General features: G+C 60.8%; 47 protein-coding genes and 1 pseudogene (2 of these 48 cut by a window edge). 26 read left to right on the top strand and 22 right to left on the bottom strand.

What is annotated here, in order from left to right; translation table 11 throughout:
* A protein-coding gene (locus ACGJAX_RS23250) for a DUF1853 family protein (protein WP_390956321.1) crosses the window boundary here: on the bottom strand, positions 1-561 show its 5' portion. The gene continues 390 nt to the left of window position 1, outside the view; only the first 561 of its 951 coding nucleotides appear in the window; its start codon is at positions 559-561; its stop codon lies beyond the left edge, outside the window.
* Positions 562-676: 115 nt separating this feature from the next.
* On the opposite strand from ACGJAX_RS23250, the gene ACGJAX_RS23245 reads away from it, so the two are divergent.
* The 8 genes from ACGJAX_RS23245 to ACGJAX_RS23210 all read left to right on the top strand — a co-directional run bounded on the left by ACGJAX_RS23245 (position 677) and on the right by ACGJAX_RS23210 (position 11,129).
* Complete coding sequence (locus ACGJAX_RS23245) at positions 677-1,567, top strand: NAD(+) kinase (RefSeq protein WP_047528343.1); 891 nt, start codon at positions 677-679, stop codon at positions 1,565-1,567.
* Positions 1,564-2,538, top strand: a complete 975-nt coding sequence (locus ACGJAX_RS23240) for a metallophosphoesterase (protein WP_390959975.1) — start codon at positions 1,564-1,566, stop codon at positions 2,536-2,538. The genes ACGJAX_RS23245 and ACGJAX_RS23240 overlap by 4 nt, the downstream gene beginning before the upstream one ends.
* Positions 2,535-3,404: a rhomboid family intramembrane serine protease gene (locus ACGJAX_RS23235; RefSeq protein WP_390956320.1), complete on the top strand. Its 870-nt coding sequence runs from the start codon at positions 2,535-2,537 to the stop codon at positions 3,402-3,404. Before ACGJAX_RS23240 ends, ACGJAX_RS23235 begins: the two co-directional genes overlap by 4 nt.
* A gap of 33 nt (positions 3,405-3,437) precedes the next feature.
* Positions 3,438-3,698: a YeaC family protein gene (locus ACGJAX_RS23230; RefSeq protein ID WP_020799300.1), complete on the top strand. Its 261-nt coding sequence runs from the start codon at positions 3,438-3,440 to the stop codon at positions 3,696-3,698.
* Positions 3,695-4,525 (top strand): DUF2797 domain-containing protein, encoded by an 831-nt coding sequence (locus tag ACGJAX_RS23225; protein WP_390956318.1) that lies wholly within the window; start codon positions 3,695-3,697, stop codon positions 4,523-4,525. The genes ACGJAX_RS23230 and ACGJAX_RS23225 overlap by 4 nt, the downstream gene beginning before the upstream one ends.
* A gap of 10 nt (positions 4,526-4,535) precedes the next feature.
* Positions 4,536-7,193 carry an aminopeptidase N gene (gene pepN / locus ACGJAX_RS23220; protein ID WP_390956317.1) on the top strand — a complete coding sequence of 886 codons (2,658 nt, stop codon included), beginning with the start codon at positions 4,536-4,538 and terminating at the stop codon, positions 7,191-7,193.
* A 470-nt stretch (positions 7,194-7,663) separates the two neighbouring features.
* The gene (locus tag ACGJAX_RS23215) at positions 7,664-8,716 is read left to right on the top strand and encodes a YCF48-related protein (protein ID WP_390956315.1); all 1,053 of its coding nucleotides are present in this window, start codon (positions 7,664-7,666) and stop codon (positions 8,714-8,716) included.
* 28 nt (positions 8,717-8,744) lie between these two features.
* Positions 8,745-11,129: an RND family transporter gene (locus ACGJAX_RS23210; protein ID WP_090320880.1), complete on the top strand. Its 2,385-nt coding sequence runs from the start codon at positions 8,745-8,747 to the stop codon at positions 11,127-11,129.
* Positions 11,130-11,296: 167 nt separating this feature from the next.
* On the opposite strand, the gene ACGJAX_RS23205 is transcribed toward ACGJAX_RS23210, so the two are convergent.
* Together ACGJAX_RS23205 and ACGJAX_RS23200 are read right to left on the bottom strand one after the other, a co-directional pair.
* Positions 11,297-12,025 (bottom strand): FadR/GntR family transcriptional regulator, encoded by a 729-nt coding sequence (locus ACGJAX_RS23205; RefSeq protein WP_090320883.1) that lies wholly within the window; start codon positions 12,023-12,025, stop codon positions 11,297-11,299.
* 208 nt (positions 12,026-12,233) lie between these two features.
* The gene (locus ACGJAX_RS23200) at positions 12,234-13,970 is read right to left on the bottom strand and encodes a dihydroxy-acid dehydratase (protein WP_390956314.1); all 1,737 of its coding nucleotides are present in this window, start codon (positions 13,968-13,970) and stop codon (positions 12,234-12,236) included.
* A gap of 193 nt (positions 13,971-14,163) precedes the next feature.
* Here ACGJAX_RS23200 and ACGJAX_RS23195 point away from each other — a divergent pair, with 193 nt between their 5' ends.
* From ACGJAX_RS23195 to ACGJAX_RS23150, 10 genes and pseudogenes are all read left to right on the top strand, one after another.
* A complete protein-coding gene (locus ACGJAX_RS23195; RefSeq protein ID WP_090320887.1) occupies positions 14,164-15,486 on the top strand; it encodes an MFS transporter in 1,323 nt (440 codons plus the stop codon).
* Positions 15,487-15,645: 159 nt separating this feature from the next.
* Entirely contained in the window at positions 15,646-16,638 is a 993-nt protein-coding gene (gene araD1, locus ACGJAX_RS23190) for an AraD1 family protein (protein WP_390956313.1), read from the top strand.
* A 10-nt stretch (positions 16,639-16,648) separates the two neighbouring features.
* On the top strand, positions 16,649-18,229 hold the full coding sequence (locus ACGJAX_RS23185) for an aldehyde dehydrogenase family protein (protein ID WP_390956312.1): 1,581 nt from the start codon (positions 16,649-16,651) through the stop codon (positions 18,227-18,229).
* Between the two features lie 71 nt (positions 18,230-18,300).
* Positions 18,301-18,651, top strand: coding sequence for a DUF5629 family protein (locus ACGJAX_RS23180; protein ID WP_248916720.1), 351 nt, complete (start codon positions 18,301-18,303; stop codon positions 18,649-18,651).
* Positions 18,644-19,813 (top strand): beta-propeller fold lactonase family protein, encoded by a 1,170-nt coding sequence (locus tag ACGJAX_RS23175; protein WP_390956311.1) that lies wholly within the window; start codon positions 18,644-18,646, stop codon positions 19,811-19,813. The genes ACGJAX_RS23180 and ACGJAX_RS23175 overlap by 8 nt, the downstream gene beginning before the upstream one ends.
* A 156-nt stretch (positions 19,814-19,969) precedes the next feature.
* The gene (locus ACGJAX_RS23170) at positions 19,970-20,149 is read left to right on the top strand and encodes a hypothetical protein (RefSeq protein WP_390956309.1); all 180 of its coding nucleotides are present in this window, start codon (positions 19,970-19,972) and stop codon (positions 20,147-20,149) included.
* Positions 20,150-20,357: 208 nt separating this feature from the next.
* Entirely contained in the window at positions 20,358-20,483 is a 126-nt protein-coding gene (locus ACGJAX_RS23165; RefSeq protein WP_281198154.1) for a hypothetical protein, read from the top strand.
* Between the two features lie 115 nt (positions 20,484-20,598).
* Positions 20,599-20,811 (top strand): hypothetical protein, encoded by a 213-nt coding sequence (locus tag ACGJAX_RS23160; RefSeq protein ID WP_390956308.1) that lies wholly within the window; start codon positions 20,599-20,601, stop codon positions 20,809-20,811.
* The gene (locus ACGJAX_RS23155) at positions 20,808-21,065 is read left to right on the top strand and encodes a hypothetical protein (protein ID WP_248916718.1); all 258 of its coding nucleotides are present in this window, start codon (positions 20,808-20,810) and stop codon (positions 21,063-21,065) included. The genes ACGJAX_RS23160 and ACGJAX_RS23155 overlap by 4 nt, the downstream gene beginning before the upstream one ends.
* Before the next feature lie 70 nt (positions 21,066-21,135).
* A pseudogene (locus ACGJAX_RS23150) lies at positions 21,136-21,240 on the top strand (outer membrane lipoprotein carrier protein LolA); the annotation flags it as partial.
* Positions 21,241-21,254: 14 nt separating this feature from the next.
* On the opposite strand, the gene ACGJAX_RS23145 reads toward ACGJAX_RS23150, so the two are convergent.
* From ACGJAX_RS23145 to ACGJAX_RS23095, 11 genes are all read right to left on the bottom strand, one after another.
* The gene (locus tag ACGJAX_RS23145) at positions 21,255-21,851 is read right to left on the bottom strand and encodes a glutathione S-transferase N-terminal domain-containing protein (RefSeq protein WP_390956307.1); all 597 of its coding nucleotides are present in this window, start codon (positions 21,849-21,851) and stop codon (positions 21,255-21,257) included.
* Entirely contained in the window at positions 21,848-25,489 is a 3,642-nt protein-coding gene (locus ACGJAX_RS23140) for an AAA family ATPase (protein WP_390956306.1), read from the bottom strand. Before ACGJAX_RS23140 ends, ACGJAX_RS23145 begins: the two co-directional genes overlap by 4 nt.
* On the bottom strand, positions 25,486-26,730 hold the full coding sequence (locus ACGJAX_RS23135; protein WP_390956305.1) for an exonuclease SbcCD subunit D C-terminal domain-containing protein: 1,245 nt from the start codon (positions 26,728-26,730) through the stop codon (positions 25,486-25,488). Before ACGJAX_RS23135 ends, ACGJAX_RS23140 begins: the two co-directional genes overlap by 4 nt.
* Positions 26,731-26,979: 249 nt before the next feature.
* Positions 26,980-28,632: a BatD family protein gene (locus ACGJAX_RS23130; protein WP_390956304.1), complete on the bottom strand. Its 1,653-nt coding sequence runs from the start codon at positions 28,630-28,632 to the stop codon at positions 26,980-26,982.
* The gene (locus ACGJAX_RS23125) at positions 28,629-30,371 is read right to left on the bottom strand and encodes a tetratricopeptide repeat protein (protein ID WP_390956302.1); all 1,743 of its coding nucleotides are present in this window, start codon (positions 30,369-30,371) and stop codon (positions 28,629-28,631) included. Before ACGJAX_RS23125 ends, ACGJAX_RS23130 begins: the two co-directional genes overlap by 4 nt.
* Positions 30,368-31,447 (bottom strand): VWA domain-containing protein, encoded by a 1,080-nt coding sequence (locus ACGJAX_RS23120; protein ID WP_390956301.1) that lies wholly within the window; start codon positions 31,445-31,447, stop codon positions 30,368-30,370. The genes ACGJAX_RS23125 and ACGJAX_RS23120 overlap by 4 nt, the downstream gene beginning before the upstream one ends.
* Complete coding sequence (locus ACGJAX_RS23115; RefSeq protein WP_090320932.1) at positions 31,440-31,934, bottom strand: DUF4381 domain-containing protein; 495 nt, start codon at positions 31,932-31,934, stop codon at positions 31,440-31,442. The genes ACGJAX_RS23120 and ACGJAX_RS23115 overlap by 8 nt, the downstream gene beginning before the upstream one ends.
* Entirely contained in the window at positions 31,931-32,875 is a 945-nt protein-coding gene (locus ACGJAX_RS23110; RefSeq protein ID WP_247255764.1) for a DUF58 domain-containing protein, read from the bottom strand. The genes ACGJAX_RS23115 and ACGJAX_RS23110 overlap by 4 nt, the downstream gene beginning before the upstream one ends.
* Before the next feature lie 5 nt (positions 32,876-32,880).
* Positions 32,881-33,840 (bottom strand): MoxR family ATPase, encoded by a 960-nt coding sequence (locus ACGJAX_RS23105; protein ID WP_003218556.1) that lies wholly within the window; start codon positions 33,838-33,840, stop codon positions 32,881-32,883.
* Positions 33,841-34,130: 290 nt separating this feature from the next.
* Positions 34,131-34,484 carry a hypothetical protein gene (locus ACGJAX_RS23100; protein ID WP_090320939.1) on the bottom strand — a complete coding sequence of 118 codons (354 nt, stop codon included), beginning with the start codon at positions 34,482-34,484 and terminating at the stop codon, positions 34,131-34,133.
* A gap of 230 nt (positions 34,485-34,714) precedes the next feature.
* Positions 34,715-35,062, bottom strand: coding sequence for a hypothetical protein (locus ACGJAX_RS23095; protein WP_390956300.1), 348 nt, complete (start codon positions 35,060-35,062; stop codon positions 34,715-34,717).
* Between the two features lie 120 nt (positions 35,063-35,182).
* Between ACGJAX_RS23095 and ACGJAX_RS23090 the strand changes: the two genes are divergently transcribed.
* Positions 35,183-36,235 carry a hypothetical protein gene (locus ACGJAX_RS23090; RefSeq protein WP_390956299.1) on the top strand — a complete coding sequence of 351 codons (1,053 nt, stop codon included), beginning with the start codon at positions 35,183-35,185 and terminating at the stop codon, positions 36,233-36,235.
* Between the two features lie 489 nt (positions 36,236-36,724).
* Positions 36,725-41,620 (top strand): NAD-glutamate dehydrogenase, encoded by a 4,896-nt coding sequence (locus tag ACGJAX_RS23085; protein WP_247255769.1) that lies wholly within the window; start codon positions 36,725-36,727, stop codon positions 41,618-41,620.
* An 88-nt stretch (positions 41,621-41,708) separates the two neighbouring features.
* On the opposite strand, the gene ACGJAX_RS23080 is transcribed toward ACGJAX_RS23085, so the two are convergent.
* The 5 genes from ACGJAX_RS23080 to ACGJAX_RS23060 form a co-directional block, all read right to left on the bottom strand.
* Positions 41,709-42,284 carry a hypothetical protein gene (locus tag ACGJAX_RS23080; protein ID WP_390956298.1) on the bottom strand — a complete coding sequence of 192 codons (576 nt, stop codon included), beginning with the start codon at positions 42,282-42,284 and terminating at the stop codon, positions 41,709-41,711.
* A 146-nt stretch (positions 42,285-42,430) separates the two neighbouring features.
* The gene (locus ACGJAX_RS23075; protein ID WP_390956297.1) at positions 42,431-43,141 is read right to left on the bottom strand and encodes an ATPase; all 711 of its coding nucleotides are present in this window, start codon (positions 43,139-43,141) and stop codon (positions 42,431-42,433) included.
* 227 nt (positions 43,142-43,368) lie between these two features.
* Positions 43,369-43,788 (bottom strand): cupin domain-containing protein, encoded by a 420-nt coding sequence (locus tag ACGJAX_RS23070; RefSeq protein WP_090320956.1) that lies wholly within the window; start codon positions 43,786-43,788, stop codon positions 43,369-43,371.
* Positions 43,789-43,987: 199 nt separating this feature from the next.
* Positions 43,988-44,281 carry a putative quinol monooxygenase gene (locus tag ACGJAX_RS23065; protein WP_090320959.1) on the bottom strand — a complete coding sequence of 98 codons (294 nt, stop codon included), beginning with the start codon at positions 44,279-44,281 and terminating at the stop codon, positions 43,988-43,990.
* 123 nt (positions 44,282-44,404) lie between these two features.
* Complete coding sequence (locus ACGJAX_RS23060; protein WP_390956296.1) at positions 44,405-45,838, bottom strand: aminotransferase class I/II-fold pyridoxal phosphate-dependent enzyme; 1,434 nt, start codon at positions 45,836-45,838, stop codon at positions 44,405-44,407.
* Positions 45,839-46,043: 205 nt separating this feature from the next.
* Here ACGJAX_RS23060 and ACGJAX_RS23055 point away from each other — a divergent pair, with 205 nt between their 5' ends.
* The 6 genes from ACGJAX_RS23055 to ACGJAX_RS23030 all read left to right on the top strand — a co-directional run bounded on the left by ACGJAX_RS23055 (position 46,044) and on the right by ACGJAX_RS23030 (position 51,288).
* Positions 46,044-46,484 (top strand): carboxymuconolactone decarboxylase family protein, encoded by a 441-nt coding sequence (locus tag ACGJAX_RS23055; protein WP_090320965.1) that lies wholly within the window; start codon positions 46,044-46,046, stop codon positions 46,482-46,484.
* Between the two features lie 72 nt (positions 46,485-46,556).
* Positions 46,557-47,537 (top strand): LysR family transcriptional regulator, encoded by a 981-nt coding sequence (locus ACGJAX_RS23050; protein ID WP_390956294.1) that lies wholly within the window; start codon positions 46,557-46,559, stop codon positions 47,535-47,537.
* Positions 47,538-47,643: 106 nt separating this feature from the next.
* Complete coding sequence (locus ACGJAX_RS23045; RefSeq protein ID WP_390956293.1) at positions 47,644-48,165, top strand: GNAT family N-acetyltransferase; 522 nt, start codon at positions 47,644-47,646, stop codon at positions 48,163-48,165.
* Positions 48,166-48,277: 112 nt separating this feature from the next.
* Positions 48,278-48,772, top strand: coding sequence for a hypothetical protein (locus ACGJAX_RS23040; protein WP_390956292.1), 495 nt, complete (start codon positions 48,278-48,280; stop codon positions 48,770-48,772).
* Between the two features lie 366 nt (positions 48,773-49,138).
* Positions 49,139-50,812, top strand: coding sequence for a nitrite/sulfite reductase (locus ACGJAX_RS23035; RefSeq protein ID WP_390956290.1), 1,674 nt, complete (start codon positions 49,139-49,141; stop codon positions 50,810-50,812).
* On the top strand, positions 50,809-51,288 hold the full coding sequence (locus tag ACGJAX_RS23030) for a DUF934 domain-containing protein (protein ID WP_390956289.1): 480 nt from the start codon (positions 50,809-50,811) through the stop codon (positions 51,286-51,288). Before ACGJAX_RS23035 ends, ACGJAX_RS23030 begins: the two co-directional genes overlap by 4 nt.
* A gap of 181 nt (positions 51,289-51,469) precedes the next feature.
* On the opposite strand, the gene ACGJAX_RS23025 is transcribed toward ACGJAX_RS23030, so the two are convergent.
* The 3 genes from ACGJAX_RS23025 to ACGJAX_RS23015 form a co-directional block, all read right to left on the bottom strand.
* Positions 51,470-53,836 carry a tetratricopeptide repeat protein gene (locus ACGJAX_RS23025; protein WP_390956288.1) on the bottom strand — a complete coding sequence of 789 codons (2,367 nt, stop codon included), beginning with the start codon at positions 53,834-53,836 and terminating at the stop codon, positions 51,470-51,472.
* 159 nt (positions 53,837-53,995) lie between these two features.
* The gene (locus ACGJAX_RS23020) at positions 53,996-56,509 is read right to left on the bottom strand and encodes a fused MFS/spermidine synthase (protein ID WP_390956287.1); all 2,514 of its coding nucleotides are present in this window, start codon (positions 56,507-56,509) and stop codon (positions 53,996-53,998) included.
* Positions 56,510-56,679: 170 nt separating this feature from the next.
* On the bottom strand, positions 56,680-57,671 hold the 3' portion of the coding sequence (locus ACGJAX_RS23015) for a sulfatase-like hydrolase/transferase (protein ID WP_390956286.1). The gene runs 589 nt beyond the window's last position; 992 of the gene's 1,581 nt are visible here — the last part of the coding sequence; the start codon falls outside the window, past its right edge; its stop codon occupies positions 56,680-56,682.

Genomic DNA, 57,671 nt, shown 5'->3' with positions numbered 1-57,671 from the left:
CGCCGCCAGCACTTCGCGGCTTTCCGGTCGCGCGGAAATCGGCAATTGATGCTGGCACAGGTGTGCCAGTTTTCGATCCAGCCGATCATGGCAACCAGGGCCGAGCCATTGCGCGGTATCGTGGCCGTCGCCGTTTTGCGGCCCCAGGTACAGCTTGATCGCCAGCTCCAGGTGATGCACGCCGTCTCGATCACGCAGCAGCATGTCCAGTTCGCCGAGGGTGTGGCCTTCGCGGCGGATCGGCATATTGGCGGCAATCATCTCGATGCCGGGTGCGTGCTGTACGGCAAATTGCCAGAGACGTTCGTAGTAAAGGCCCAAGCGCCGGGTGCGGGCCTGGGCCAGCCAATGCAACAAGCCGTAACTGTCTCGATCCAGTTGTAGCAGCCAGTGTTGCAGGCGTTCCGGCGCCTGTACCCAGTCACTGCCGGCCAGCGGATGGCGCTGCGGCCACGGGGTGTCGCTGAGCATCGGCGGCGCCAGGATGACCCATGCCAGGTCGCGCACTTCGGGGTGGCGCAACTGGTGGGGTAACTGCAGCAAATCTGGAAATAGGATCATCTTGCGAGCATAGCCCGAAACCGGAAGCCGCCTTGAGGCTGAAAGGATTTTGTCTATCAGCGGCTTTCGCCCATAATCGTGCTTTTCGCCGTCGCTGCCCTTCCTTAGGAGCCCCATGGAGCAATTTCGCAATATCGGCATCATCGGTCGTCTGGGCAGTTCTCAGGTGCTCGATACCGTTCGCCGACTGAAACGGTTTCTGCTCGATCGTCACCTGCATGTGATCCTCGAAGACACCATCGCTGAAGTCTTGCCGGGCCATGGTCTGCAAACCTCCTCGCGCAAGATGCTCGGCGAAGTCTGCGACATGGTCATCGTGGTCGGGGGCGATGGCAGCCTGCTGGGCGCGGCCCGTGCGCTGGCCAGGCACAATATCCCGGTGCTCGGCATCAACCGCGGCAGCCTGGGCTTTCTGACCGACATCCGCCCCGATGAGCTGGAAATCAAGGTCGCCGAAGTGCTCGATGGCCACTATCTGGTGGAAAACCGCTTCTTGCTGCAGGCTGAAGTCCGCCGGCACGCCGAGGCCATCGGCCAGGGCGACGCATTGAACGACGTGGTGCTGCACCCCGGCAAATCCACGCGGATGATCGAGTTCGAGCTGTACATCGACGGCCAGTTCGTCTGCAGCCAGAAAGCCGACGGCCTGATCGTCGCCACGCCGACGGGGTCGACCGCCTACGCGCTGTCTGCGGGCGGGCCGATCATGCACCCCAAGCTCGACGCTATTGTGATTGTGCCGATGTACCCCCATACCTTGTCGGGCAGGCCCATCGTGGTCGATGGCAACAGTGAGCTGAAAATCGTCGTGTCCAAGGATATGCAGATCTACCCGCAAGTCTCGTGTGACGGGCAGAACCACTTCACCTGTGCGCCGGGTGACACCATCACCGTGAGCAAAAAAGCCCAGAAGCTGCGGCTGATTCACCCGCTCGACCACAACTACTATGAAGTCTGTCGGACCAAGCTCGGCTGGGGCAGCAAGTTGGGGGGTGGAGGCGACTGATGCTCGATCCCGCGCGTAGCTACGACCTGATCGGTGACGTGCACGGTTGCGCTCTGACCCTGGAGCACTTGCTCGACCGACTTGGTTATCACAAACAAGCTGGCGTCTGGCGTCATGCCTCGCGCATGGCGGTGTTCGTCGGTGACATCATCGACCGTGGCCCACGGATTCGCGAGGCGCTGCATATCGTCCACGACATGGTCGAGGCCGGTCAGGCGCTGTGCATCATGGGCAACCATGAGTTCAACGCGTTGGGCTGGAGTACGCCGGCACTGCCTGGCAGCGGCAAGCAGTTCGTACGCGAACACACCCCGCGCCATGCCCGGTTGCTTCAGGAAACCCTGACCCAGTTCGAGCATCATCCAGCGGACTGGCATGACTTCTTGCAATGGTTCTATGACATGCCGTTGTTCGTCGATGCCGGGCGCTTCCGGGTGGTGCATGCCTGTTGGGATGCGAGCTTGATCGAACCGTTGCGGGCATTGTTCCCCAATGGTTGCGTCGATGAACACTTCCTTCAGGCGTCTGCCATGCCCGGCAGCTTCGCCTGTACCGTGTTTGACCGATTGCTGCGCGGCACCGACATGCGCCTGCCCCATGGCCTGACCATGACCAGCGGCGATGGCCTGACACGCTCGTTCTTCCGGACCAAATTCTGGGAAGACGATCCGCAAACCTACGGAGACATCGTGTTCCAGCCTGACGCCTTGCCCGAACCGGTGGCCCGCACGCCGCTGTCGTCAACCGAGAAAAACAACCTGCTGCGCTACGGCATCGACGAACCGTTGCTGTTCGTCGGCCATTACTGGCGTAGCGGCAAACCGGCCCCGATTCGTCCGAATCTGGCGTGTCTGGATTACAGCGCCGTGCTCTACGGCAAACTCGTTGCCTATCGCCTTGACCAGGAAAGTCGTCTCGATCCGCATAAATTCGTCTGGGTCGATGTTGAGCGGCCGGAGGTGCTGCAATGACGACAGTCGCCGTATTGCGCTTGCCCCTGGCGGTGGATTTGAGCGGGTTCGTCAAACTGCTGCAACGCATGCAGGTGCCCCATCGGGTCAGTGAGGAGGCGGGCGAGCAGGTGCTGTGGGTGCCGGCGAACATCAGTGAAGACGTCCGGGTGCTGTACGAACGCTATCCGACGGGCGACCCCGATGAGCGACTGGATATCCCGGTGGCGAGGACGGTTCGCCGGCCGAGCTTGCGCTCGCAGCTTCGCCATGCAAAAGGCACAGCGTTGGTGCTGTTGCTCAGCCTGATCGTCGGTATGGTGACTTGGCTGGGCGATAACCTAGACACCATGCGCTGGCTGACTTTCCTCGATTATCACGTCGTCGGTGAGTACATCCACTTTGTGCCATTGGCCGACAGCCTCGCGGCTGGGCAATGGTGGCGACTGGTGACGCCGATGCTGATCCACTTCGGCATCCTGCACCTGGCCATGAACGGCATGTGGTACTGGGAGCTGGGACGGCGCATCGAATCGCGTCAGGGCACTGTCAATTTGATAGGCCTGACCCTGTTATTCAGCCTCGTGTCCAACTACTCCCAGTTCGTATTCGGCGGCCCGACCCTGTTTGGCGGGTTGTCCGGCGTGTTGTACGGGCTGCTCGGGCATTGCTGGATTTTCCAGATATTGTCGCCGAACGCCGCCTATCGTTTGCCCCGCGGGGTGCTGGTGATGATGCTGGTGTGGCTGCTGCTGTGTCTGTCCGGGCTGGTCTCGATGATCGGCTTCGGTGAAATCGCCAACGCGGCCCATGTCAGCGGGCTGCTCGTCGGATGCTTGACCGGTTTGTTGGGTGGTTTGTACAACCGCCGTAAACTGGCCGCCTGAAACAGTTATGTAAATAGAGAGCGCGGAGACCCAATGTCCTCTTTTAACGAAATGATCAAAAACATCACCCCGGACATCTACCAGAGCCTGAAACTGGCGGTGGAAATCGGTAAATGGTCCGACGGCGGCAAGCTCACCGCCGAGCAGCGCGAGCTGTCGCTGCAAGCGATGATCGCCTGGGAAATCAAAAACCTGCCTGAAGAAGAGCGTACCGGCTACATGGGGCCGCAGGAATGCAGCTCCAAATCGATTCAAGTGCCCAATATTCTGTTCAAGTCGGATGCCATCCATTGATCGAGATTGGCCGCGGTGCAATCAGTAAAATGTCGGCGCGCCTGGACGGGCCGAACGTGCAATACGCCTTTCGCCTGGGCGACGCCGAGGTACCGGTCAACCCCTTGATCGGCACCACGGTTCGCCTGGAATACCTGGGAGCGATCCACTGCACCCATTGCGGACGCAAGACCAAAACCAGTTTCAGCCAGGGCTACTGCTACCCCTGCATGAGCAAACTGGCCCAGTGCGACGTGTGCATCATGAGCCCGGAGCGCTGCCATTACGACGCCGGCACTTGCCGCGAGCCGGAGTGGGGCGAGCAGTTCTGCATGACCGATCACATCGTGTACCTGTCGAGCTCGTCCGGGGTGAAAGTCGGAATCACCCGCGCCACCCAGTTGCCGACCCGCTGGATCGACCAGGGCGCCAGCCAGGCCTTGCCGATCATGCGTGTGTCGACCCGCCAGCAATCGGGCTTTGTCGAGGACCTGTTCCGCAGTCAGGTCGCGGACAAGACCAATTGGCGCGCCTTGCTCAAGGGGGATGCGGCGCCCGTGGACCTGGCGCAGGTTCGCGATCAGTTGTTCGAGAGTTGCGCCGAAGGCCTGCAAGGGTTGCAGCAGCGTTTCGGCCTCCAGGCGATTCAGACCGTCGCCGATGTCGAACCACTCGAAATCCGCTACCCGGTCGAGCAATACCCGGCCAAGATCGTCAGCTTCAACCTGGACAAGCAGCCGATTGCCGAAGGCACGCTGATGGGGGTCAAGGGCCAGTACCTGATCTTCGACACCGGCGTGATCAACATTCGTAAATACACGGCTTATCAGCTGGCCGTGCATCAGTAAGGACTCCAGCATGCGCACCGAACAACCGAAGATGATCTACCTCAAGGACTATCAGGCACCCGAGTACCTGATCGACGAAACGCACCTGACCTTCGAGTTGTTCGAGGACCACAGCCTGGTCCATGCGCAACTGGTGATGCGCCGCAATCCCGAGCGCGGTCCGGGCCTGCCGCCGCTGGTGCTGGACGGCCAGCAACTGGAACTGCTGTCGGTGACGCTGGCTGATCGCGAGCTCGGCATCGCCGATTACCAGTTGACCGAGAATCACCTGACCCTGCACCCGACCAGCACCACCTTCACGGTCGACACCAGTGTCAGGATCCACCCGGAAACCAACACCGCGCTGGAAGGCCTGTACAAATCCGGCACGATGTTCTGCACCCAGTGCGAGGCCGAAGGCTTCCGCAAGATCACCTATTACCTCGACCGTCCGGACGTGATGAGCACGTTCACCACCACCGTGGTCGCCGAGCAGCACAGCTATCCGGTGCTGCTGTCCAACGGCAACCCGATTGCCTCGGGGCCTGGCGAAGATGGCCGGCACTGGGCGACCTGGGAGGACCCGTTCAAGAAGCCGGCGTACCTGTTCGCGCTGGTGGCCGGTGATCTGTGGTGTGTCGAGGACAGCTTCACCACCATGACCGGGCGTTCCGTGGCGCTGCGCATCTATGTCGAGCCGGAAAACATCGACAAGTGCCAGCACGCCATGAACAGCCTGAAGAAGTCCATGCGCTGGGACGAAGAGGTCTACGGTCGCGAATACGACCTGGACATCTTCATGATCGTTGCCGTGAACGACTTCAACATGGGTGCGATGGAGAACAAGGGCCTCAACATCTTCAACTCCAGCGCCGTGCTGGCAAGGGCCGAAACCGCCACCGACGCCGCGCACCAGCGGGTCGAGGCGATCGTTGCCCACGAATACTTCCACAACTGGTCGGGCAACCGCGTGACCTGCCGCGACTGGTTCCAGTTGTCGCTCAAGGAAGGCTTCACGGTTTTCCGCGATTCGCATTTCTCCGCCGACATGAACTCGGCCACGGTCAAGCGCATCCAGGACGTGGCGTACCTGCGCACTCACCAATTCGCCGAAGACGCCGGCCCTATGGCCCACGCGGTGCGTCCGGACAGCTTCATCGAGATTTCCAACTTCTACACCCTGACCGTCTACGAAAAGGGTTCGGAAGTGGTCGGCATGATCCACACCTTGCTCGGCGCCGAAGGTTTCCGTAAAGGCAGCGACCTGTACTTCGAACGCCACGACGGCCAGGCCGTGACCTGCGACGACTTCATCAAGGCCATGGAAGACGCCAATGGCGTTGACCTGACCCAGTTCAAGCGCTGGTACAGCCAGGCAGGCACGCCACGCCTGGCGGTGAGCGAGTCCTACGACGCGGCGGCCAGGACCTACAGCCTGACCTTCCGCCAGAGCTGCCCGGAAACGCCGGACAAGGTTCAGAAACTGCCGTTCGTGATCCCGGTCGAGCTGGGCCTGCTGGACAGCCAGGGCAACGAAATCGCCTTGCGCCTTCACGGCGAAGCTTGCGCCCAGGGCACTACCCGGGTGCTTTCCGTGACCGAAGCCGAGCAGACCTTCACCTTCGTCGACATCGCCGAACAACCGCTGCCGTCGCTGCTGCGAGGCTTCTCGGCGCCGGTAAAACTGAGCTTCCCGTACAACCGCGACCAACTGATGTTCCTGATGCAGCACGACAGCGACGGGTTCAATCGTTGGGATGCCGGCCAGCAACTGTCGGTGCAAGTGCTGCAGGAACTGATTGCCCAGCAGCAGAAGGGTGAAGCGCTGGTGCTCGATCAGCGTCTGGTTTCGGCCTTGCGCACCGTGCTGTCCGACGAGTCGCTGGATCAAGCGATGGTTGCGGAAATGCTCTCGCTGCCAAGCGAAGCCTATCTGACCGAAATCAGCGAAGTGGCTGACGTCGAGGCCATTCACATCGCCCGCGAGTTTGCCCGCAAGCAACTGGCCGAAGCGTTGTTCGACGGCCTGTGGACGCGCTATCAGGCCAACCGCGATCTGTCGAAGCAGACCCCGTACGTGGCCGAGGCCGAGCATTTTGCCCGCCGAGCGCTGCAGAACATTGCGCTGTCGTACCTGATGCTCAGCGGCAAGCCTGAAGTCCTTGCGGTGACACTGGAGCAGTTCGACACCTGCGACAACATGACCGAGCGCTTGACCGCACTCGCGGTGTTGGTCAATTCGCCGTTCGAAGAGCAGAAGGCCAAGGCGTTGAGCAGTTTCGCCGAGCACTTCAAGGACAACCCGCTGGTCATGGACCAGTGGTTCAGTGTCCAGGCGGGCAGCGTGTTGCCAGGTGGCCTGGAGCGGGTCAAGGCGTTGGTGCAGCATCCGGCGTTCAACATCAAGAACCCGAACAAGGTGCGGGCACTGGTAGGCGCATTCGCCGGGCAGAACCTGATCAACTTCCATGCGGCCGACGGTTCCGGGTATCGCTTCCTGGCAGACCTGGTGATCGAATTGAACGGCTTCAACCCGCAGATCGCTTCCCGCCAACTGGCACCGCTGACCCGCTGGCGCAAGTACGACAGCGCCCGCCAGGCCTTGATGAAAGGCGAGCTGGAGCGCATTCGTGCTTCCGGCCAGCTGTCCAGCGATGTGTTTGAAGTGGTCAGCAAAAGCCTGGCTTGATGCCTTTTGTGCGCAGTGCCAGTCACTGCGCGGTGCCTAAACCTCGAGCAAGCTCGCTTCTACAGGGTTCTGTCTGATCCTGGCAGGAGCCAGCCTGCTGGCGATGGTCGTCAACGATAACGCGTGTGATCTGGATAAACGCGGCGCACTTGAGTCCATCGCGAGCCGGCTCGATCCTACAGGCCATGGCGATACATCCCCCTGAGTCAGCTCGCGATGATGTCGGCCCAGACACCATCATCCTGCCTGATACCCCCTCATTCACCCGCGCCCGTTGTCCCTTCAGTTAACAAAACATAACGTGCCGTCGATTGTCAGCCCTTCAAAAACACCGATAGGATAAGCCAGCTTCCGAAGGGGCTCTGGATTGCGGGTTTCAGGACTATGCTCCGAAACAGTCAATCACGGCGAGCACCCTGTCGGCGCCCTGAAAGGTTGAACGACCTAACAATAATAATGGGGGAAGGTCTATGAGTGAGCCTGTCATGGGTGTGGGTATCTGCCGCCCGCCGGCAATACGCAAATTCGCGTTGCTGGCCACAGCGCTCTCGCTGTTCGGCTGTGCCATGGTGTCGGCACCAGTGCTGGCCGCTGACGCGCCGGCATCCGACGTTGTTTATTCCGTTGAATCGGCCAAGGCCAGCAAAAGCCTGATACTCGATGTCGTGCACGCAGGCTCGCGCCTGGTGGCGGTCGGGGATCGCGGTCACATTCTCTATTCCGACGACAAAGGCGCGACCTGGGTTCAGGCCAAGGTGCCCACCCGGCAACTGCTGACGTCGGTGTTCTTTGTCGATGACAAGCACGGCTGGGCCGTCGGTCATGACGCGCAGATCCTCGCCAGCGAGGACGGTGGCGTCACCTGGATCAAGCAATTCGAAGATCTGAAACGCGAATCGCCGCTGCTCGATGTCTGGTTCAAGGACGTCAACAGCGGCTTTGCCGTGGGCGCCTACGGGTCGTTGATGGAAACCACCGACGGCGGCAAGCACTGGGAAGATGCCAGCGATCGCCTGGACAACGAAGACCAGTACCACCTCAACGCCATCGCAGCGGTCAAGGATGCCGGGCTGTTCATCGTTGGCGAGCAGGGCAGCATGTTCCGCTCCGCCGATTGGGGCCAGACCTGGGAAAAACTCCAAGGTCCTTACCAGGGGTCGCTGTTCGGTGTGATCGGCACCGCACAGGCCAATACGCTGCTGGCTTACGGGCTGCGCGGCAATCTCTATCGCTCCACCGATTTCGGCAGCACCTGGCAGCAAATCGAACTCAAGGCCGAACGCGGTGACCTGGAATTCGGTCTGTCCGGTGGCACGCTGCTGGAAGACGGTTCGATCGTGATCGTCGGCAACGGCGGTTCGGTGATCAGCAGCAGCGACAACGGCGAGACTTTCAGCGTATTCAATCGTCGGGATCGCATTTCCCTCTCGTCGGTCACTGCCGCCGGGAATGGCAATCTGATTCTGACCGGACAGGGCGGCGTTCACGCCACTTCGCCAAACGGCGCCGAGCTGGGCAAATGAGCCGGGTTAATAATAAGAAGGCGGGGCTATGACTTCCTTGAGCACTCATCATCAAGACAAGGCGACGTTTCTTGAGCGCCTGATTTTCAACAACCGCCCGGCAGTGATCACGATCTGCCTGCTGGTCAGCATCTTCCTGTTCTGGCAGGCGACGCTGATCAGGCCATCGACCAGCTTCGAGAAAATGATCCCGCTCGAGCATCCGTTCATTCAAAAGATGATGGAGCACCGCAACGATCTGGCGAACCTGGGCAACACCGTGCGGATTTCCGTGGAAGCCACCGATGGCGACATCTTCTCCAAGGAATACATGGAGACCCTGCGTCAGATCAACGACGAGGTGTTCTACATTTCCGGCGTCGACCGTTCCGGCCTCAAGTCGCTGTGGAGCCCGAGCGTACGCTGGACCGAAGTGACCGAGGAGGGCTTCGCCGGTGGTGAGGTGATCCCGCAGAGTTACAACGGTTCGCAAGCCAGCCTTGATCTGCTGCGCAACAACGTGCTCAAGTCCGGACAGGTCGGGCGCCTGGTGTCCAATGACTTCAAGTCGAGCATCGTCGACATCCCGCTGCTGGAGGCCTACCCGGACCCGCAGGACCAGGGCAAGTTGCTGGCGCTGGACTACCGCAAGTTTTCCCACGAACTCGAAGACAAGATCCGTAACAAGTTCGAAGCGCAGAACCCCCACATCAAGATTCACATCGTCGGCTTCGCCAAGAAAGTGGGCGACCTGATCGATGGCCTGGTGATGGTGGTGATGTTCTTCGGCATCGCCTTCGTCATTACCCTGATCCTGTTGTACTGGTTCACCAACTGCATGCGCAGTACGGTGGCCGTGTTGAGTACGACGCTGGTGGCGGTGGTCTGGCAGCTCGGGTTGATGCACTTCTTCGGCTTCGGGCTCGATCCCTACTCGATGCTGGTACCGTTCCTGATCTTCGCCATCGGTATTTCCCATGGCGTACAGAAGATCAACGGCATTGCCCTGCAATCCAGTGATGCGGACAACGCCCTGACCGCTGCGCGCCGCACCTTCCGCCAACTGTTCCTGCCGGGGATGATCGCGATTCTCGCCGATGCGGTGGGCTTCATCACGTTGCTGATCATCGACATCGGCGTGATCCGTGAGCTGGCCATCGGCGCGTCCATCGGCGTGGCGGTGATCGTGTTCACCAACCTGATCCTGTTGCCGGTGGCGATTTCCTACGTCGGCATCAGCAAGCGCGCCGTCGAGCGCAGCAAGAAGGATGCTCACCGCGAACATCCGTTCTGGCGTCTGCTGGCCAATTTTGCCAGCGCCAAAGTCGCACCGGTCTCCATTCTGCTGGCGCTGATCGCCTTCGGTGGCGGCCTCTGGTACAGCCAGAACCTCAAGATCGGTGACCTTGACCAGGGCGCGCCGGAGCTGCGTCCGGACTCGCGTTACAACAAGGACAACAACTTCATCATCAACAATTACTCGACCAGCTCCGATGTATTGGTGGTGATGGTCAAGACCAAGGCTGAAGGTTGCTCGCGCTACGAAGCCATGGCGCCGATCGACGAACTGATGTGGAAGATGCAGAACACCGAGGGCGTGCAATCGGCGATCTCCCTGGTGACGGTGTCCAAGCAAATGATCAAGGGCATGAACGAGGGCAACCTGAAGTGGGAAACCCTGTCGCGCAACCCAGACGTGCTGAACAACTCCATTGCCCGGGCTGACGGTTTGTACAACAACAGCTGCTCGTTGGCGCCGGTGCTGGTGTTCCTCAACGATCACAAGGCCGAGACCCTGAATCGCGCCGTGCATGCGGTGCAGGAATTCGCCAAGGCCAACAACAAGGATGGCCTGGAATTCCTCCTCGCCGCCGGTAACGCCGGTATCGAGGCGGCCACCAACGAGGTGATCAAGGAATCCGAGCTGACCATCCTGATCCTGGTCTACATCTGCGTGGCGACCATGTGCATGATCACCTTCCGCTCCTGGGCGGCGACCTTGTGCATTGTGCTGCCGCTGGTGCTGACGTCGGTACTGGGCAACGCCCTGATGGCCTTCATGGGCATCGGCGTGAAAGTCGCGACCCTGCCGGTCGTGGCACTCGGGGTGGGGATTGGCGTGGACTACGGGATCTACATCTACAGCCGCCTGGAAAGCTTCCTGCGTGCGGGTCTGCCGCTGCAAGAGGCTTACTACCAGACGCTGAAGTCCACCGGTAAGGCCGTACTGTTCACCGGCCTGTGCCTGGCCATCGGCGTGTGCACTTGGATCTTCTCGGCCATCAAGTTCCAGGCCGACATGGGCCTGATGCTGACCTTCATGCTGCTCTGGAACATGTTCGGCGCACTGTGGCTGCTGCCAGCACTGGCACGCTTCCTGATCAAGCCGGAGAAACTGGCGGGGCAGAAGGGCAATTCGCTGTTTGCTCACTGATCCACGATGAAATGAAAAAGCCGCAACCCTGGTTGCGGCTTTTTTGTTTCTCAAATTCCACCTCAGATCCTGTGGGAGCCGGCTACCGGCGAAGCGGTTCAACCGTCGGCATGGATGCCGCTGATCCACCGCCATCGCTGCGATGCGGCGACCCGACAAGTCAGCGTCTACAGAAGGCTGTGGTCGTCAGTGCCCAGCACCACATTCAATGCGTTACGCGCATCGTCAAGTTGCACCAGGGTCGCATGTCGCGCACCCAACGCATCGCGATTCTCGATGGCGGTCAAAATCGCCTTGTGCCGTGGCAGCGCCAGTTCATGCAGGTTGGGCCGCTGGTTCGAGTGCTTCAACGCTTCGGCAATGGCCACCGAGAGCATGTTGCACAGGTTGGCCAGCAAGTCGTTGTGGGTCGCATCGGCGATGCGGCTGTGGAAGTCGAGGTCGGGTTGTAACAGCGCTTCCGGCGTTGGCGCGGCTTCCATGCGTTGATAGGCCTCAGCGATGGATGCGATGTCGGCCTCCGTGGCGAATTGCGCGGCCAGTGCGGCGGCGGCCGGTTCGATGATGCTGCGCACGCTGGTCAGCAGATCGAAGAACTGGTTCTGCGGACTGCTTTGCATCAGCCAATGCAGCACGTCCGGATCAAGCATGTGCCAGTCTTTGCGCGGTTTGACCACGGTACCGACCCGTGGACGGGAATACACCAGGCCTTTGGCGACCAATACCCGAGTGGCTTCGCGCAACACCGGCCGGCTGACGGCATATTCCTCGCACAACAGGGCTTCGGCGGGCAGTTTGTCATCGGGCTTGAAGCGTCCGGAGACGATCTGCATGCCCAGTTCCTGGACGATGCGCGAATGCATGCTTTTGCGGTCGGAAGGTTTGCGGTAGTCCATGGGGAACGGCGCGGTCCTGTGCGATGGAGATGCCGGGCATGATAACAGGCGCGGCGGGTGACGGTCGCTAGCGCCGGGTTTTGACTGGCGCAGAACGACTGTAGGAGCGAGCCTGCTCGCGATGGACTTGAAGGCGACGCGTGCTTTCAGTCAGGGCGCGTCATCGTTTATGTCCATCGCGAGCAGGCTCGCTCCTACAGGGGGGGGGTTAGTGGGAGTGACGTGGCACTTCAGCCCCACGGCAGCCGACCAGGAAATCGAAGTCGCAACCCTGATCCGCCTGCAAGACATGGTCGATGTACAGCTGGCGATAACCGCCCACCAACAATGGCTGCGGCGGTTGCAGGTCCGCCATGCGTGCGGCCAGTTCGGCGTCCGGGATGTCCAGGTGCAGGCGACCGCTGGCGCAATCGAGTTCGATCCAGTCACCTTCCTTCACCGCCGCCAAGGGGCCGCCCGCAGCCGCTTCCGGCGCTACGTGCAGGACAACGGTGCCATACGCCGTGCCGCTCATGCGTGCGTCGGATATGCGCACCATGTCGGTCACACCCTGGGCCAACAGCTTGGCTGGCAGGCCCATGTTGCCGACCTCGGCCATGCCCGGATAACCCTTGGGTCCGCAGTTTTTCATGACCAGTATCGAGTTGGCGTCGACGTCCAGCTCCGGGTCGTTGATCCGCGCCTTGTACATATCGAAGTTCTCGAACACCACCGCACGCCCGCGATGTTGCATCAATTCCGGTGTGGCAGCAGAAGGCTTGAGTACGGCACCGAGGGGCGCCAGGTTGCCGCGCAATACGCAGATGCCACCGTCGGCGCGAATCGGGTTGTCGAGGGTGCGGATCACTTCATCTTCGCCGTAGATCGGTGCGTCCCTGGTGTTCTCGCCGATGGACTTGCCGTTGACGGTCAAGGCGTTCGGGTTCGGGATCAGATTGGCCTCGCCGAGACGGCGCAACACCGCCGGCAAACCACCGGCGTAGTAGAACTCTTCCATCAGGAAGCGCCCGGAGGGCTGAAGGTCGACGATGGTCGGCATGCCGCGCCCGATGCGGGTCCAGTCGTCGAGATCCAGTTCCACGCCGATGCGGCCGGCAATGGCTTTGAGGTGGATCACGGCGTTGGTCGAACCGCCAATGGCGGCATTGACGCGAATGGCGTTTTCGAAGGCTTCCCGGGTCAGGATCTTCGACAGTTTCAGGTCTTCGCGGACCATTTCCACGGCGCGCATGCCGGACATGTGTGCCAGCACATAACGCCGCGCATCGACGGCTGGAATCGCCGCGTTGTGGGGCAGGGAAGTGCCCAGCGCTTCAGCCATGCAGGCCATGGTCGAGGCGGTGCCCATGGTGTTGCAGGTGCCGGCGGAGCGCGACATGCCGCCCTCGGCTGCAAGGAAATCATCGATCGTGATGGTGCCGGCCTTGACCTGTTCGCTGAGCTGCCAGACCACCGTGCCCGAGCCAATGTCCTTGCCCTTGTGTTTACCGTTGAGCATCGGTCCGCCGGTGACGACGATGGCCGGCACGTCGCAACTGGCCGCGCCCATCAACAGCGCCGGGGTGGTTTTATCGCAGCCGGTCAACAGCACCACGCCGTCAATCGGGTTGCCGCGAATGGCTTCTTCCACGTCCATGCTGGCCAGGTTGCGGGTGAGCATGGCGGTAGGGCGCAGGTTTGATTCGCCATTGGAGAACACCGGGAATTCCACGGGGAACCCACCGGCCTCGATCACGCCGCGTTTGACGTGCTCGGCAATCTGGCGGAAATGCGCGTTGCACGGCGTCAGTTCCGACCAGGTGTTGCAGATGCCGATGATCGGCTTGCCATGGAACTGGTGGTCGGCGATGCCCTGATTCTTCATCCAGCTGCGGTACATGAAGCCGTTCTTGTCGGCCGTGCCAAACCATTGGGCGGAGCGCAGGGTGGGTTTCTTATCAGACATGATCGATTCTCTTATTGTATGACTATATTGTTCAAGCTTGCGCCTAACATAAGCGTAAATTGACCTGTTTGGAAGTGTTGTTGGGTAATTAGTATTACTATAAAGTCGCTTTCAACGGAGGGATGGCCCTGACGGTTTTCCGTGAGAGGCGTCTCCCGAGGTTCTATAAAAACAACAATCGGAGACCGATCTCATGAGCCAGGAACTGCGGCTTGTTCGCCGCATCACGCTGAAACTGATTCCCTTCCTGATCCTGCTGTACCTGATCGCCTATGTGGATCGCTCCGCCGTGGGCTTCGCCAAATTGCACATGGGCGCCGACATCGGCCTGGGCGATGCGGCTTATGGCTTGGGCGCAGGGCTGTTCTTCATCGGTTACTTCCTGCTGGAAATCCCCAGCAACCTGATGCTCGACCGCTTCGGTGCGCGGCGTTGGTTCGCGCGGATCATGATCACCTGGGGCGCCATCACCATCGGCATGGCCTTCGTCCAGGGGCCGAACAGCTTCTATGTGATGCGTTTCCTGCTCGGTGCAGCCGAAGCCGGGTTCTTCCCGGGCGTTCTCTACTACATCACTCAGTGGTTCCCGGTGCGCCATCGCGGCAAGATCCTCGGGCTGTTCATCCTGTCCCAACCCATCGCGATGATGATCACCGGACCGGTGTCCGGCGGATTGCTGGGCATGGACGGCGTGCTCGGACTGCATGGCTGGCAATGGTTGTTCATCGTCATCGGCACCCCGGCGATCCTGCTGACCTGGCCGGTGCTGCGTTACCTGCCGGACGGCCCGCAACAGGTGAAATGGATGGACCAGTCCGAGAAAGACTGGCTGACCGGCGAGCTGAAAAAAGACCTGGAACAGTACGGCCAAACCCGCCACGGCAACCCCTTGCATGCTCTGAAGGACAAACGCGTGTTGCTGCTGGCGCTGTTCTACTTGCCGGTGACGCTGAGCATCTATGGCCTGGGCCTGTGGCTGCCGACGCTGATCAAGCAATTTGGTGGCAGCGATCTGGTGACCGGGTTCGTTTCATCGGTGCCGTACATTTTCGGAATCATCGGCTTGCTGATCATTCCGCGCAGTTCCGACCGTCTGAACGATCGCTACGGCCACCTCGCGGTGCTTTACGTATTGGGTGCCATCGGCTTGTTCTTCAGCGCCTGGCTGTCGGTGCCGGTGCTGCAGCTGGCAGCGCTTTGCCTGGTGGCATTCGCGCTGTTTTCCTGCACGGCGATCTTCTGGACCTTGCCCGGCCGCTTCTTCGCTGGCGCCAGCGCAGCGGCGGGGATTGCCCTGATCAACTCGGTGGGCAACCTCGGCGGCTACATCGGCCCGTTCGTGATCGGCGCGCTCAAGGAATACACCGGCAACCTGGCCTCGGGTTTGTACTTTCTGTCCGGTGTCATGCTGTTCGGACTGGTGTTGACCGGCGTGGTCTATCGCCTGCTGGAACGCAAGCACGTGCTGCCGGCCGATGAGTTTGCCGCCAGTGCCCGCGGTGCAACCCGCACCTGACCCATAACTGGAAATCACCACTATCCCTGTGGGAGCGGGCTTGCCCGCGATAGCAATCTATCTGGCACATGAATGTTGAATGTGCTGCCGTCATCGCGGGCAAGCCCGCTCCCACAGGGAGTCAGGTGTGCCCAAGTTCTGTGTTTACAGGAGAGACTCATGCGTTTGGTTCAATTCGAGTTGAGTAACGGCGAGCGCCGGGTTGGCGTCGTCGAGCAAGGGATGGTGCGCGAGGTGCAGGATGCGCGCACGGTTCGTGACCTGGCACTGGCGGCGATCGAGGCCGGGGTCAACCTCGAGCAGCAAGTGAAAAAACTGGGGCTGGGGATCAGCCATGACTACGCCGAACTGCTGGCGCAACTGCGCATCCTGCCGCCACTGGATCATCCCGACCCGGCGCACATGCTGATCAGCGGCACCGGACTGACGCACTTGGGCAGCGCTTCGGCCCGGGACAAAATGCATCAGCAGGCCGGTGACGAAACGGCGATGACCGACACCATGCGCATCTTCAAGTGGGGCGTGGAGGGCGGTAAGCCCGAAGCGGGTCAGGCCGGCGTGCAGCCTGAATGGTTTTACAAGGGCGATGGCAGCATTGTCGTGCGTCCGGGCCAGCCGTTCCCGTTGCCACCGTTTGCCGAAGACGCCGGTGAAGAGCCTGAAATCAGCGGCCTGTACGTCATCGGCCAGAATGGCAAACCCTATCGCCTTGGTTTTGCCGTGGGTAACGAGTTCTCCGATCACGTGATGGAGCGCAAGAACTACCTGTACCTGGCCCATTCAAAATTGCGCAGTTGCAGCTACGGGCCGGAACTGCGAGTCGGCGATCTGCCGCAGCACCTGGCCGGTACCAGCCGCATCCTGCGGGACGGTGAAGTGCTGTGGCAGAACGAGTTCCTCAGCGGCGAGGCGAACATGTGCCACAGCCTGGCCAACCTGGAATTTCACCATTTCAAGTACAGCCAGTTCCTGCGGCCGGGGGACGTGCACATTCATTTCTTCGGCACCGCGACCCTGTCGTTCGCCGAGGGTGTGCGCACCCGTCCCGGTGACGTGTTCGAAATCAGTCAGGCCGAGTTCGGCGCGCCGTTGATCAATGGCATTTCGCCGGTCGAAGCGGCGTTCGAACCCGGCTCCGTCGGCACCTTGTGAGGCGTTACCCATGACCCCGATTCTTGGCCACAACTACATCGGCGGCCAGCGCAGCGCGCTGGGCACTGTCAAACTGCAGAGTGTCGACGCCGAAACGGGCGAAGCACTGCCCCATGATTTCTACCAGGCGACACCGCAAGAGGTCGATGCCGCTGCCAAGGCTGCGGCCCTGGCGTACCCGGTTTATCGGCGCTTGAGCGCCGAGCGTCGCGCGCAGTTTCTCGAGGCCATCGCCGATGAACTCGATGCCCTGGGTGACGCGTTCGTGACGCTGGTTTGCCGTGAAACCGCGCTGCCAGCGGCACGGATCATCGGCGAGCGCGGCCGCACCAGCGGGCAGATGCGTTTGTTCGCGAAGGTGCTGCGGCGCGGCGACTTCTACGGGGCGCGCATCGACCAGGCGCTGCCTGAGCGCCAACCGCTGCCGCGACCCGATCTGCGCCAGTACCGCATCGGCCTCGGGCCGGTGGCAGTGTTTGGAGCGAGCAATTTTCCCCTGGCCTTTTCCACCGCGGGTGGCGATACCGCTGCGGCACTGGCCGCCGGTTGCCCGGTGGTGTTCAAGGCCCACAGTGGACACATGGCCACGGCGGAGCAGGTGGCCGATGCCATCGTCCGCGCGGCGCAAAAGACCGCGATGCCGACCGGCGTTTTCAACATGATCTACGGCGCTGGCGTCGGCGAAGCACTGGTCAAGCATCCGGCCATTCAGGCGGTGGGCTTCACCGGTTCGCTCAAGGGCGGCAGGGCGTTGTGCGACATGGCGGCGGCGCGTGCACAACCGATACCGGTGTTCGCCGAGATGTCGAGCATCAACCCGGTGATCGTGCTGCCCCAGGCACTGCAAGAGCGCACGGAAACCATTGCCCGTGGCCTGTCGGCTTCCGTGGTTCAAAGCTGTGGTCAGTTCTGCACTAACCCCGGCCTTGTTATCGGTATCCGTTCGCCGCAGTTCAGCGCGTTCCTCAAATTGCTCGCCGACATGATGGCCGATCAACCGGCGCAAACCATGCTCAACGCCGGAACCCTGGGCAGCTATGGCAAGGGCCTGCAAAAGCTTTCCGATCATCCGGGCATCGAGCACCTGGCGGGCAATCCGCAACAAGGTCATCAGGCGCAGCCGCAACTGTTCAAGGCCGATGTCAGCTTGCTGATCAACGGCGACGAGGTGCTGCAAGAAGAAGTGTTTGGCCCGACCACCGTAGTGGTGGAAGTGGCCGATCAGGCACAACTGCACGCTGCATTGAATGGGCTGCACGGTCAGTTGACCGCGACGATCTTGGGTGAACAGGCTGACTTTGAACAATTCGGTGAGCTCACGGCCTTGCTGGAGCAGAAGGTCGGGCGAATCCTGATCAACGGCTATCCAACCGGTGTCGAGGTGTGCGATTCGATGGTGCATGGAGGGCCGTATCCGGCGACGTCGGACGCTCGCGGCACGTCGGTGGGCACCCTGGCCATCGACCGTTTCCTGCGTCCGGTGTGCTTCCAGAATTACCCGGACAACTTGCTGCCGGAGGCGTTGCAGAATGCTAATCCGCTGGGCATTCAGCGCCTGGTGGATGGCAAGCCCTCCCGCGACGCGATCTGATCGCGGGTGACAGTCCCCGTGGGAGCGGGCAAGCCGGCACCCACGGATTGTGTGGAACAGTCAGCAAACCCATGAGCTATCATTGCGTCTTTCCCTTCCAAAGATTGAATGCCATGACTGCTGCCACTGACACCTTGCTCAACGTCCTCGAACACTGCGGTATGGTGGAAATCGACGGGCTGCACGCCTTCGAATTTTCCCTCGACGAGGACGACAACCTGCACATCGAATGCATGGACGGTCGAGCGGCCAGGCATTGGGAGTTCACGCCGGCGCAAATCCAGGCCGCTAGCTTCGACAGCACTTTGCAAAGCTGGTTGATCACGGGTGATTCTGGTGAACATCGCCTGGTTTGCCTCGGTGACGTCATTGGCGGTGACAACGATGACGATGATGAAGACGATGAAAATGAGGATGCGTAACTTCTGGCCATTGTTCATGGCCGGCAGCATCGGTGCGATGGGCGTTCAAGTCGCTTCTGCCGAGGACTATCAACTGCTGGTGGGTTCGTACACCGCCGGACAAAGCCAGGGCCTCTATCGGCTGCATTTCGACAGCGCGACCGGGCAGATCGACGGCAAACCCCTGCAAGTGGTCAAAAGCGAAAATCCCTCCTGGCTGACCCTGTCAAAGGATCAGCGTCGTCTGTTCGTGGTCAATGAAAACGGCCCCGGCCAGACCGATCCGGTAGGGCGAGTGAGCAGCTACGCAATCGACCCCAAGACCCATGAGCTGAGCCTGATCAATCAGGTGCAGAGCCTGGGCAATGAACCGACGCATTCGAGCCTCAGCGCTGACGCCAGCCATCTGTTTGTCAGCAACTACTCGGTGGCCGAAGATCCCGGTGGCACCCTGGCGGTGTTACCGGTGAGTGCCGACGGTGCGCTCAAGCCGGTGGTGCAGATGAGCAGCCATCCGGCCAGTCGGGTCAATCCCGAGCGGCAGATGTCGGCGCACGTGCATTCGACGGTCTCGGCGCCGGATGGCCGTTATGTGTTCTCCAATGACCTGGGCGCGGACAGGGTTTATGCCTACCGTTTCGATCCCAAGGCCAACCCGGACCTGCCATTGACCCCGGCCAAGCCGGCGTTCGTCCAGTTGCCTGCCGGCAGCGGGCCACGGCATTTGCTGTTCAGCGCCGATGGCAAACACGCCTGGCTGACCATGGAGATGAGTGCTCAAGTGGCGGTGTTCGATTATCGGGACGGGTCGCTGGTGCAGACGCAGATGGTCGACCTGGCGGCCGGCCAGCCGGTCTCGGACAAGGCTGCCGCCGCGTTACATGCCTCGGCAGACGGCAAATTCCTTTACGTCAGCAACCGTGGCACCGCCAATCAGTTGCTGGTGTTCGCCATCTACCCTGCAACCGGCCACCTCAAGGAGCTGCAACGTCGTTCGGTGGAAGGCGACCACCCGCGTGAGTTCAGCCTCGATCCGAGTGGCAAATTTGTGCTGATCGCCAATCAGAAGAGCAACCAGATTGTCGTCGTCGAGCGCGATGCCAAGACCGGTTTGCTGGGCAAAACCGTGCAAAAGTTGCCGATGGACGCCCCGAGCGATCTCAAGTTTTTGCTGCGACAATAGGCCGCAGGCCCCGGTCTAAGGGGCCTGCGCTGTTCTATCAATGAGGCTGATATCTGGTAATGCTGCAAAGCATTTCAAGACGGCGCCCCTCGAAGGTTAAGTTTGCTTCACGGCCCCACCGGGCAAGCAAGCCAACTGACTTCGAGGAATACCGCCATGAACTTCAATCTCTTCTCCGTAATCGCCGCTTCCGCCATCTCTGCTTCCGTTGCCCTGCCAGCCAGTGCCAACGTTGAAATCAGCGAGAAAAAATCCCACAACCAGAGCTACACCCAGAAATACCTGCAGCAGAGCGCCAACTTCTACGCCGCGCTGGATCACAAAGCCCAACACTGAAAGCTACTTCCTGCCCCCTTTATGCAGGAGCGAAGTCACTTGCCAATCGACCGTCCACGGATCGAAAGGCATAGAAGTGATGTCGCTCCTGCATAACGCATTTACGACAGCATCAAATAGCCACTAATCTTCTTCTTGATATCACCCCGCCGCACGTTTAAATTTGACGCTGATTTTTTGACTCCATCTCAAGAAAAGGATCGACAAGATGGCGATGCGTCTGGCTGTGGTGCTGCTGTTTCTCTATTCCACCCCTATTTTATCGGCTGCACAGCCCATTCCCGGCGAGCCTGACGCTGCCCGTGAACGCCTGATGAGTTTTATTGAAGACTGAAATAGTCTGCTTCAATGATCAACGAAGCTGATAGTTGCTATAGACCGGACTCGTTGGTTATCCGCGCTTTTTTGATCGATCCTGTGGACATTGAAACATGCCCACGGAGAACATCATGGCCCGCGCAATCATCACTTCTGCCAAACATGGCGCCTATGTGGCTATCGGTCTTTACCTGGTCATGGTGCTGGCGGTCAGTCTTTCGCCGCAGTCGCAACAATCCTTCGAAGCGCCGATTCAAGTCGCGCGTCCCGGCATCCAGTTTGAACACCGCGCCCAACAGGCGATGGTCGATCAGGCTGATCTCGCGGGAGTCGGCGGAGCATGAACAGATGCAAGTTTTTGGTCATTGCCTTTCTGGCATTCATCACCAATGGATTTTCCTTGCTGGGGATCGGGCAAGGTTCGATAGGCGGGGTGGCACGAGCCATCGAGGCCAACCACAACATCGCGCGTAACATCGAGACCGCCAAGGCCATGGGGATGCTGGCCGGTAATCCGCCGGTCGAACCTGAAAGCGGCTTTTTCGGGCCGTTCGAAGTGGACTGCTCGATGATTGGGATGTGTGAAGTGCTGGCCTGAATCACTGAATCACTGAATCACTGAATCACTGAATCACTGAATCACTGAATCACTGAATCACTGAATCACCATGATCCCTGTGGGAGCGAGCCTGCTCGCGATGGTCGTGAACGATGACGCTGAGAACCTGACACCGCGCGGCGCTCTCAGGTTTTTCGCGAGCAGGCTCGCTCCTGCAGAGGGTCGCGCTTATTTCGCCATGATCGACGTGAACAATGGCGACTCGATAAACCGCTGCAACCAGGCCTGCAACCGCCGATAAGGCGTCTGCGCGAACCATTCGCGATCGACATGGGCGAATTGCCGAACGAACGGCATCAACGCCACGTCGGCGAGGCTGGGATGATCGGCCAGCAAGCAGGCATGACCCTCGAGCATCTCGTCGAGCTTGAGCAAGAACACCTCGCCCTCGGCGCGGTAAAACTCCATCGCATGCTCGGGGTAGCGTTCGGCGTATTTGTAGCGATTGAGCTGCACCTTGAACGCCTGGTCGTTTTCCTCGATCAGCGCGGCAATGGTCAGCTGTCCCTGCGGATCATCCTTGAGCAACCAGTCCTGGGGATCGTTCTGCGCCAACGCCCAGCGCATGATTTCCAGGCTTTCATCGATGACCTGGCCGTCCACGTCCAGCACCGGCACCGTACCTTTGCTCGACAGCGCGAGCATTTCGGCGGGTTTGGCCTTCAGGCTGACTTCGACAATGCTGACCTCAACCCCGGAGTAGCGCAGGGCCATGCGCGCCCGCATGGCGTATGGGCAGCGGCGGAAGGAATAGAGCGTGGTCATTTCACCTCCAGGGTGCTGAGGCCGTTGCCTTGGCGACGGACCTGAATCTGTACCGGAATCCGTTCATGCATTTCCTGCACGTGGGAAATGACCGCGACCTTGCGGCCCTGAGCCTGCAGGCCGTCGAGAGCGTCCATGGCCAGTTGCAGGGATTCCGGGTCAAGGCTGCCGAAGCCTTCGTCAATGAACAGCGATTCGATTTTCAGCGTGCTCGACGCCATCGATGCCAGGCCCAGCGCCAGCGCCAGCGATACCAGGAAGGTCTCGCCACCGGACAACGAATGCACCGAACGCAGTTCGTCGCCCATCTCGGTGTCCATCACCAGCAACCCCAGCATGCTGCCACCGCGCTTGAGGCGATAGCGACGCACCAGTTGGCGCAGTTGCACGTTGGCGTGATGGACCAGCAAGTCGAGGTTGTAGGCCTGGGCGATCTTGCGGAAGGTGTCGCCAGTGGCCGAACCGATCAACGCATTCAAACGCGCCCAGCGCTGGAATTCGGCGTAGGCGTCGGCAATCTGTTGCGCCAGGGCCTGATTGGCGTTTTGCCGGCGCTGGTCCTCAGCCTGCTCGGCACGCAATTCAGCGCAGCGTTGTTCGCTGAGGCCGAACTGGTTTTGCAGGTCGGTGAGGGCGCTGGCGAGTTGCTCGGCGTCGAGGTTGCCATTGTGCTGGGCCTGATGATCGGCCAGGCGCTGGTCACGTTCCTGCAGCAGCACCTTGGCCTGTTCGATGGCCTTTTCGCTGTTCTGCAAGCGCTGGCGTAGCTCGCTAACTTGCGTGTCATCGACCCGCAGAAGGTCTTCGAGACCGCCGTCATCCAGTTCGGGATGACGCGCGCGCCAGTCGGCAATCTTCTGTGTCAGCTCGTTGTCTTCGCTTTGCAGCGCTTGCAAACGCTCCTGTTGTGCCTTGAGTTCCGCGCCAATCCGCACGTATTGCGTGCGCACGTTCTGCAGTTCCGAAGCCGTGGCGGTTTCGGCGTTGCGCGCCTGCTCCACGGCCTGTTCCAGTTGCTGCTGCCAGTGCTCGGCGCTGCTGTGTTCGCCCAGCAGTTGCGCGAGTTTCGCCTGACAGGCCTGTTGCTGTTCGGCCAGAGCACTGAACTGCTGCTCGGCGCTTTGCAGCTGCTGTATGCGGCTGAGCTGGCGATCCTGTTCCTTCTCCAGCGTCTGCTGACATTGCTGCTGTTCGGCCAGTTCTTCCTTTTGCTGATCGACTTGCGCCAGGCGCTCGGCGATCTGCCGATCCAGCTGCATGAAGGTTGCCGCCGGCTCGACGCGCAAGGCCTCGAGGGTTTGGGCCGGCAGCAGGCTGGCGAACGCGGTGAGTTCCTCGTCGAGGCGCTGACGGTCGCTGCTCAGTTCGCGTTGTTGATTGCTCAGGTGCTGCGCTGCTTGCTGATGCGCGGTCTCGGTATTGCGCAGTTGCTGGGTCAGGCGCGCGGCATCCTGTTGCAGGGTGAGCAGGGCGCTTTGGCGTTGTTCGTCCTGGGTGATGCTCTGGTTCAACTGATCGTTTTGCCGGGTCAGCCAGGCGTCGCGCTTGTCGGCGTCCTGACCGAACAACGAAGTGCCCAGCGGATGCGCCTCCAGGCTCGGCGTCAGTGCCTGGAGTTGGGCGGTCAATTGTTCTTGCTGTTGCAGCAGCTCTTTCTGCCGGGCGATCACTCCACCGACTTCGGCGCGCAGCTCGGTGAGTTTTTCCTTGAGCTGATCCACCGCCTGCTGGGCCGAGGCCTGCTCATTTTCATCGTGGCGACCCAGGCTTTGCAGCAGTGCTTCAGGCTGATGATACGGGTGCTCGTTGCTGCCGCAGACCGGGCAGGGCTGGTCGTCCTGCAACTGCGCGCGCAACTCTTCGACACTGGCGCTGCGGGCCAGACGCTGGCGTTCGAGCAGTTCACGGGTGACGTTGAGGGTTTGTTCGGCGACGCTGAGTTCGGCTTTGGTTTTGACCCCGTCCTGGGTCAGGCGCTCGCGCTCCTGTTGCGCATCGAGCAGTCGCTGGTGCAGCTCGGCGCCGCGTTTTTCCAGCTCCTGCTGACTGGTCCAGAGCCGCGTCATGTCTTCAATGGCGCGCAGTTGTTTGTGATTGTCCTGCAACAGGTTGCCAAGGATACCGATCTGCTCGGCAACCGCATCCGGCTCGGCGCCGGCCTCTTTGAACAGCACTTCCAGTTGCTGTTTTTGCGTGTTCAGTGCTTCGGCGCTTTGCGCCGCGCTCTGTTCGAGGCTGGCCAGTTCGGCCTGGCCCTTGTTCAGGCGATTGCCAATCAGCATCAGTTGTTGCAGGCGATCGCGGTAGGCATTCCACGCATCGCTCAACGGCGCCAGATGGGTGCTCTGTTCCAGCTCGGTGGCCATTTTTTGCAGGCGTTCAGCGACCTGGGCCTGTTTTTTCTGCAAGGTTTCAATGCCGCTCTGGCCTTGCGTGCAGGCCTGCTCGGCGGACTGTCGGGCGTCGGCGCTGAGGGCGGTGTCCTTGGCGAGGCGGGCGAGGGTGCTTTGCTCCTCGAAAGCCTGACGCAGCAGCGGGGCGCTTTCGCTGTGCCGCTGCTGCGCTTCGCTCAGGGCGTTTTTCGCCGAATCGAGGGTTTGCTCCAGTTGCGTCTGGCGTTCGCTGAGTTCGCCATGTTGGCGGGTGTGTGTAGCAATCTGTGCAGCCAGTGGCGTCAGTTGCGCATCGAGTTCCGTCTTGCGCGCGAACTGGTGACGTTGCGGGGCGAGTTGTTCAAGGCGCGTGAGCTTGAGGCGTTCGCCGGCCAGACCTTCCCACTGTTGTTGCGAACTGTGCAGTTGCTCGGCGGCCGCTTGTTGCGCGTCCTGCAACTGGCGCAAATCCTTGAGCCAGCTGTGTTGCTGCTCCAGCTGCTTGAGTTGCGCCTGCTGCAACTTCAGCTGTTGCTGCGCTTCGTTGAAGCGTTCATCCAGCTCCGCACGGGCTTCGGGCGACAGCGGGGTGACACCGCTGGCCTGGTCCTGCAGCAGCTTGTGCGCCTCGCGGGCCTCTTTGGTCTTGTCGAAGGCCCGACGGCCGAGACGGGTGTAGAGCGCCGTGTCGGTGAGTTTTTCCAGCAGTTCGCTGCGGTCGTTGTCGTCAGCCTTGAGGAAGGCGCTGAACTCGCTTTGGGCCAGCAGCACGGCACGGGTGAACTGTTCGAAGTTCAGGCCCAGGGCGGCTTCGAGTTGGGTCTTGTATTCGCCTTTCTGGCTGGCCAGCAGTTGATCCTGATCGATGTCACGCAGGCTCTGGCGACTGGCCTGCAGCTTGCCACCGGCCTTTTCCCGGGCGCGGTTGGCTTCCCAGCGTGCGCGATAGCGGCGGCCGTCGACACCGACGAAATCCACTTCGGCATAGCCCTCACCGGTGCCGCGACGCAGCAGCGTACGCGGGTCACCGGTGCCGATTTCGCCATCGGCGTCTGGCACCTTGGCGTCGCGGCCGGTGTTGTTCAGCCGCGGCACGGCACCAAACAACGCCAGGCACAGGGCATCGAGCAAGGTGCTTTTGCCGGCGCCGGTCGGTCCGGTGATGGCGAACAGGCCGGCACTGGCCAGAGGTTCGGCGGTGAAGTCGATTTCAAAGGGCCCGGCCAGGGAGGCGAGGTTTTTCAGGCGGATCGCGAGGATCTTCATGGCTGTTCGCCCTCCATCTGCACGTCTTGCAGCAACTCGGCAAAGTCCTTGAGGGTTTGCTCGTCGACTTCGCTGCCGTAATTGTCCTGCCAGGCCCGGCTGAACAGTTCCTGCGGGGTGAGCTGGTCCAGTTCGATCAGCGCCGCACCGTCCTCGGCGCCGTCACGACTGCCATTTCCGGCGTATTCGGCGGCGATGCGCACCAGTCGCACAGCCTTGCCTTGCAGGGCGCTTTCCACTTGATGGCGCAAGTCGGGTTGCGGTTCGTCGAGGCGCACCCGGACTTCAAGCCAGGGTTGACGCTGCAGGTCGGCGAGCAGGTCGATGTTCGGCAAGTCCGCCAACTGCAACAGGATCTCCGCCAGCGGCGCCGGGCCGAGACGCTGCAGGTTCACCGCACGGGGAATGAGTCTGGGTTCAACGCTGACCAGGGTTTCGCCGTCGAGGGTGATGTCGAGAATCTGGTGCTGGTAGCCGATCTCGGAGAACGACAACGGAATCGGCGAGCCGCTGTAGCGAATGCGCTCCTCGCCGTTGACCTTTTGCGGCTTGTGCAAATGTCCGAGGGCCACGTAGCTGATGCTCGGCCCGAACAGGCTGGCGGGCAGGGCTTCGGCGTTGCCGATGATCAGGCTGCGCTCCGAGTCTTCCGACACCGAACCACCGGCCATGTGCGCATGGCTGATGGCGATCAGTGCCTGGCCCGGCTGGCGTTTGGCGTTGGCCGCTTCGATCAGCCATTCATGAACCTGGCCAATGCCGCGCAGGTAGTTGTCGCCCAGATGCGCGCCGGTCACTTCCGCCGGGCGCAGGAACGGCAGCGCCAGGCACCAGCCGGCGATTTCACCGCTAGCGTCCGGCAGAGGCAGCAACAGGCGTTCGGCGTCCAGTTGCCCGTCATCGAGCCACAACACGCGACCCAGGGCATGGGTGCGCAAGCGGCGCATCAAAGGCGCGGGCAGTTCGATCCGCGATCCGGAATCATGGTTGCCGGCAATCATCACGATGGTCAGCGACGGCTGCTGCTCGTGGGCGCTGACGATGAAGTCGTAGAGGCGTTCCTGGGCTTTGACCGGCGGGTTGACCGTGTCGAAGATGTCGCCGGCGATCAGCAGCACATCGGGCTGATCCAGCTTGAGCTGACGCAGCAACCAGTCGAGAAAACAACCGTGCTCGAAATCGCGATCCTGGCCGTGCAGGTTCTGCCCGAGGTGCCAGTCGGAGGTGTGGAACAGACGCAAGGGCAACTCCGCTAGATAAAAGGTGATGGCCGCAGGGACACATGACGCGGCGAAAGGGGAGAGAGTTTACTGGCAAAAAAACACGATCGCACCGCGAACCTGTGGCGAGGGAGCTTGCTCCCGTCAGGCTGCGAAGCGGCCCCAAATTCGAATACCCAATGATAAGGGGTCAAGGCTTTGCGATTGCTTCGCAACCGAGCGGGAGCGAGCGCCGTCGCCACAAAAGCTTCCTGCCATAAAGACGGGTGTTTATTTGGGATAAAGCGGCGGCAAACCACTGTCACCCACCGGGTCCTGGACCCGCTCGGCAATCGGGATGGTGCGGATCGCCCGCCACAGCTCTTCGCCTTGCCAGTGTTGGCCGGTTTCGCTGTATAGCGCGCCGTTCAAGCCGTCGAGGGCGTCGGACAGTGGCACGAAGCGGGCGGCCATGTCGGCCAGGGTTTCCGGTTGCTGTCGGGCCCAGGCGTCGAGGGCCTGGCGCGTGGCGTGGGGATCGTTGGCCTGGCAGGCGCGCTTGAGGTCGTCGAGCACGGTGCGCGGGCTCGGGCCGGTCTGTGCGGCTCGCGCGATTGCCGGTTGCCAGCGCGCGCGCCACCACAGGCCAAAGCCCAGCAGCGTCGTGCAAGCGAGGATCAGGGTGCTGAGTTTCCAGCGCCGCAGGGTTTCGTTGTCGACAGTGGTGTTGGCCGGTGAGTTGCCGGCCGGCGTGTCGACCACGAGGCTCGGATTGGCCGCGACCTGCAGGGTTCGGGCCGGCAGGCTGGTGTGTTCCAGATGGTCTTCAAAGGTGTTCCACCAGACCACTTCGACCGACGGCAGCTCGATCGGTCCGCTACGGACCGGCACCAGCGCCTCACGGTCTTCACGACTGCCGACCAGGCCGCGGTCGTTGTTCTGGTTGCCCAGCACCGGTTGGTCCGGATAACGACGCAGACCACTGGCTTCGGTGCCCGGCAATGGTGGTAGCTGTGCGCTGCCGAGGCCTTCGGCCTTGACGATCAGGCTGCGGGTCAGCGAGTCACCGACCTGGACATGCTCCGGTTCCGGGTTCCAGTGCTCACTCAGGGTCAGGCTGCGTGCCGGCAGCCATGGCAGGTCGGCGGGGTAGGTGATGGGTTTGGCCTTGACCGTCAGCAGCAGTTCGCTGGAGCTGACGCGCATCAGCTTGCCGGATTTCGGCGACTGCGATGTGGCGTCCGGGGCGGGCTGTGCATCCACCAGGGCGGCATTGAAGGTTTGCGCCGGGATGATCAATTCGCCACTGTGCTGCGGGTAGATCGCGTAACGCATTTCGATTACGCCATGGCGAACGCCGTTGATGTCTTTCTCGTAGGTGCGCGACTCGCCGAGCTGCTCGATGCGTGCATCGGGAATCTGCAGCGGCGGCAGGCTGCTGTCGTCGTACAGCGAAACCGAATGGTAGATGCGCAAGGTCAGGACCGCCTGAGCCTGCACGTACACGCTGTTCTGGTCGAGGCTGGCGTCGATGAAGACCGGGGCCTGTTTGTTCGGGTTGTCCTGGGTTTGGCTTTCCACCACTTGCACGGTGATCGGCTGGCTCTCGACGTCACCCAGCTTCAACGGCGGAATCACTACGCTGCCATTTTCTTTGGGCAGCAGGGTGACGATCCAGCGTGTGGTGGCGCGGTTGTCGCCGCTGAGGGTGTTCAACTGGTTGACCTGACGTGTGCCACGCACCTCGAAAAGTGGCTCCAGCGGCGTCAGGTCCGGCTTGCCGAACTGCGTGACGTCGGAGGACTCCAGGGTCAGTTCGATTGTCTCTCCGGAGCTCAGGCGGGTGCGATCGACGCTGGCGACCAGCTCGGATGCCTGGGCCTGAGCGGTGCAGATCAGCAAGGCCGGCATCGAGGCGAGCATGTAGGCGGTGAAGCGGGTCATCGAGTTTTTCCCTGATCCTGATGTTGTTGCTGTTCGTACCAGAATTTGCGTCTGAGCAATTCGCCGGGGTCATCCGGGATCTGCCTCAGCCACTGCTCCAGCGCCTGCTGTTGTTCGCCTTCGATGCTGTCGTTGGCCGGGCGCATGGGCGGTGTGGTGTGCTGTTCATCCCCCAGTTCGCTGCCCGGTACTTCATTGTTGCCGGGGCGGGTCGGGCGGGCTGGTGGTTGTTCGGTGGCAGATTGGGTGTCCTCGCCTTCGGCCTTCGGTTCGCCCGTGCCCGACGGTTGCGTCGAGGTGGCGCCGGACGGTGATTCCTGGGGCGGCGTCTGCGGCTCTTCAGTGGAGGCCTTGTCCGGCTCGGCGGCAGGCGGGGTCTGCTGCTGCTTGATCAGGGCTTCCACCAGTGCCTTGTTGGTCAGGGCCGGGCGCAAGTCCGGCTGGCGTTCAAGTGCCTGATCATAAGCATCCAGTGCGGCTTCCAGTTCGCCATTTTTGGCCAGGGCATTGCCACGATTGTAGTGGGCGTGGGCGTCATTGCCTTCGGCGAACCGCTGGGCGGCGCCGGTGTAATCACCGGCCTCGTAAAGGGCCACGCCTTGCCATTGGCGATCTTCGAAATGTTGTGCCGCTTCTGCCGGGCGTTTCTGCTTGAGCAGGTGTTGACCCTGTTGGTCGGGGCGCAGCCACAGGTCCTGAAAGTCGAAGGCATAGCTCGACTGTGGCAATGCCAGCAACAGCGGCAGGCAGAACAGCCAGCCGCGACGGCCGGCGCAGGCCGCCAGCAACAACAAGGGCAGCAGCAGCCAGTAACCCTGATCGGCCCAGGTGTCCAGGCGCAGGGTCTGGCCGTCGTTGCGCAGGTTACGCGGGCCGTCGAGCAGGCCGAGGGCGCGCAGGTCGGTATCGTCCAGGCGCGCCTGGCGGTAATGTCCATCCAGGTCACTGGCGAAGTCTTTGAGGCCAGCGTCGTCCAGACGAGGCACCAGAATCGCGCCCTGTTCATCTTTGAGGAAACTGCCATCTTCCTGAGTGATCGGCGCACCTTCGGCGGTGCCGATGCCGAGCATCAGAAACTGCGTTGATTTGCCGCTCAGCGCGCGGCGAATCCCCAGGCGTTCCTGCTCCGTGAGAGATGAACCAATCAACAGGATCCGGCCATCGCCGAGGGCGGCCTGTTGCAGCAAGGTCAGGGCCTTGGCCACCGCGAGGTCGGCGCGATGGCCGGCTTCGGGCATCAGCGACGGCTTGAGGGCATCGAGCAGATTGTGGCTGGTGGCCAAATCATCCGACAGGGGGACGAGGGTGTGCGCACTGCCGGCGTATACGACGATGGCCGTCTGCGCATCACTGCGATTTTGCAGCAGGTCGAAGAGCTTGCGCCGGGCCTGCTCCAGGCGGTTGGGCTGAACGTCGGCGGCGAGCATCTCCGGGGTCAACTCCAGGAGCACCACCAATGGGTCGGCGGGTTTCTGGCTCAGTTGCTCGACACGTTCCCAGCTCGGGCCCAACAGTGCGAACACGGTCAGCAGCCAGGCCACGCCAAGGGCGATCCACGGCAGTTTGCTGTCGCGTCCGTTGCCACCACTGAGCAATGCCGAGTGGAAGGCGGGCGGCAGAATCATCTGCCAGCGCCCGGCACGTTTCTGCCGATGCCAGAGTTGCCAGAGCAACCAGCCAAGCAATGGCAGCAACAGCAGCCACCAGGGGCGGAACCAGTAGGGCCAGAGTGCGCTCATCGACGCCTCCGCAGACGCAGGCGCTTGAGCCGCTCGCGCCAGTCAGGCAATTGCGTTTGCAAAAACAGATCCTTGGTAAACAGGCGGTGCAAGGGGTTATCCGGCCAGAGTTCGCGGGCCACCAACAGCATGCTCAACAACAGTGCCAGCGCCAAAGGCCACTGATACAACGTCTGAGCCGGGCGGGCCTGGGTTGGTTGCTGGGCCAGGGGCTCCAGTCGGTCGAGAGTCTCCTTGATCGCTTGCAGTTCCTTGCCGTCACGAGCCCGGAAGTACTGGCCGCCCGTGGTTTCGGCGATGGCTTTGAGGGACGGTTCGTCCAGATCCAGGCTCGGGTTGATCCCGAGGAACCCCGGGGTGCCACTTTGCTCCGGGTCGGCGCCGATGCCGATCGGGTAGATTTTCACCCCTTCCTTGGCCGCCAGGCGCGCTGCAGTGAGCGGGTCGATCTGGCCGGCGTTGTTGGCGCCGTCCGTCACCAGAATCAATACGCGGCTTTGTGCCGGACGCTGGCGCAAGCGCTTGATGGCCAGGCCAATGGCGTCGCCGATGGCGGTGTTCTTGCCGGCGATGCCGATACGCGCTTCGTCGAGCCAGACACGCACCGTGTGGCGGTCGAACGTCAGGGGCGCTTGCAGGTACGCCTGGCTGCCGAACAGGATCAGGCCGACCCGATCACCTTCGCGGCTTTCCAGGAAATCACCGAGCAGATGCTGGACCAGCGCAAGGCGGCTGACATCGTCGTCCTGCCATTGCATGTCGGGGAAGTCCATGGAACCGGACACATCCACCGCCACCAGCAGATCGCGGCCGCTGGCCGCAATCGGCAGGGGTTCGCCCAGCCATTGCGGACGCGCGGCGGCGGTCAGCAACATCAGCCACAGCAGTATGAACGGTGCCTGTTGGCGCCAGGCCGGCAGGTTGGCGCGAGCGCGACGCCGGGCCAGGCCTTCAAGGTCACTGAGGAAGCTGACCTTGAGCGCCGGCTCGCCGCTGTCGGCCACCGGCAACAGTACGCGCATCAGCCACGGCAGGGGCAGCATGACGAAGATCCACGGCCAGGCGAACTCAAACATGTTTGCGAATCCAGATTTCGACGGCTTGGGTCAGGCCGGCAATAGCCTTGTCGTCGAGTTTGCATTCGGGCTTGTAGGCGCCTTCGACCAGCACCATCCAGCGGGTCAGGCCGGCTGCCGGGCAGCGGTTGTCCAGAAAGGCCAGCCATTTGCGTCCGTTGAGGGTGTGGCTCTGGCTGTAGGGATAGTGGTTGCGGCACAGGCGCTTGAGCAGGCCGTTGAGCTGTTGCAGCCAGGCGCCTGCGGGCGCGCCATCGTAGGGCTTGGGCATCAACGCCAGTTCTGCCAGTGCGGCGAGGCGCACCGGGTCCAGTGGTTGCTCGGCGCGCACGACCGGGCGTTTGCCCGGCAAGAAGCGTCGCAGCTTCCACAGGCCGAAACCGATCAAAGGCAGCAACAACAGCAACAACCACCAGCCCGGCGCCGGTGGCCAGAACCCGATGGCGGGTGGGGTAATCAGCGGTTGCAGTTGATCGAGACTGTTCATCGGCCTTTCCCCGGTTTCTGCGGGTTCAGGTATTCGCGCAATTGTTCGACCATCTCGCTTTGGGTGCTCAAGGGCATCAACAACACGCGCAGTTTTTGTGCGAGCAATTCCCAACGGGCAATGCGCGCTTCGGCCTGGGCGCGGTAGGTCTGGCGCAGGTCGAAATTCAGCGTGTCGAGTTCCAGCTGCGCGCCACGTTCGGCAAAGCGCAACAGCCCGGCGGCGGGCAGGGCGTGATCCAACGGGTCGGACAGTGGCAGCAGCAACAGATCGCAATGGCGCGACAACAAACTCAACTGCTGTTCGGCGCTCTCGGACAGGGCCCGTTCGTCGCAGATCACGATCGCCAGGCTGCCCGGGCGCAACACTTCACGGGCACGACGCAAGGCAATGCCGAAGGCATCACGGGCCGGCTCGCTTTCGGTGTTCAGGGACTGGTTGACCCGCACCAGTCGGTTGAGCAATTGCAGCAGGCTCTGCTTGCTGCGCCGGGGTTTGATTTCGTAATGCTCGTTGTCGCCGAACACCAGTCCGCCGACCCGATCGTTATGACCCAGCGCGGCCCAGCCGATCAGGCTCGCGGCCTGGGCGGCGAGCACCGACTTGAACATCAGCCCGGAGCCGAAAAACAGCCGGCGGCTTTGCTCGACCATGATGAAGATCGGCCGCTCGCGTTCTTCGTGGAACAGTTTGGTGTGCGGCTCTTGAGTCCGTGCCGTGACGCGCCAGTCGATGGTGCGCACGTCGTCACCGGCCTGGTAGACCCGCACCTGATCGAAGTCCACGCCACGTCCGCGCAGCTTGGAGTGGTGCAGGCCGATCAGCGGGCTGCGCTGGCTCGGCGTGGAGAACAATTGCACTTCACGTACGCGATGGCGCATCTCGATCAGCTCGGCGAGCGTGATGCGGATACCCGGTTGGGACGGCAGGGGGGCGTTCATCGGGGTCAAGCGACGGCTACGACGTCGAGAATCCGCTGGACCACCCGATCCTGGTCGATCCCCGCGGCTTCGGCTTCAAAGGAGAGAATGATGCGATGGCGCAGCACATCGAACAGCACGGCCTGGATGTCTTCCGGGCTGACGAAGTCGCGTCCGGCCAGCCATGCATGGGCGCGGGCGCAACGGTCGAGGGCAATCGAACCGCGAGGACTGGCGCCGTAGGCAATCCATTCGGCCATTTCCGGGTCGAATTTGGCCGGTGTCCGCGTGGCCATGACCAATTGCACCAGGTATTCCTCCACGGCGTCGGCCATGTACAAGCCGAGGATTTCCTTGCGCGCGGCAAAGATGGCCTGCTGACTGACCCGGCGTTCGGGCTTGGTCTCACCGTTCAGCGCTTCGCCGCGAGCCTGTTGCAGGATCCGCCGTTCGACGGCGGCATCGGGGAAGCCGATTTTCACGTGCATCAGGAAACGGTCGAGCTGGGCTTCGGGCAGCGGGTAGGTGCCTTCCTGCTCGATGGGGTTTTGCGTGGCCATCACCAGAAACAGCGGCGACAGCTCATACGTGCTGCGTCCGACACTGACCTGGCGCTCGGCCATGGCTTCGAGCAAGGCTGACTGGACCTTGGCCGGGGCCCGGTTGATTTCGTCCGCCAGCACCAGGTTGTGGAAGATCGGGCCTTGCTGGAACACGAAGCTGCCGGTTTCCGGGCGATAGATCTCCGTGCCGGTAATGTCGGCGGGCAACAGGTCGGGGGTGAACTGAATGCGATGGAACTGGGCTTCGATGCCCTCGGCCAGTTCTTTGATGGCCTTGGTCTTGGCCAGGCCAGGGGCGCCCTCGACCAGCATGTGGCCATCGGCAAGCAGGGCGATGAGCAAGCGCTCGATGAGTTTTTCCTGGCCGAGAATCTGCGTTGAAAGAAAGGTTCGCAGCGCAAGCAGCGCTTCACGATGTTCCATCGATGACTGTTCCTGGAAAGGGTGACCGACGACGTTCGAATAACGCCAGGGCTGGGGGCGTTACTTTAATCCATCGCGGGGGGCGGCGACTAACGGCATTTTGCGTAAAGTGGGGGAAATGATTGGAGAGACGCCACAATCCTGACAGGCAGAAAGGCAGGTCGGGGCTTCAGGACGCCATCGCGGGCAAGTACGCTCCCACAGTTATCTGCGGAGTGTTCACTATCTGTGCTGCACATCCAGACCCGGTGGGAGCGGGCTTGCCCGCGATGAGGCCTGCTCAGGCACCGTTAAATGTTGCTGATGTAAGTCCCGGTCCCCTTGAGAATGTTCTGCAAGGTTTCCTCAACTTCCGCCAGCTCGCTTGCATCGGTGCTGTGAGTGATCTCCAGCACATCATCGCCATTGAGCGCATCAGCATCGGCCGCCGCGATTTCGATCTTCAGCAGGGTAGGGCTCAGGGTGACTTTCACACCGTCCAGGGACGATGGTTCGTCATCGAGGGTTATTTCCAGCTCGTCCTCGTCCGGGTAGCGGGTCATCAGGAACATTTCGCCCTTGTTGCTGTGGCAGCAGAGCATGGCCATGTTGTCTTCTTCTTCATCGCAAGGGTTGACGATCAAGAGGGGGGTGGTCATTTGCATGGGGAGTTCCTGGCTCGGCGAGCGTTTGAGGGCTACAAAAGCCAATTCTGCCAGCCGTCGAGTCTTTGTGCTGCCCCCGCGTGGCCTGAGTCGCAAAATAGTGCGTTTTATATTATTGGTCTGATGAATTTCAGTCTGGCTTCATGGTTTTGTCTATGAATGATGAAAGACCTGTCTTTCGGATGTGTCTCATCCGGCAACATGAAAAATCCGATGGGGCTGTAGGGTATTTATACAAGGGAAAAATAACCCGCATCCACGGCGTTTTTGCTTGTTTTGTCCGATTTATTTGCCTTAGTTTTTGCAGCTCGAACGCGTTGGATTGCGTAGTCAGCTATGAAAAAAAGGACCTTTGAATGAGTCGTTATTTTGAGTGGGCGGATGAGATCAAACATTTGTCCGAAGAACAGGTCGAGGAGCTCTACCAGCGTTATCTGAACGGCGAAAAAACTGCGGAACTGGCAGTCGAATACAACATTTCGGCGAATGTCCGCAGTCTGTTGAAGGTATTGCCACCCATCATCAGCAAGGACCTGGCATGCCCTTACTGCGACCTTCCCATGTGGGTGCGTCGGCATGCCAGGGGTACTCCTGTCTCAATCCGTAAGCCCTTCAAATGCGTGCGTTGCGAGCACTATCACTTCGCGCCGGGCAACTATGGTCGGCAAAGGCTCTGTAATTGCATCGAGTGTTACAAAGTGCGCCAGCAGGAAGTCGCGGCCCAAGCGTTGCGCGACCGGAGTGAGCTGGAGAAGCGTTATGGAGTAACGAGTCCGCCAGTGCCGTATGCGTCGCTGAGCTTCGTTCAGAAACTGGTCCTGCTTGCCTTGCTGGACGATGGCGGCGCCGCCGGTGCGGAACGCATCGCCCCGCTCGATGCCAGTACAAGAAGCGAATATTTGGCGCCCAGCGAAGAATCCAGCGAAGAGTGGGTGAAAAAGCTTTACGAATGCGGCGCATTATTGGTCGATCTGGGTTCGGATATTAAGGCGTTCGACCGGGCATCCGGATGCCTGATCAACGATTTTTCCGCAGTACGCTGGCTGCCAAACGTTGCCCTGGAGCCCTCCGTACAGTGCACTCGCGACGCGCTGTACCTGGCGCTTTATCAGGAGCTGTCCGGGGCCGTGCAGCCCGCCTGGAAAAGCGAGCTTTATGCGTTGATGTTCAGTCTGGCGCGGGATGAGTCGATCCAGTACATCCAGGTGCTGGCCAATGAGGTGAATTTTGTGTTCAGCGCCCAAGGGCGTGCCGAAACCGTCGTTGGCCAGCTTTTGCAGGACTTCTCGGTAAGTCATCTCTACTACTTTGCGCGCCTGGCCGTGAAAAATGCCGCGCATTTTTATGCGACCGGCAACTCCAAGGGCAGAAACCATGCAGCAAACACCATTCCGGGCAACATGCTGGGTACGGCGCAGGATGCGCTGGCGAGGAATTGGCGCAAGACAGCCTATCGCGATTCGCGGGTGCCGCAGTCGGCCTTGCATCGCTTGTTATATGACGTGGTACTCAAGGACAGCGGTGCTGGCTTTTCGAAGTCCCCCGGAATCTATTGGCGCGATGAATTGGTGCCGCAGTTTTTTTCCGGGGCCCTCTTCGGCAGTGATCTGGCAGGGCATCTGCAGCTGTTTTGTCGTGAGTGCGACTCGGCCAATATCGACGCGAGCATGGACAAGATGACGCTGCAAATGATGTGTTACGACTGCGCCACCGTGAGTAAATTTCGAGCCGTTGAGGACTTGATTGACTGATTTGGTCGTAGTTTCTACGGCGATCTCGTCGGCGCCCATGATTTGCCCCGCAATCATGGGTGTCGTCTTTTTCTGATTCGCTTGAAAACGCAACGGTCTCGAGCACGTGTTTTCGGGTGAATGACCGGCTGATCCGGCAGGAATTTCCCCGATTTCCCGCTCGGCTGCTAGTGTTGATCGTTGCACATGGCGCAAGCAGCGTACCGTTGACCGAATATGTCGCAGCACCGCAAGCACGGGCCTTGCCGCACTCGTTAAGCTGCGCAACGGATGAGCACCTGTAAAGGCATTGCGCTGCGCGCAGCCCAGTCGTTTTTGCAGATGCCCATTCATGGAAGGTGAATGTGACCTGAGTGTCTCGTCCAGCTTCACCCACCTGTCGTCCTGTTTCCTCTGCCCGAGAATCAGGAACAGGGTGACGGGTTGCCCCGAACAGGGGTTTTGCACGCGACGCTTCCATCAATAACAAGCCCAAGCGGAGTACCACAGATGGCGTTCTTCACCGCAGCCAGCAAAGCCGACTTCCAGCACCAACTGCAAGCGGCACTGGCGCAGCACATCAGTGAACAGGCACTGCCACAAGTGGCGCTGTTCGCTGAACAATTCTTCGGCATCATTTCCCTGGATGAACTGACCCAGCGTCGGTTGTCCGACCTCGCTGGCTGTACCCTTTCTGCGTGGCGCCTGCTTGAGCGCTTCGATCACGCGCATCCGCAAGTGCGCGTCTACAACCCCGATTACGAGCGTCATGGCTGGCAGTCGACCCACACCGCGGTCGAAGTGCTGCACCATGACCTGCCGTTCCTGGTCGACTCGGTGCGTACCGAGCTGAACCGTCGCGGTTACAGCATTCACACCCTGCAAACCACCGTGCTGAGCGTGCGTCGCGGCAGCAAGGGCGAGTTGCTGGAAATCCTGCCGAAAGGCACCCAGGGCGACGACATTCTGCAAGAGTCGTTGATGTACCTGGAAATCGACCGTTGCGCCAACACCGCCGAACTGAACGTGCTGACCAAAGAGCTGGAGCAAGTGCTCGGCGAAGTGCGCGTTGCGGTTGGCGATTTCGAGCCGATGAAGGCCAAGGTCCAGGAAATCCTTTCCAGCCTGGACAACAGCCAGTTCGCCGTCGATGCCGACGAGAAGAGCGAAATCAAGAGCTTCCTGGAATGGTTGGTGGGCAACCACTTCACCTTCCTCGGCTACGAAGAGTTCGTGGTGCGTGATGAAGCCGACGGCGGTCACATCGTCTACGACCAGGACTCTTTCCTGGGCCTGACCAAACTGCTGCGTACCGGCATGACCTACGATGAACTGCGCATCGAAGACTACGCCGTTAACTACCTGCGCGAGCCGAAACTGCTGACGTTCGCCAAGGCCGCGCACCCAAGCCGCGTGCACCGTCCGGCTTACCCGGACTACGTATCGATCCGTGAAATCGATGCCGACGGCAAGATCATCAAGGAATGCCGTTTCATGGGCCTGTACACCTCCTCGGTGTACGGCGAAAGCGTGCGTGCCATTCCGTACATCCGCCGCAAGGTCGAGGAAATCGAACGCCGTTCCGGCTTCCAGGCCAAGGCACACCTGGGCAAGGAACTGGCGCAGGTGCTCGAAGTGCTGCCGCGCGACGATCTGTTCCAGACCCCGGTGGACGAGCTGTTCAGCACCGTGATGTCGATCGTGCAGATCCAGGAACGCAACAAGATTCGCGTGTTCCTGCGCAAAGACCCGTACGGCCGCTTCTGCTACTGCCTGGCCTACGTGCCGCGTGACATCTACTCCACCGAAGTGCGCCAGAAGATCCAGCAAGTGCTGATGGATCGCTTGAAAGCCTCCGATTGCGAGTTCTGGACCTTCTTCTCCGAGTCCGTGCTGGCTCGCGTGCAGCTGATCCTGCGCGTCGACCCGAAAAACCGCATCGACATCGACCCGCTGCTGCTGGAAAAAGAAGTGGTGCAGGCCTGCCGCAGCTGGCAGGACGACTACGCCAGCCTGGTGGTTGAAAGCTTCGGCGAAGCCCACGGCACCAACGTGCTGGCCGACTTCCCGAAAGGTTTCCCGGCCGGTTACCGCGAGCGTTTCGCCGCCCATTCGGCTGTGGTCGACATGCAGCACCTGCTGAGCCTGAGCGAAAAGAATCCGCTGGTGATGAGCTTCTATCAGCCGCTGGGCCAGGTCTCCGGCCAGCGTGAGCTGCATTGCAAGCTGTACCACGCCGATACCCCGCTGGCACTGTCCGACGTGTTGCCGATCCTGGAAAACCTTGGCTTGCGCGTGCTGGGTGAGTTCCCGTATCGCCTGCGTCACACCAATGGCCGCGAGTTCTGGATTCACGACTTCGCGTTCACCGCCGCCGAAGGCCTGGAACTGGACATCCAGCAACTCAACGACACCCTGCAGGACGCGTTCGTCCACATCGTGCGCGGCGATGCCGAAAACGATGCGTTCAACCGTCTGGTGCTGACCGCCGGCCTGCCATGGCGTGATGTGGCGCTGCTGCGTGCCTACGCCCGCTACATGAAGCAGATTCGTCTGGGCTTCGACCTGGGCTACATCGCCAGCACCCTGAACAACCACACCGACATCGCTCGCGAGTTGACCCGGTTGTTCAAGACCCGTTTCTACCTGGCGCGCAAACTCACCAGCGACGATCTGGAAGACAAGCAGCAACGTCTGGAACAAGCGATCCTGAGCGCCCTGGACGACGTCCAGGTGTTGAACGAAGACCGTATCCTGCGTCGCTACCTGGACCTGATCAAGGCAACCCTGCGTACCAACTTCTACCAGACTGATGCGAACGGGCATAACAAGTCCTACTTCAGCTTCAAGTTCAACCCGCACCTGATTCCAGAGCTGCCAAAGCCGGTACCGAAGTTCGAAATCTTCGTTTACTCGCCGCGCGTCGAAGGCGTGCACCTGCGCTTCGGCAACGTGGCGCGTGGTGGCCTGCGCTGGTCCGACCGTGAAGAAGACTTCCGTACCGAAGTCCTGGGCCTGGTAAAAGCCCAGCAAGTGAAGAACTCGGTCATCGTGCCGGTGGGTGCGAAGGGTGGCTTCCTGCCACGTCGCCTGCCACTGGGCGGCAGCCGTGACGAGATCGCGGCCGAAGGCATTGCCTGCTACCGCATCTTCATTTCGGGTCTGCTGGACATCACCGACAACCTGAAAGACGGCGCCCTGGTGCCGCCGGCCAATGTCGTGCGTCATGACGACGATGACCCGTACCTGGTCGTGGCGGCGGACAAGGGCACTGCAACCTTCTCCGACATCGCCAACGGTATCGCCATCGACTACGGCTTCTGGCTGGGTGACGCGTTTGCGTCCGGTGGTTCGGCCGGTTACGACCACAAGAAAATGGGCATCACCGCCAAGGGCGCGTGGGTCGGCGTACAACGCCACTTCCGCGAGCGCGGCATCAACGTCCAGAAAGACAGCATCACTGTGGTCGGTGTCGGCGACATGGCCGGTGACGTGTTCGGTAACGGCTTGTTGATGTCCGACAAGCTGCAACTGGTCGCAGCGTTCAACCACCTGCACATCTTCATCGATCCGAACCCGAATCCGGCCACCAGCTTCGCCGAGCGTCAGCGTCTGTTCGATCTGCCGCGTTCGGCCTGGTCGGATTACGACACCAGCATCATGTCCGAAGGCGGCGGGATCTTCTCGCGCAGCGCGAAAAGCATCGCGATTTCCCCGCAGATGCAGGAACGCTTCGACATCCAGGCTGACAAGCTGACCCCGACCGAACTGCTCAACGCCTTGCTCAAGGCGCCGGTGGATCTGTTGTGGAACGGCGGTATCGGTACCTACGTCAAAGCCAGCACCGAAACCCACGCCGATGTCGGCGACAAGGCCAACGATGCACTGCGCGTGAACGGCAACGAACTGCGCTGCAAAGTGGTGGGCGAGGGCGGTAACCTCGGCATGACCCAGCTGGGTCGTGTGGAGTTCGGCCTCAATGGCGGCGGCTCCAACACCGATTTCATCGACAACGCCGGTGGCGTGGACTGCTCCGACCACGAAGTCAACATCAAGATCCTGCTGAACGAAGTGGTTCAGGCCGGTGACATGACCGACAAGCAACGCAACCAGTTGCTGGCGAGCATGACCGACGAAGTCGGCAACCTGGTACTGGGCAACAACTACAAGCAGACTCAGGCCTTGTCCCTGGCGGCCCGTCGCGCCTTGCCGCGCATTGCCGAGTACAAGCGTCTGATGAACGACCTGGAAGGTCGCGGCAAGCTGGATCGCGCCATCGAGTTCCTGCCGAACGAAGAGCAGATCAACGAACGCGTTGCCGCAGGCCATGGCCTGACCCGCGCCGAGCTGTCGGTATTGATCTCCTACAGCAAGATCGATCTCAAGGAGCAGTTGCTGAACTCCTTGGTGCCGGACGACGATTACCTGACCCGCGACATGGAAACCGCTTTCCCGCCGACTCTGGTGAGCAAGTTCTCCCAAGCCATGCGCCGTCATCGTCTGAAGCGCGAAATCGTCAGCACCCAGATCGCCAACGACCTGGTCAACCACATGGGCATCACCTTCGTTCAACGACTCAAAGAGTCGACCGGCATGAGCCCGGCGAACGTGGCCGGTGCTTACGTGATCGTGCGCGACATTTTCCATCTCCCGCACTGGTTCCGTCAGATCGAAGCCCTGGACTACCAGGTCTCCGCCGATGTGCAACTGGAGCTGATGGACGAGCTGATGCGTCTGGGCCGTCGCGCTACGCGCTGGTTCTTGCGCACCCGTCGCAACGAGCAGAACGCTGCCCGTGACGTCGCGCACTTCGGTCCGCATCTGGCAGCGCTGGGCCTCAAGCTCGACGAACTGCTGGAAGGCCCGACCCGCGAAGGCTGGCAGTCCCGCTACCAGGCCTACGTCGCTGCTGGCGTTCCTGAGTTGCTGGCGCGCATGGTTGCAGGCACTACTCACCTGTACACCTTGCTGCCGATCATCGAGGCCTCCGACGTGACCGGCCAGAACGCAGCGGACGTGGCCAAGGCCTACTTCGCCGTGGGCAGCGCGCTGGACATCACCTGGTACCTGCAACAGATCAGCGCTCTGCCGGTTGAAAACAACTGGCAGGCCCTGGCCCGTGAAGCGTTCCGCGATGACGTCGACTGGCAGCAACGTGCGATCACCATCTCGGTCCTGCAGCAGGGCGACGGCACCCAGGACGTGGAAACACGCCTGGAACTGTGGATGCAGCAGAACGAAAGCATGATCGAACGCTGGCGCGCCATGCTGGTGGAAATCCGTGCCGCCAGCGGCACTGATTACGCCATGTACGCGGTGGCCAACCGCGAATTGCTGGATCTGGCATTGAGCGGTCAAGCGGTGGTATCTGCCGCAGCGGTCGCCGAGCTGGAACCGGCGGCCTGATCAGGCGTTGAATGAAAAAGCCCCGCATCGAGAGATGCGGGGCTTTTTTATTCAAGGGTGGAAACGTGTCGGCCCATGGATCGATCACTCAGGTGTAGGGCGTGGAGCGTGCGGGTGTCGAGACGTGCCTTTCCAGAATTTGCAGATTGAACGTGACGACATCGCCGGACTCATCGGTGAAACAGGTGCTGTATGCCGGGTCGCGCCAGATTGCTTTTTTGATGATTCCGGCGTTGCGTGCTTTCAAGTAAAGGGTCGCTTGGGAGCTGCTCAAATCATCCAGAGTGATGATTTGATGAAAGCCGTTCAGTAAATGGAAGGAGGTGGTACTACCGCTGGAGGCCGGATAGGCGCCCAGCACGCCTTTTCCGCCCTTGCTGAAGTATTTTTGGTAGTAGGCTTCGTTCAGAATCTGCAGGTTGTAGTAGTCGTTATAACACTTGAAGTGGACGACCATGGCCTTGGATTTTCTACTGCCTGTACGGAGCATGGTTTGGGTGACAGGATCATAGGCTTCAAAGGTCGTCACTACATTTGGAGGTATGGGAGATCTGCTTCCACCCGGTTCGAAATGACCCGCGCTCAATACCTGGTCAAAAAATGTCATGTTGATTCCATCGCAAGTGATGCGGGCGATGAAGGATCTTTCCTGGTCTTTAGTCATGAAGACGTTCCTTGTCTATAGGGGATAATTGTTGGCGCCGTCGCGCGGAGCTGAAGATACCGCTATTTAAAATTCATGACGTTGATTAATTGTGAGCAAACTCTTCCTGTCCAGATTGGAGTTTGCTCACATTGATTTTCGCAGTTTCAATACGATTTTCGCTCTGTCGTGTTATCGAGCATCGAGACGTTACTTGTCGGGTTGGTCAATAAATTACTGAGCGACTGGTCAAACTTCTGCAGCGCTCTTACTTGCACATTCTGCTGTTCGTTAATATCCGCGACGATGTCTTCGCTGCGCTTGTAATCCGCCCATACCGGGCTCAACGCCTTGGCGTCCTGCCCTTGCGCAGTGCCGATGTAAGCCAGGTTGTTGTCGTAAAAGTCCACACTGACCTTCGCTTCGATGTCGGAGCTGCGCGATGTCATCAGCTGGCTGCGGCTGTCGACGATGCCGACCACCTCCGGCTTGGCCGCCATCAGGCTCCGCATGTCCGGGTACACCGTGACCGAGCCGAACTGGCGCTGCAACGAGGCCTTGACCCAATCCACCGCCAGATCGGGCTGGGAGGTGGCTACGTAGGCATCGTGAATCGGCTGCACCAGCAGGCTCTGGCCGAAACCGGTGCCGGCGTTGGCCTGGTAATTCTGTAAGTAGGCGCGGTTGGTTTGAGTATTGCGGCTGTAGACGATGCCCAGCGAAACGTTGTGGCCGTTGGGTATGCTCCGGGCATTACTGCGCCCAACGGGTTGCGTGAAAATGCCATCCACTGAAGATACCGCCGAAGGAGCGGTGGGTATTGAACAGCCGGCTATTAGCACGGTGACTGTCAGGGTACTGACAAGCGCAAGTTTCATGGTGTTTCTCCGGTGAAACAACATCAGTCGGAAAGTTAAATTGCCGGTTTTACTCGGCAGTCATTCCAGACTAAACCGCGAATTGACGATGAAATAGTCAATATCCGTAGTTATCAGGCGCCCAATAGTTTTGTTTGGTTTAAAGCGTTCGGGTTAATTGCCGACGGATATAAAAAGGCCCAAATCAATGATTCGGGCCTTTTTGTTTATGGCTGAACGTACAGCTATCAGTTTTCCAATGGGATCAGTACTTTCTCTTCTGGCGACAGCACCATGAACACCAATAGTTTTGCAGGCTTGGTTTTGCTGGCGTTTTTTGAAACCAGGTGCTCGGAACCGGCCGGTTCGTACCAATACTCACCGGCCTTGTAGGTCCGTTCTTTTTCGCCCTTGACCTGAGAAGTGATGGCCCCCGATAACACATAGGCCATGGCAGTGCCTTCATGCTTGTGCGCAATGGAGGATTGCCCCGGCTGGTAGTCGACTTCGATCATCAGGGCTTTCTTGCCAGGTGCGTTTTGCAGCATTTGATCTTGCAGCACAGTGACCTTTTCCGAATGATCACTGGCTTCATGGGCGAATGCCGAGGCGGAAACGGTCAGGGCCAAGGCAACAAAAGGGGCAGTACATAGGCGCAAAACGTTCATGGTTCATTACCTGCAATGGGTGAGTTGTCCGGAACCAATCTAGTGCGCCACCCACCCCAAACAAACAGCCAATATTCGGGAAGTCCAGGGGACCAATATCAGGTCTTCAGACAAAAAAAGATCGCAGCCCCCGGCACCTTCTACAGAGGTACCCATGCCCTGTAGAAAATGCCGAAAGCTGCGATCTTTAATCGTGTTCTTAACGAATCGGAAAACTGTTGAAGTCGACAGCGTTGGCCAGCTGGCAATCGATCAGGTCGATGAATCCCTGCACTTGAGGGCTGTTGAAATGCGATTGCATGGCCGCTTCCGATTGCCAATGGGCGCTGACGGTCCAGCGATTACTGTCGTCGGGGCAACGGTCGACCATGTAGGACTCACAACCCGGAAGTTCGCGCAGGGTTTCGACAATTTTTTGCAGTTGCTTACCCAGTTCGTCCGAGCGACCAGCGACGGCTTTTACCTTGACGGTATTGATCATTTGGTTGGGCATTGCTCACACTCCTGAATCAGGCCGGACGAATCCTGCTCATTGAGAGATAACGCCTATGCAGGATAGGCCTGCACCCCGGGACCACCAATAGCCAATCGCCGGATAAAGTCGCAGACCAATCCGTCAGGCGACTTGCTGCAAGATGTCCCGCAGGCGATCCAGGGCGATGTCGATGTCCAGGGTTTCAATGGCGCCAAAACCGAGGAAAAGCCCGGCCAGCGGCGCCTGCTGGTAGAAAAAGCTGTCGATGGGGTAGAGCCCGACTTCGACTTTTTTCGCCAGTTCGATCACCAACGGGACATCAATCGGCACTTTGCACAGCACCACCATGTGGAAACCGGCCGTGGTCGGCACCGCTTCAAGCCATGGCGAGAGGTCGGTGGCGATGCGCGCCAGTATCCGATCCCGTCGACCGGCGTAGATCGTGTGACAACGGCGAATGTGCTTGAGCAGGCAGCCTTCGGCGATGAACTTGGCCAGCGCCCATTGCGGCAGGGTCGAGGTGTGAAGGTCGGTGAGCTGCTTGGCACGCACCACCGCATCGAGAATCGCCGGCGGCAGAATCGCATAACCCAGCCGCAACTCCGGCAACAGGGTTTTCGAGAAGGTCCCGACGTAGGCGACGATCCCGCGTTCATCCATGCTTTGCAGCGAATCTGTGGGCCGGCCCTCATAGCGGAATTCGCTGTCGTAGTCGTCTTCGATGATGATTGCCCCCAGCTCGTGGGCCTTGGCCAGCAACGCCACGCGCCGTTCCTGGCTCATGGGCATGCCCAGCGGGAACTGGTGCGACGGGGTCACATAAATCAGCCGCGTGCCAAGGGGGATCTTGTCCACCTGAATGCCTTCGCCATCCACTGGTACGCCGATCACCGTGGCACCGTGGGTGCCGAACAACAGGCGTGCTGGCGGGTAACCGGGGTCTTCCATGGCGACGATGCTGCCAGGGCGGGTCAGTACCCGGGCAATCAGGTCCAGGGCCTGTTGGGCGCCGTTGCACACCACCACGTCTTCATCCTGGCAATTGACCCCGCGAGAAAATGCGATGTGCCGGGCGATGGCATTGCGCAGCGCCGGCAGGCCTTCCGGCAGGCTGTAGAAACCTTTGGAGGCGGAGATCTGCCGCAAGGCGTGGGAGGTGCAGCGCCGCCAGTCGTCCTGGGGAAACTGGCCCTTGCTGGTGGCGCCACCAATGAAGTCGTAGCGCAGCGAGCCTTCCAGTGTCGGGTGGCGCAGAAATACTGGCAGGTTGCACCAGGATTCAATGACCTCGAAACCGGCCAGTTCCGAATGGCTCTGTTTACGCTCGACTTTCGAAGCCCGGGCGTTGACATAGGTGCCTTTGCCGATCACCCCGGTCAGGAAGTTTTCGTAGGTCAGTTGAGCATAGGTGTCGGAAATGGTCTTGCGCGAAATGCCCAGTTGCTCGGCCAGCAGGCGACTGGGCGGCAGCTGCGTACCGGCTGCCAGACGTCCGGACTCGATCGCGCTGCGCAGTTGGTTGTACAGCTGACCGGCCAGGTCCTTGCGGCCATTGATGACAACATGTAGTTCCATACCGGCCAAACTCCGGGGCAATTGGGGCGCGTGTGCGTCGCGCAAGATTACCCTCATCCGGCGCTTGTGCAGAAGTTGCGTGGCGGAAAAACCGTCGATTGGTCTGGAGACGGGTGGTCCACGGTTTTTCCGTCGAATTGGACCTGTAACGCACAGGCAACAACGGATAACGTCAATTGCACATCCGTGCTGCACGAGGCCCGCCATGAACCCCCGTCTGGATTACTACAGCGCGTCACCCAAGGCGATGAAAGCCATGATCGCGATGGAGGCCTTGACCAGCAGCTTGAGCATCGAGCCGGCGCTGCTGCACCTGATCAAGATCCGTGCGTCACAGCTCAACGGCTGTGCGTTCTGCACCGACATGCATTCGGTGGATGCCCGGCGCCTGGGCGAAACCGATCGGCGCCTGTATTCCATTGTGGTATGGCGTGACAGCAACTTCTTCAACCCGCGCGAACGGGCGGCCCTGGCCTGGACCGAGGCCGTGACCCTGCTTGCCGAAAGCCATGTGCCGGACGATGTCTATGAGCAGGCGCGAGCGCAATTCAGTGAAGCTGAGCTGGTCGACCTGACCATCGCCGTCACCACCATCAACAGCTGGAATCGGCTGGCGGTGAGTTTCCGGCAAAGCCCCAGTACCTGATCGGTTTGTCATACGGCTTTCATGAAGGGTGCGCAGGATGGATTGCACCGATAGACGGACAGGGAGTCATCGATGTCAATCATGGAAGCCGGCAGCCGTCGGCGCATTGCCGAGCACTGCGCAGCCATCGAGAAAAGCGTTTCCTGGCGGACACTGGCGGCGGATCTCGATCCGGTGCTGGCCCAGTGTTTCAGTGTCACCGCTCGTTGTGGCTGTTTCATGCAGGCGGCACGGAGCCTCAATATCAAGGCGACCCGGCTGCGCAAGCAATTGGCGCAGCTGGAAACACAGCTGCAGTGTTCGTTGTTCAGCCCCTCGGACAATGGCGTTACCCTCAGTCGTGACGGGCTGCAGCTGCATTCGCAATTGATCGCACTGGCCCACGAGCGCGACTTGCCGGTGATCGAGCAACCGCTGGTGCGCCTGGCTGTCGCCGAATCGATCCTGCACGACATTCTCGGGCGTGACCTGGTGGCCTTGCTGCGGCGCAACGCCAGCGTGCGCCTGGACATCATCAACCTCGACAGCGAACTGTCACTGCGAGCGGTCAGTGCCGATGTGGTGTTGTGGTTGGCCGGCACCGACTCGCCGCTACCCGGCCCGAGTTTTGCCATCAGCGAACCCCGGCGCCTGGCGCGTCTGGACTACCTGCCGCACATCGCCAAACGTTACTCAAGGGTTGCTTCGCGCCCGGACAGTCTCGATGACCTGGCCGATTTCCTGCTGGTGCAGTGGCAGCATGATCGGCAGTTCGACTGTTTTCGCCCGTGGAACAACCTGGTAGACCAGCGCCTGGCCGGGGTGGTGCAGTTGCATTCCTATGAACTGATGCTGGAAATGATCCGTTGCAGCGCCTGCATCGGCCTCTTGCCCGGCTACATGAGCCGTTTCGACCGTGGCTTGATCGGTTTGCCAGGGCTGTTCAATGCACCGATGCAGCGTCAGGTCTGGCTGGCGGTGAATGTCCACTCCGAGGGGGATGCGCAGGTGCAGATGATCGTCGAGTTGATCAACAGCACCTTCAACGAGCGCCGGGACTGGTTCGAAGGTTGAGCCCGATCAAACTGCGGGAGCGAGCCTGCTCCCACAGGGGGCTCGCCAGCCGGGAAGGATGCGATATAGAGTGAGCGGCCGTGTCTGTATCAAGGATGAGTCACCCATGCCCGCCATCGATCCTGTCATCACCCTCGAACGCTTCAACGAATCCCACATCGAAGGCATCACCGCGCTTTACCACGACCCCATGGTCGCCCGGCAGACGCTGCAAATGCCGTTTCCGTCCCGCGAGACCTGGCGCAAACGCCTGGCTTCGGACAACGAACGAATCATTCAATTGGTGGCGCTGCACCAGGGCGCCGTTATCGGCAGCATCACCCTTGAGCAGTTTTCACGTGTCCGTCGCGGCCATGCCGGTACGTTCGGCATGGGTGTCGCGCAGGCGTGGCAGGGCAAGGGCGTCGGCACCCAACTGTTGGCGGCGGCGCTGGATATCGCCGATGACTGGATGAATCTGCGGCGGATCGAACTGTCCGTCTATGCCGACAACGAAGCGGCCATCGGCCTGTATCGCAAATTCGGCTTTGAAACCGAAGGGGTCTTGCGCGATTACGCGGTGCGTGACGGGGTTTTCGTCGATACCTTGAGCATGGCGCGCCTGCGTCGTCCACCCAAGGCCGGTTGAATCAGCGGTTCAGGACAACGCCAGTGCCGCTCGTGCTTTTAGTCGTACGCCCGCGGCGCGCTTCTGCCATGCTCAAGGTCCGCAGCACCGCTTCAACCAAAGGAACACCGCGATGGACGACGTACAGCAACTGGGCGAGATGCTTCGTCATTACGCAGACAGCGAAGCGCACAAGAAGCAACTGTTCGAAACGCAATCGGCCGAGTGGGCCAAGTGCATTGGCGAGTTGTTCGATCAGATCCAGCAGTGGCTGGAACCCGTCAAGGCGCCGAATCTGCTGGAGGTCAGTCGTGAAGCCTATGTCGCATCGGGGCCGAGCGTTCCGGTGGAAACCTCCACCTTCAATACCGAAAAACTGAGCATCCTGATCGCCGGCAAACCGGTGGAGTTCGTGCCGGATGTGATGGGTGTCGGCGGGCAGATTTCAGTGGCGGTAATGGGCTTTACCGCTGCACGCTACGGCAGTGTTTCGCTGGTTTGCCTGCCGCCGTCGGACGGCTGGCAATGGCGCAAGACCAATGGCTTGAAGGACCCGGATACCTTCGCCTTCGATGCGAACTTTCTGGCGCAGCAGTTGCAGAGCCTCATCCCCCGCGAGCGCAACTGAATTCACTGAGCGATGCACAGGGGTGGGCCGTTGTCTCAGAGTTCGAGGTGACCCACGGTTGCAATGCCGTGCACTGTAGAAACCGGGGTGCAAATAAAACAGGCTCAGGAAAAGTTCATTAGTGCGGATCAGATTGAAAATGACCATGGCCTGGATGATCCATCTCTGATACGGCTTTTAAACCAATATCTGAATCTGTAATGAAAATCAGCGTCGGCCCATAGTGCTACCTCCTGTAGGAGCGAGCTTGCTCGCGATGGGCGTCAACGATGACGCGGGCTGTCTGGATGCCCCGTTGCCTGTGCGTTTTTCGCGAGCAGGCTCGCGCCTGCAGGGTGATGTGCCAAATCCTGATGAGGTAGCCACATGTATCAGTACGACGACTATGACCGGGCGCTGGTGTTCGAGCGGGTTGCGCAGTTTCGCGATCAGGTCGAGCGCTTCATCGCGGGGGAACTGAGCGAGGAAGAGTTCCTGCCGCTACGCCTGCAGAATGGCCTGTACATGCAGAAACACGCCTACATGCTGCGGGTGGCCATCCCTTACGGCACCCTGAGCGCCCGGCAGATGCGCACGCTGGCAAGCATCGCCCGCGACTACGACCGTGGTTACGGCCACTTCACCACGCGGCAGAACATGCAGTTCAACTGGATCGAACTGGCCGAAGTGCCGGATATCCTCGAACGCCTGGCCCGGGTGGACATGCACGCGATCCAGACCTCCGGCAACTGCGTGCGCAACATCACCACCGAAGCCTTTGCCGGGGTCGCGGCCGACGAAATGATCGACCCGCGCCCGCTGGCGGAAATCCTGCGGCAGTGGTCGACCATCAACCCGGAATTCCTGTTCCTGCCGCGCAAGTTCAAGATCGCCATTTGCTCGGCCGAGCAGGATCGGGCGGCGATCATGATGCATGACATCGGCCTCTATCTTTACCCTGGCAGCGATGGGCAAATGCTCCTGCGGGTCATCGTCGGCGGTGGATTGGGGCGCACGCCGATCCTCGGTTTGCAGATCCGTGAAGGCTTGCCGTGGCAGCATTTGCTGTCCTACGTCGAGGCGGTGTTGCGGGTCTACAACCGCCATGGCCGGCGAGACAACAAGTACAAGGCGCGGATCAAGATTCTGGTCAAGGCCCTGGGCATCGAGGCGTTCGCCCGGGAAGTCGAGGAAGAATGGCAGTACCTGCGGGACGGGCCGGCACAGTTGACCGAAGACGAGTACGAGCGCGTGGCCAGTGCCTTCGTCGCGCCGCCCTACCGCGAACGGGCAGACACCCACCTGGATTTCGGCACACAGTTGAGCGCGCACCCGGCCTTCGCCCGTTGGGTGCAGCGCAATGTGCAGGCGCACAAGGTGCCGGGCTATGCCAGCGTGGTGCTGTCGACCAAACCCGGCAGTGCCGCGCCGCCGGGCGATGTCACCAGCGAACAGATGGAGGCGGTGGCCGAATGGGCCGAGCGCTTCGGGTTCGCCGAGATCCGCATTGCCCACGAACAGAACATCGTCCTGCCGGACGTGCCCAAGGCCGATCTGTTCGCGCTCTGGCGCCTGGCTTGCGAGCACAACCTGGGCAGCGCCAACGTCGGCTTGCTGACCGATATCATCGCCTGTCCCGGTGGCGACTTCTGCGCACTGGCCAACGCCAAGTCGATCCCCATCGCCCAGGCCATTCAGGCGCGTTTCGACGACCTCGACTACCTGCACGACCTCGGTGACATCAGCCTCAATATTTCGGGCTGCATGAACGCCTGTGGGCACCATCACATCGGCAACATCGGCATCCTGGGGGTCGATAAGAACGGCAGCGAGTGGTACCAGATCACCCTCGGTGGGGCCCAGGGCAAGAACAGTGCGCTGGGCAAGGTCATCGGCCCGTCCTTCAGCGCCGCCGAAGTGCCCGGGGTGATCGAGCACATCATCGATACCTTTGTGCGTTACCGCGAGAGCGAGGAGCTGTTCGTCGATACCTTGCAGCGCATCGGCCTGGAACCGTTCAAAGAGGCGGTTTATCCGAAAACGCTGGAGGTATCGGCATGAACAATCTGTTGCGTCTGCAAGAGGGCGTGGCGCGGATTATAGAGGACGACCCATGGATGCTGGTCCGGGACCTGGAGGCGCCATTGCCGGCGGGCAAGCTGATCCTGCCCCTGGCCCGTTGGCTGGAAAACCCTCGGCAACACGCGTTGTGGCTCGGGCCGGACGATGACGTGGAGAGCCTCAAGCCGTGGTTGGCCGCGCTGCCGCTGATCGCCGTGGATTTTCCGAGTTTCCGCGATGGTCGCGGCTACAGCCAGGCGTACTTGCTGCGCACTCGATTGGGCTGGACGGGCGAGTTGCGTGCCATCGGTGACGTGCTGCGCGATCAGCTCAGCCACATGCGTCAATGCGGCTTCGACAGCTTCGCGGTGCGGGCGGATAAGTCTGCCGAGGATGCGTTGAAAGGATTGGCCGGCATGAGCGTGCTTTACGGTCGTTCGGTGATAGAACCGCGGCCGTTGTTTCGGCGGCGGTGACGCCAAACCTGTGGGAGCGAGCCTGCTCGCGATGAGGTCCGTTCAGACAAGACTGATGTTGAATGTCAGACCGCTATCGCGAGCAGGCTCGCTCCTACAGGTTGATCATTGGCCGGCATAAAAGCCATGCAGACGCTGATCTCCCTGTTGCCCGCGAAGGGGCCTCTGGATCAGCCCACAATCACTTCAACGCCGGATCGCCCATGTTCATTTTCTTCCAGCCCTGCAACAGCACCTGTGCTTTCGGTTCCTGTCCGTTGTTCAGGTAGTACTGGATCAACGCCAGGCGCGCATTGCGGTTGGCCGGCTGCACTTTCAATAGCCGTTCCAGTTCTTCGCACGCCTCATCGACTTTGCCGCTGTCGTGCAGCGCCACAGCCAGCACGTAGCCAAACTGGGCACTCTGCGGTTCCAGTTGCGCGGCTTTGCGCAAGAACGGCATTGCCTGGGCGGACTGGCCCGCGCGTACCAGCGACAAGCCCTGGGTATGTTGCAGCAAGGCGGCGTCCGGGTGCTCTTTGAGGCTTTGCGCCAACAGCGCCTGCGCTTCCTGTCCGCGGCCATTGGCCTCCAGCCACTGCACCAGCGTCACCAGTGCGGGGTAGAAGCCTGGATCACGCTTGAGCGCGGTTCGCAGTAAGCCTTCGACCTCGTCACTGCGCCCGCTGGCCTGATACAGCATGGCCAGGTTGAGGTTGGATTCGGCACGTTCGGCCAGACTCTTTTGCACGCTTTCGTACTCGGCGATGGCGACCTCCCAATGGGCCCGGGCACTGCCCAGACCCGTGTTCGCGACGCTGAGCAAGTCCCGGGCCGCGGCAATGCGCACGGCCTTCACCGGATCGCTGAGCAACGGCGACAGCAAGGCGGCGCGTTCTTCGGGCGGCAGGAACGCACTGATGGCGTGGACTGCGCTTTCCCGTACTTGTGGCGCCGGATGGCTCAGGTCCCTGGTCGCCAGTTTCAACGCCTGCTCGCTTGGATACAGCGGCAGCTCGGCGAGCAGGGTCGCCCGTTGAATCGCCGGCAGGTTGCTGCGTTGCAGTTGCTCGTAGAGCGCCTGCGCCGCGCCTGGCTGACCGTTGCGAATCAGCCACAGGCTTTCGTCGTAGCGCGGGGCCTGGACGGGGCTGGCGTTGGCGGTGTTCCACAGCTTGAACTGCTCGGTGACCTTGTCGCCAGCCTTGCCCTGGTGGCAGCTCAGGCAGGCGTCCGGTGTACCGAGTCTTGCCGCACGCTCGGGGTTGGGAATACTGAAACTGTGGTCATGGCGGAAGTCATTGCCCATGTAGAACTTGCCGGGCATGTGGCAATCCACGCATTGCGATCCCGGTTGGCCCATGGCGTGACGGGTGTGTTCGATGGAGTCGTAGTTCTTCGCTTGCAGGCCCTTGCCATCGACGGTTTGCACGGTCGTCTTGCCGGCGGTGTTGTGACATTGCAGACAGACGCCGTTACCCGGCGCCTTGAGCTCGGCGCTGTGCGGGTTGTGGCAATTGCTGCAGCGCACCCCCTTGTCGAACATCTTGCTCTGGGCGAAGGAGCCGTGTTCGAACACTTCGTCCTTGATCTTGCCGTCCAGGGCATACAGCTCGCGGGTCAGCGGGCTCGGCAGGTAGTCATCCATCAAGCGCTTGCCAACGGTGTAGCCGTCGTCCAATGGCGCGCGGCGCGAGTGGCAGCGGGCGCAGGTCTCGATTTCGACGGTGGCGTTCTTGTCCTTGAGATCGACGGCAAAACCGGCGTGGATCAGGTCGGTCTTTTTCGCGGTCCATTCCAGGTGGTTCGAGGCCGGGCCATGGCACGCCTGGCAGCCGACCCCGAGGCTGTTCCACTGGCTGTCGAAGGTGTTTTTCGCCGCATCGAAATTGCGCTTGAAACCGGTGGTGTGGCACTCAATGCACATGAAGTTGGCGTTTTGGCTCGGTTTGCTCCAGTGCAGCGGGTCCTTGAAAGTCACGCCCTGGCCCGGATAGAGATGAAACCAGCGGTGTTTCTCGGTATCCCAGGCCACGCCCAGGGCTTGCAGGCGACCTTCGCCGACCTCGATCAAATACTGCTGCAAGGGCGCAATGCCGAAGGTGTAGGCCACCTTGAAGTCGGCATTCTTGCCGTCGCTGCCGGGGGTGTTGACCCAGAAACCGTCGTCCTTGTGCGAAAAACGGGTGGTTTCGTTTTCCGCCTTGAAGGTGACGTTGTTGAAATCACCGAGCATGGTTTCGGTGTTGGCCGGTTGTATCGCCAATTGGTGATGGGAGCCTTGCCAGTCCTTGACCTGCGCGCTGTGGCAGCCCTGGCATTGTTGCTCATCGACCATTTTGGCCGGCGCCAGGGCAACGGGCTGCGGTGGCGGCTTGACCGGTTCAACGGCGGCCTTGCTGACCGGTGCGTAGGTCACGGGTGCCGGATTGCCGCTGAACAGAAACCAGCCGATGCCTGCGACCGCCAACAGCAAAATGCCGATGGTGGCGGGAAACAGGTAGCGATTGATCAGGTTCGGTTGCGAATCAGAGCTTGTGTTTGCAGCTTTATTTTTATGTTTCGGCATTGCGACTTCCGTGGTCCAGGTGCGTTTGCCGTCAGGCGCGCGTTCAGCGAGAGGCAGCTTTGCCGGATGGCCGGCGTCTGTCAAATGACGCTTGTGATCTTGTGGGAGTGAGCTTGCTCCGGGCTGCGTACCGACGATGGCGGTTTGAAAATTGCCGGATCACTCCCCGCCAAACCAGCGGAAATACGGGTTGCCGCCATCCCCGCGCATCACCTCGCGAGCATCCCTGACCCAGGCATCACGGTCACCCTCGTAGGCATGCAGGCTGGCCCGATAGAGCTGCATCAGGCGTTGCTGGTGGGTGTTCATCCGCTCGATGAAACCTGCGTCGGCGTTGACCAGGGGCGGGGCACTGCGCAGATTCAGCAGCGCCGGAAGCACGCGGGTAATTTCCTTGTCCCGTACCCAGGGGGCGTATTCGATTCGTGGTTGATCGTCGGTCACCGGTGGCGCATCCGCAGCGAAGTGTTCAAGGCCGGCACGATCGGTGACCCAGGTCGCCAGCAGCGCGGCCGCCGAGCCGATACCGACATCCTGCAAGGTGCTGCGCACGCTGTCCTGCTGGAAGCGCGCGCTGATTTTCGCCGCATCTAGTTCCATCGGCTCCAGCGAACCCACCAGCAGCATCTCGTGGAACTCGCTGGTCCACAGGGTGGCGTAGGGGAAGACATCAAGGAAACTGCGCACCAGCGAGCGTGAGTCGTCGATGTTTTGCGTCGGCAACGGCAGCCATTGGGCGACCAGGCCCTGTTTCTGCAAACGGCTGGCCGCCAATTGATAAAAGTCCCGGGAATACAGATTGACCACGCCGGCAGCGGACGGCGGTGGTGGTTCGAGGGTGATCAGGTCGTAGGGCTGCGGGTTGCGCAGCAGTTCCTGGCGACCATCGCGCAGTCGGACATCGACACCGGGATCGCTGGCGGCATTGAAGTTGCCCTTGAACAAGGGCGCAGCCTTGACCACCGAGGGCAACAGTTCGGCGACGACGCGATGTTCCAGGCCCGGATAGCGGGTCAAGGCGCCTGCGGTGATCCCGGTGCCGAACCCGATCACCAGCGCCGAGCGCGGTTCTCCGTTGTGGATCAGCAGCGGCAACAATGCCTGGATGCGCATGTAGCGCAGGGACGGCATGGCGTCGCCGGTGTTGGACACGCCCTGGATGTAGAGGCGCTGGAAGGCTTTCTGGCCTTTGCCCTGGGTGACCACGGCAACCGTGCCACCTCGACCTTCCTCATAAAACGCCAAGGTGCCGTTGCGGGCACCGGGCAGCAGGCTGGCCAGTTTGTCGACCGGGGTCAGCAGTGCCAGCACCACCGATAACAGTCCGACCGCGACCACGCCCTGACGCCGGCCTTTCTTGACCCCATGACCCTTGCGCACGGCGAAGTAGCCGATCCCGGCGGCGATGATCGCCAGCAAGCCAAGAGTCCGCACCAGCCCCAGCAAGGGGATCAGCACAAAGCCGCAGAGCATCACCCCGATAATCCCGCCCAGGGTATTGAACGCCACGACTTCTCCAACATGGCGCCCCACATGGTCGCGCCCGACGCTCAAGCGCAGTGCCACGGGAAACGCCGCGCCGAGCAGCACGGTCGGCACGAACACGATGCTCAGGGCCGCGACCGCAAAGCGTGCGCTCATGCCCAGTAACTCACTGGCGCCCAACGACAGCACCCAGGCTTCGACCAGGCTCTGGGCGAGCACCAGCCAGCGCCCGAGCACGGCGATTTCCAGCAATGCGATCACTCCGGCGCCGGCGATCAGCAGGCCGAATACACCCCAGGGATCGCGCAGCCGATCAACCCGTCGAGCGAGCAGCGCGCTGCCCAGGAACAGCCCGGTAAGGTACGTCGCCAGCACCACGGCAAAGGCATAGGTGCGCGTGCTCATGAACTGCACGATGGACTGTGACCACACCACTTCGTAGCCAAGAGCCACGCCACCGGCAATCGAATACAGCCACAGGGCCAGGCGATCCGGTGCCTTGTCCGTGTGGTGTTTGACCGGTGCTTCAACCGGCAGTGAACGATGGCGCTGGAACCACAAGGCCCCGGCAGCGGCCAGCAGGTTCAGCATCGCGGCAGCCAGGGCACTGCCGCGCACGCCGAGGGTGGCGATCAGCACGAACGCCGCGAGCAGGGTGCCAGCGATGGCGCCGGCGGTATTCGCCGCATACAAGTGTCCGCCAGCCTTGCCCAATTGTTGCGGGTGACTGGCCAACGAACGAACCAGCACGGGTAAAGTGCCACCCATCAACAGAGCGGGAATGCCCACCAGGGCAAACGGCAACACCCAGGCCAGCAGACCGATGTGCTGTTCCAGCCAGGCGAAAGGACTGGCCGCCAGGCTCATGGCGAAGGTTGCGCCGACGCCGAGCACCGCCACCAGCACTTCCAGCCCGGCATACAGCAGCACCGGTTGCTGCAAGCGGTCCGCCCAGCGGCCGAACAGCAAGCCCCCCAGGGCCAGGCCTGCAAAAAACGCACTGATGCCGGTGGTGATGGCGTACACCTCGACGCCCACCACCAGCGACAGTTGTTTGATCCACAGCACCTGATACACCAGTGCCGCGGCACCGGAGACGAACAGCAACAGGGCGGGGAACAACAGCGCCGGGGAGGCGACGTGAGGGGCAGGTATGGCCGACGACTTGCTGGCGACACGTGATGACATGGGGCTGATGCCTTGTACGATTTTCGGATTGAAAAAAATCTGTAGGCGCTGGCTCAGACACTCTGTCTGTCGACCGGACGGTCGCCATCGCTGGCAAGCCAGCGCCTACAGTTGTGCGCTTTCAGAAAAAAGTCCGCTCGCCGGTGAAGGCGAGCGGCGGTCAAGCGGTCTTACTGTGCAGCTTTCATCTTTTCGGCAATCTTGGCATCTACCGCGGCACGGATCTGGTCAACACTGAAGCTGGCCGGTTTCTGGCTAGGTGGATACTCGATGAAGGTCTGCAGGAACTGCGCAGATTTGGTCACTGCCTGGGCAACCAGATAAACGTTTTTGGTGGTCCAGTCGTAGTACTGGTCAGACACGATGTCCGCCCGTTCGAACGGGTCCATCCGCAGGTTGAAGATTTTCGGTACCCGCAGGCAAACGAACGGTTCGCTCCATACTTTGAAGCCGCCCGGCGCACGCTGCTCGCAGAACACCGCTTTCCAGTTGCCGAAACGCATCGACACCAGCATGCCGTCATCGTTGAAGTAGTAGAACTCCTTGCGTTCGCCTTTGGGTTGCTGACCGGTCAGGTAGGGCAGCTGGTTGTAGCCGTCCAGGTGCACCTTGAAGCTGGTGCCGCCCGAGGTGGGTGCCCAGCCCTTGAGCAGTTTGTCTTTCACATCGGCATCGCCGGCAGCGGCGAGCAGGGTCGGGAACCAGTCCATGCCCGAGAACAGCTCGTTGGACACTTCACCAGCCTTGATCTTGCCTGGCCAGCGCACCATGGCCGGTACGCGGTAGGCGCCTTCCCAGTTGGAGTTCTTCTCGTTACGGAACGGTGTGGTCGCCGCGTCCGGCCAGGAGAACTGGTTCGGGCCGTTGTCAGTGGTGTAGACGACGATGGTGTTGTCAGTGATCTTCAGGTCATCGAGGGTCTTGAGCAGTTTGCCGACGTCGCCGTCGTGCTCGAGCATGCCGTCTGCATATTCGTTACCGGGCATGCCGCTCTGGCCCTTCATCGAATCGCGTACATGGGTGAACAAGTGCATGCGCGTGGTATTCATCCAGACGAAGAACGGTTTGTCCGCCTTGGCCTGCTTCTCGATGAACGCCTGGGCGGCGGCGGTGGTTTCGTCGTCGATGGTTTCCATGCGTTTTTTGGTCAAGGCACCGGTGT

Source organism: Pseudomonas moorei (assembly GCF_042846945.1).
Classification (GTDB): Bacteria; Pseudomonadota; Gammaproteobacteria; order Pseudomonadales; family Pseudomonadaceae; genus Aquipseudomonas; species Aquipseudomonas moorei.
Note: the sequence above shows the minus strand (reverse complement) of the source record. Positions and strands in the feature narration are given on the sequence as shown.

What these genes read in the sequence shown, in the direction of transcription:
- ACGJAX_RS23105 (WP_003218556.1), bottom strand. Translation starts at nt 33,840, where the DNA reads ATGGAACATCGTGAAGCGCTGCTTGCGCTGCGAACCTTTCTTTCAACG.
- ACGJAX_RS23200 (WP_390956314.1), bottom strand. Translation starts at nt 13,970, where the DNA reads ATGTCTGATAAGAAACCCACCCTGCGCTCCGCCCAATGGTTTGGCACG.
- ACGJAX_RS23040 (WP_390956292.1), top strand. Translation starts at nt 48,278, where the DNA reads ATGGACGACGTACAGCAACTGGGCGAGATGCTTCGTCATTACGCAGAC.
- ACGJAX_RS23110 (WP_247255764.1), bottom strand. Translation starts at nt 32,875, where the DNA reads ATGAACGCCCCCCTGCCGTCCCAACCGGGTATCCGCATCACGCTCGCC.
- ACGJAX_RS23055 (WP_090320965.1), top strand. Translation starts at nt 46,044, where the DNA reads ATGAACCCCCGTCTGGATTACTACAGCGCGTCACCCAAGGCGATGAAA.
- ACGJAX_RS23065 (WP_090320959.1), bottom strand. Translation starts at nt 44,281, where the DNA reads ATGCCCAACCAAATGATCAATACCGTCAAGGTAAAAGCCGTCGCTGGT.
- ACGJAX_RS23210 (WP_090320880.1), top strand. Translation starts at nt 8,745, where the DNA reads ATGACTTCCTTGAGCACTCATCATCAAGACAAGGCGACGTTTCTTGAG.
- ACGJAX_RS23060 (WP_390956296.1), bottom strand. Translation starts at nt 45,838, where the DNA reads ATGGAACTACATGTTGTCATCAATGGCCGCAAGGACCTGGCCGGTCAG.
- ACGJAX_RS23085 (WP_247255769.1), top strand. Translation starts at nt 36,725, where the DNA reads ATGGCGTTCTTCACCGCAGCCAGCAAAGCCGACTTCCAGCACCAACTG.
- ACGJAX_RS23080 (WP_390956298.1), bottom strand. Translation starts at nt 42,284, where the DNA reads ATGACTAAAGACCAGGAAAGATCCTTCATCGCCCGCATCACTTGCGAT.
- ACGJAX_RS23115 (WP_090320932.1), bottom strand. Translation starts at nt 31,934, where the DNA reads ATGAACAGTCTCGATCAACTGCAACCGCTGATTACCCCACCCGCCATC.
- ACGJAX_RS23195 (WP_090320887.1), top strand. Translation starts at nt 14,164, where the DNA reads ATGAGCCAGGAACTGCGGCTTGTTCGCCGCATCACGCTGAAACTGATT.
- ACGJAX_RS23245 (WP_047528343.1), top strand. Translation starts at nt 677, where the DNA reads ATGGAGCAATTTCGCAATATCGGCATCATCGGTCGTCTGGGCAGTTCT.
- ACGJAX_RS23235 (WP_390956320.1), top strand. Translation starts at nt 2,535, where the DNA reads ATGACGACAGTCGCCGTATTGCGCTTGCCCCTGGCGGTGGATTTGAGC.
- ACGJAX_RS23230 (WP_020799300.1), top strand. Translation starts at nt 3,438, where the DNA reads ATGTCCTCTTTTAACGAAATGATCAAAAACATCACCCCGGACATCTAC.
- ACGJAX_RS23180 (WP_248916720.1), top strand. Translation starts at nt 18,301, where the DNA reads ATGAGCTATCATTGCGTCTTTCCCTTCCAAAGATTGAATGCCATGACT.
- ACGJAX_RS23045 (WP_390956293.1), top strand. Translation starts at nt 47,644, where the DNA reads ATGCCCGCCATCGATCCTGTCATCACCCTCGAACGCTTCAACGAATCC.
- ACGJAX_RS23125 (WP_390956302.1), bottom strand. Translation starts at nt 30,371, where the DNA reads ATGAGCGCACTCTGGCCCTACTGGTTCCGCCCCTGGTGGCTGCTGTTG.
- ACGJAX_RS23155 (WP_248916718.1), top strand. Translation starts at nt 20,808, where the DNA reads ATGAACAGATGCAAGTTTTTGGTCATTGCCTTTCTGGCATTCATCACC.
- ACGJAX_RS23050 (WP_390956294.1), top strand. Translation starts at nt 46,557, where the DNA reads ATGTCAATCATGGAAGCCGGCAGCCGTCGGCGCATTGCCGAGCACTGC.
- pepN (WP_390956317.1), top strand. Translation starts at nt 4,536, where the DNA reads ATGCGCACCGAACAACCGAAGATGATCTACCTCAAGGACTATCAGGCA.
- ACGJAX_RS23030 (WP_390956289.1), top strand. Translation starts at nt 50,809, where the DNA reads ATGAACAATCTGTTGCGTCTGCAAGAGGGCGTGGCGCGGATTATAGAG.
- ACGJAX_RS23185 (WP_390956312.1), top strand. Translation starts at nt 16,649, where the DNA reads ATGACCCCGATTCTTGGCCACAACTACATCGGCGGCCAGCGCAGCGCG.
- ACGJAX_RS23170 (WP_390956309.1), top strand. Translation starts at nt 19,970, where the DNA reads ATGAACTTCAATCTCTTCTCCGTAATCGCCGCTTCCGCCATCTCTGCT.
- ACGJAX_RS23100 (WP_090320939.1), bottom strand. Translation starts at nt 34,484, where the DNA reads ATGCAAATGACCACCCCCCTCTTGATCGTCAACCCTTGCGATGAAGAA.
- ACGJAX_RS23140 (WP_390956306.1), bottom strand. Translation starts at nt 25,489, where the DNA reads ATGAAGATCCTCGCGATCCGCCTGAAAAACCTCGCCTCCCTGGCCGGG.
- ACGJAX_RS23160 (WP_390956308.1), top strand. Translation starts at nt 20,599, where the DNA reads ATGGCCCGCGCAATCATCACTTCTGCCAAACATGGCGCCTATGTGGCT.
- ACGJAX_RS23215 (WP_390956315.1), top strand. Translation starts at nt 7,664, where the DNA reads ATGAGTGAGCCTGTCATGGGTGTGGGTATCTGCCGCCCGCCGGCAATA.
- ACGJAX_RS23165 (WP_281198154.1), top strand. Translation starts at nt 20,358, where the DNA reads ATGGCGATGCGTCTGGCTGTGGTGCTGCTGTTTCTCTATTCCACCCCT.
- ACGJAX_RS23175 (WP_390956311.1), top strand. Translation starts at nt 18,644, where the DNA reads ATGCGTAACTTCTGGCCATTGTTCATGGCCGGCAGCATCGGTGCGATG.
- ACGJAX_RS23075 (WP_390956297.1), bottom strand. Translation starts at nt 43,141, where the DNA reads ATGAAACTTGCGCTTGTCAGTACCCTGACAGTCACCGTGCTAATAGCC.
- ACGJAX_RS23025 (WP_390956288.1), bottom strand. Translation starts at nt 53,836, where the DNA reads ATGCCGAAACATAAAAATAAAGCTGCAAACACAAGCTCTGATTCGCAA.
- ACGJAX_RS23130 (WP_390956304.1), bottom strand. Translation starts at nt 28,632, where the DNA reads ATGACCCGCTTCACCGCCTACATGCTCGCCTCGATGCCGGCCTTGCTG.
- ACGJAX_RS23120 (WP_390956301.1), bottom strand. Translation starts at nt 31,447, where the DNA reads ATGTTTGAGTTCGCCTGGCCGTGGATCTTCGTCATGCTGCCCCTGCCG.
- ACGJAX_RS23205 (WP_090320883.1), bottom strand. Translation starts at nt 12,025, where the DNA reads ATGGACTACCGCAAACCTTCCGACCGCAAAAGCATGCATTCGCGCATC.
- ACGJAX_RS23070 (WP_090320956.1), bottom strand. Translation starts at nt 43,788, where the DNA reads ATGAACGTTTTGCGCCTATGTACTGCCCCTTTTGTTGCCTTGGCCCTG.
- ACGJAX_RS23145 (WP_390956307.1), bottom strand. Translation starts at nt 21,851, where the DNA reads ATGACCACGCTCTATTCCTTCCGCCGCTGCCCATACGCCATGCGGGCG.
- ACGJAX_RS23095 (WP_390956300.1), bottom strand. Translation starts at nt 35,062, where the DNA reads ATGCCGACGCACCCACATGGGAAGGTCGCAGTAAGGGCATGCCAGGTC.
- ACGJAX_RS23035 (WP_390956290.1), top strand. Translation starts at nt 49,139, where the DNA reads ATGTATCAGTACGACGACTATGACCGGGCGCTGGTGTTCGAGCGGGTT.
- araD1 (WP_390956313.1), top strand. Translation starts at nt 15,646, where the DNA reads ATGCGTTTGGTTCAATTCGAGTTGAGTAACGGCGAGCGCCGGGTTGGC.
- ACGJAX_RS23020 (WP_390956287.1), bottom strand. Translation starts at nt 56,509, where the DNA reads ATGTCATCACGTGTCGCCAGCAAGTCGTCGGCCATACCTGCCCCTCAC.